At 53.6% G+C, this 57,671-nt stretch carries 44 protein-coding genes and 1 pseudogene (1 of these 45 running past the window's edge); 14 read left to right on the top strand and 31 right to left on the bottom strand.

Annotated elements, in window-relative coordinates:
- The 9 genes from IKB43_10200 to IKB43_10240 all read right to left on the bottom strand — a co-directional run.
- Window positions 1–302: V-type ATP synthase subunit K (locus tag IKB43_10200; protein MBR2470496.1), on the bottom strand; the 302-nt coding region annotated here is incomplete at its 3' end.
- 18 nt (window positions 303–320) lie between these two features.
- Window positions 321–776: a V-type ATP synthase subunit K gene (locus IKB43_10205; GenBank protein ID MBR2470497.1), complete on the bottom strand. Its 456-nt coding sequence runs from the start codon at window positions 774–776 to the stop codon at window positions 321–323.
- Window positions 777–815: 39 nt separating this feature from the next.
- Window positions 816–2,744: an ATPase gene (locus IKB43_10210; protein MBR2470498.1), complete on the bottom strand. Its 1,929-nt coding sequence runs from the start codon at window positions 2,742–2,744 to the stop codon at window positions 816–818.
- Window positions 2,741–3,373 (bottom strand): V-type ATP synthase subunit D, encoded by a 633-nt coding sequence (locus tag IKB43_10215; protein MBR2470499.1) that lies wholly within the window; start codon window positions 3,371–3,373, stop codon window positions 2,741–2,743. Before IKB43_10215 ends, IKB43_10210 begins: the two co-directional genes overlap by 4 nt.
- A gap of 1 nt (window position 3,374) precedes the next feature.
- A complete protein-coding gene (locus IKB43_10220; protein ID MBR2470500.1) occupies window positions 3,375–4,676 on the bottom strand; it encodes a V-type ATP synthase subunit B in 1,302 nt (433 codons plus the stop codon).
- Window positions 4,669–6,426 (bottom strand): V-type ATP synthase subunit A, encoded by a 1,758-nt coding sequence (locus tag IKB43_10225; protein MBR2470501.1) that lies wholly within the window; start codon window positions 6,424–6,426, stop codon window positions 4,669–4,671. The genes IKB43_10220 and IKB43_10225 overlap by 8 nt, the downstream gene beginning before the upstream one ends.
- A 17-nt stretch (window positions 6,427–6,443) precedes the next feature.
- Window positions 6,444–7,001: a DUF2764 family protein gene (locus IKB43_10230; GenBank protein ID MBR2470502.1), complete on the bottom strand. Its 558-nt coding sequence runs from the start codon at window positions 6,999–7,001 to the stop codon at window positions 6,444–6,446.
- 12 nt (window positions 7,002–7,013) lie between these two features.
- Window positions 7,014–7,616 (bottom strand): ATPase, encoded by a 603-nt coding sequence (locus IKB43_10235; GenBank protein MBR2470503.1) that lies wholly within the window; start codon window positions 7,614–7,616, stop codon window positions 7,014–7,016.
- Between the two features lie 605 nt (window positions 7,617–8,221).
- Window positions 8,222–9,631, bottom strand: coding sequence for a Mur ligase (locus IKB43_10240; GenBank protein ID MBR2470504.1), 1,410 nt, complete (start codon window positions 9,629–9,631; stop codon window positions 8,222–8,224).
- 186 nt (window positions 9,632–9,817) lie between these two features.
- Between IKB43_10240 and IKB43_10245 the strand changes: the two genes are divergently transcribed.
- The 4 genes and pseudogenes from IKB43_10245 (at window position 9,818) to IKB43_10260 (ending at window position 15,732) form a co-directional block, all read left to right on the top strand.
- Window positions 9,818–11,092: a saccharopine dehydrogenase family protein gene (locus IKB43_10245; protein ID MBR2470505.1), complete on the top strand. Its 1,275-nt coding sequence runs from the start codon at window positions 9,818–9,820 to the stop codon at window positions 11,090–11,092.
- A 14-nt stretch (window positions 11,093–11,106) separates the two neighbouring features.
- On the top strand, window positions 11,107–13,005 hold the full coding sequence (gene speA, locus IKB43_10250) for a biosynthetic arginine decarboxylase (GenBank protein MBR2470506.1): 1,899 nt from the start codon (window positions 11,107–11,109) through the stop codon (window positions 13,003–13,005).
- A gap of 147 nt (window positions 13,006–13,152) precedes the next feature.
- Window positions 13,153–14,232 (top strand): annotated as a pseudogene (pelA, locus tag IKB43_10255) (pectate lyase).
- Window positions 14,233–14,382: 150 nt separating this feature from the next.
- A complete protein-coding gene (locus IKB43_10260) occupies window positions 14,383–15,732 on the top strand; it encodes a hypothetical protein (protein MBR2470507.1) in 1,350 nt (449 codons plus the stop codon).
- On the opposite strand, the gene IKB43_10265 is transcribed toward IKB43_10260, so the two are convergent.
- On the bottom strand, window positions 15,729–16,466 hold the full coding sequence (locus tag IKB43_10265) for a hydroxymethylpyrimidine/phosphomethylpyrimidine kinase (GenBank protein ID MBR2470508.1): 738 nt from the start codon (window positions 16,464–16,466) through the stop codon (window positions 15,729–15,731). The two genes, IKB43_10260 and IKB43_10265, sit on opposite strands and share 4 nt — an antisense overlap.
- A gap of 101 nt (window positions 16,467–16,567) precedes the next feature.
- On the opposite strand from IKB43_10265, the gene IKB43_10270 reads away from it, so the two are divergent.
- The 3 genes from IKB43_10270 (at window position 16,568) to rimI (ending at window position 19,680) form a co-directional block, all read left to right on the top strand.
- The gene (locus IKB43_10270; protein MBR2470509.1) at window positions 16,568–17,602 is read left to right on the top strand and encodes a D-alanine--D-alanine ligase; all 1,035 of its coding nucleotides are present in this window, start codon (window positions 16,568–16,570) and stop codon (window positions 17,600–17,602) included.
- Window positions 17,603–17,718: 116 nt separating this feature from the next.
- Window positions 17,719–18,360 (top strand): tRNA (adenosine(37)-N6)-threonylcarbamoyltransferase complex dimerization subunit type 1 TsaB, encoded by a 642-nt coding sequence (gene tsaB / locus IKB43_10275; protein ID MBR2470510.1) that lies wholly within the window; start codon window positions 17,719–17,721, stop codon window positions 18,358–18,360.
- 18 nt (window positions 18,361–18,378) lie between these two features.
- Window positions 18,379–19,680, top strand: a complete 1,302-nt coding sequence (gene rimI / locus IKB43_10280) for a ribosomal protein S18-alanine N-acetyltransferase (GenBank protein MBR2470511.1) — start codon at window positions 18,379–18,381, stop codon at window positions 19,678–19,680.
- 164 nt (window positions 19,681–19,844) lie between these two features.
- On the opposite strand, the gene gap is transcribed toward rimI, so the two are convergent.
- Window positions 19,845–20,846, bottom strand: a complete 1,002-nt coding sequence (gap, locus tag IKB43_10285; protein MBR2470512.1) for a type I glyceraldehyde-3-phosphate dehydrogenase — start codon at window positions 20,844–20,846, stop codon at window positions 19,845–19,847.
- A 131-nt stretch (window positions 20,847–20,977) separates the two neighbouring features.
- Between gap and IKB43_10290 the strand changes: the two genes are divergently transcribed.
- Window positions 20,978–24,784, top strand: coding sequence for a hypothetical protein (locus tag IKB43_10290; protein MBR2470513.1), 3,807 nt, complete (start codon window positions 20,978–20,980; stop codon window positions 24,782–24,784).
- Window positions 24,785–24,788: 4 nt separating this feature from the next.
- Here the strand turns inward: IKB43_10290 and IKB43_10295 are convergent, their stop codons facing one another.
- From IKB43_10295 to IKB43_10360, 14 genes are all read right to left on the bottom strand, one after another.
- Window positions 24,789–25,442, bottom strand: coding sequence for a hypothetical protein (locus tag IKB43_10295; GenBank protein ID MBR2470514.1), 654 nt, complete (start codon window positions 25,440–25,442; stop codon window positions 24,789–24,791).
- Window positions 25,443–25,459: 17 nt separating this feature from the next.
- Window positions 25,460–26,098 (bottom strand): OmpA family protein, encoded by a 639-nt coding sequence (locus IKB43_10300; protein ID MBR2470515.1) that lies wholly within the window; start codon window positions 26,096–26,098, stop codon window positions 25,460–25,462.
- 3 nt (window positions 26,099–26,101) lie between these two features.
- Complete coding sequence (locus tag IKB43_10305; GenBank protein ID MBR2470516.1) at window positions 26,102–27,676, bottom strand: fimbrial protein; 1,575 nt, start codon at window positions 27,674–27,676, stop codon at window positions 26,102–26,104.
- Complete coding sequence (locus tag IKB43_10310; protein ID MBR2470517.1) at window positions 27,673–28,572, bottom strand: hypothetical protein; 900 nt, start codon at window positions 28,570–28,572, stop codon at window positions 27,673–27,675. Before IKB43_10310 ends, IKB43_10305 begins: the two co-directional genes overlap by 4 nt.
- Before the next feature lie 10 nt (window positions 28,573–28,582).
- A complete protein-coding gene (locus IKB43_10315) occupies window positions 28,583–29,296 on the bottom strand; it encodes a right-handed parallel beta-helix repeat-containing protein (GenBank protein ID MBR2470518.1) in 714 nt (237 codons plus the stop codon).
- Entirely contained in the window at window positions 29,280–30,122 is an 843-nt protein-coding gene (locus IKB43_10320) for a hypothetical protein (protein ID MBR2470519.1), read from the bottom strand. Before IKB43_10320 ends, IKB43_10315 begins: the two co-directional genes overlap by 17 nt.
- Before the next feature lie 139 nt (window positions 30,123–30,261).
- Window positions 30,262–30,750, bottom strand: a complete 489-nt coding sequence (tadA, locus tag IKB43_10325; protein MBR2470520.1) for a tRNA adenosine(34) deaminase TadA — start codon at window positions 30,748–30,750, stop codon at window positions 30,262–30,264.
- An 18-nt stretch (window positions 30,751–30,768) separates the two neighbouring features.
- Window positions 30,769–31,938, bottom strand: a complete 1,170-nt coding sequence (locus IKB43_10330; protein MBR2470521.1) for a hypothetical protein — start codon at window positions 31,936–31,938, stop codon at window positions 30,769–30,771.
- 91 nt (window positions 31,939–32,029) lie between these two features.
- Window positions 32,030–33,001 (bottom strand): hypothetical protein, encoded by a 972-nt coding sequence (locus tag IKB43_10335; protein MBR2470522.1) that lies wholly within the window; start codon window positions 32,999–33,001, stop codon window positions 32,030–32,032.
- An 80-nt stretch (window positions 33,002–33,081) separates the two neighbouring features.
- Window positions 33,082–34,608: a FecR domain-containing protein gene (locus tag IKB43_10340; GenBank protein ID MBR2470523.1), complete on the bottom strand. Its 1,527-nt coding sequence runs from the start codon at window positions 34,606–34,608 to the stop codon at window positions 33,082–33,084.
- 21 nt (window positions 34,609–34,629) lie between these two features.
- The gene (locus IKB43_10345) at window positions 34,630–37,623 is read right to left on the bottom strand and encodes a hypothetical protein (GenBank protein ID MBR2470524.1); all 2,994 of its coding nucleotides are present in this window, start codon (window positions 37,621–37,623) and stop codon (window positions 34,630–34,632) included.
- A gap of 1 nt (window position 37,624) precedes the next feature.
- Window positions 37,625–38,410: a hypothetical protein gene (locus tag IKB43_10350; protein MBR2470525.1), complete on the bottom strand. Its 786-nt coding sequence runs from the start codon at window positions 38,408–38,410 to the stop codon at window positions 37,625–37,627.
- 10 nt (window positions 38,411–38,420) lie between these two features.
- Window positions 38,421–40,163 carry a hypothetical protein gene (locus tag IKB43_10355; protein ID MBR2470526.1) on the bottom strand — a complete coding sequence of 581 codons (1,743 nt, stop codon included), beginning with the start codon at window positions 40,161–40,163 and terminating at the stop codon, window positions 38,421–38,423.
- A 205-nt stretch (window positions 40,164–40,368) separates the two neighbouring features.
- Window positions 40,369–43,251, bottom strand: a complete 2,883-nt coding sequence (locus IKB43_10360) for an AMP-binding protein (protein ID MBR2470527.1) — start codon at window positions 43,249–43,251, stop codon at window positions 40,369–40,371.
- 85 nt (window positions 43,252–43,336) lie between these two features.
- Between IKB43_10360 and IKB43_10365 the strand changes: the two genes are divergently transcribed.
- The 4 genes from IKB43_10365 (at window position 43,337) to IKB43_10380 (ending at window position 49,006) form a co-directional block, all read left to right on the top strand.
- On the top strand, window positions 43,337–45,046 hold the full coding sequence (locus tag IKB43_10365) for a hypothetical protein (protein ID MBR2470528.1): 1,710 nt from the start codon (window positions 43,337–43,339) through the stop codon (window positions 45,044–45,046).
- Window positions 45,047–45,068: 22 nt separating this feature from the next.
- Window positions 45,069–46,520 carry a PP2C family protein-serine/threonine phosphatase gene (locus tag IKB43_10370; GenBank protein MBR2470529.1) on the top strand — a complete coding sequence of 484 codons (1,452 nt, stop codon included), beginning with the start codon at window positions 45,069–45,071 and terminating at the stop codon, window positions 46,518–46,520.
- Between the two features lie 184 nt (window positions 46,521–46,704).
- Window positions 46,705–48,366: a sodium-dependent transporter gene (locus IKB43_10375; protein MBR2470530.1), complete on the top strand. Its 1,662-nt coding sequence runs from the start codon at window positions 46,705–46,707 to the stop codon at window positions 48,364–48,366.
- 130 nt (window positions 48,367–48,496) lie between these two features.
- Complete coding sequence (locus tag IKB43_10380; GenBank protein ID MBR2470531.1) at window positions 48,497–49,006, top strand: RidA family protein; 510 nt, start codon at window positions 48,497–48,499, stop codon at window positions 49,004–49,006.
- Here the strand turns inward: IKB43_10380 and IKB43_10385 are convergent, their stop codons facing one another.
- From IKB43_10385 to IKB43_10405, 5 genes are all read right to left on the bottom strand, one after another.
- Window positions 49,007–49,597 (bottom strand): inorganic diphosphatase, encoded by a 591-nt coding sequence (locus tag IKB43_10385; protein MBR2470532.1) that lies wholly within the window; start codon window positions 49,595–49,597, stop codon window positions 49,007–49,009. It abuts the gene before it with no gap.
- Between the two features lie 109 nt (window positions 49,598–49,706).
- A complete protein-coding gene (locus IKB43_10390) occupies window positions 49,707–51,092 on the bottom strand; it encodes a BamA/TamA family outer membrane protein (protein ID MBR2470533.1) in 1,386 nt (461 codons plus the stop codon).
- A gap of 121 nt (window positions 51,093–51,213) precedes the next feature.
- Entirely contained in the window at window positions 51,214–52,920 is a 1,707-nt protein-coding gene (locus IKB43_10395) for an ABC transporter permease subunit (GenBank protein ID MBR2470534.1), read from the bottom strand.
- Between the two features lie 12 nt (window positions 52,921–52,932).
- Complete coding sequence (locus IKB43_10400; GenBank protein ID MBR2470535.1) at window positions 52,933–54,015, bottom strand: amino acid ABC transporter ATP-binding protein; 1,083 nt, start codon at window positions 54,013–54,015, stop codon at window positions 52,933–52,935.
- A gap of 93 nt (window positions 54,016–54,108) precedes the next feature.
- On the bottom strand, window positions 54,109–55,950 hold the full coding sequence (locus IKB43_10405) for a DUF1015 family protein (protein ID MBR2470536.1): 1,842 nt from the start codon (window positions 55,948–55,950) through the stop codon (window positions 54,109–54,111).
- A gap of 170 nt (window positions 55,951–56,120) precedes the next feature.
- On the opposite strand from IKB43_10405, the gene greA reads away from it, so the two are divergent.
- Window positions 56,121–56,588: a transcription elongation factor GreA gene (greA, locus tag IKB43_10410; protein MBR2470537.1), complete on the top strand. Its 468-nt coding sequence runs from the start codon at window positions 56,121–56,123 to the stop codon at window positions 56,586–56,588.
- A gap of 153 nt (window positions 56,589–56,741) precedes the next feature.
- The gene (locus tag IKB43_10415; GenBank protein ID MBR2470538.1) at window positions 56,742–57,548 is read left to right on the top strand and encodes a TatD family hydrolase; all 807 of its coding nucleotides are present in this window, start codon (window positions 56,742–56,744) and stop codon (window positions 57,546–57,548) included.
- Between the two features lie 24 nt (window positions 57,549–57,572).
- Here IKB43_10415 and hemC read toward each other — a convergent pair whose 3' ends face one another.
- Window positions 57,573–57,671, bottom strand: the end of a protein-coding gene (gene hemC / locus IKB43_10420) for a hydroxymethylbilane synthase (GenBank protein ID MBR2470539.1). Its footprint extends 927 nt past the window's final position; only the last 99 of its 1,026 coding nucleotides appear in the window; its start codon lies beyond the right edge, outside the window; its stop codon occupies window positions 57,573–57,575.

Genomic DNA, 57,671 nt, shown 5'->3' on the forward strand with positions numbered 1-57,671 from the left:
ATCATGCCGATGCCACCGAAGATGCCTACGCCGAGGTAAGCAGCCCAGTTGCCCGGAGCAGCTTGAGACTTGTTCAAGATGTACATCATCAGGAGCATGCCGTAAATCGTCTGCGCAATCGGCGCGCCCACGAAGATGAGCAGCGTAAACAGCGCGTTCTTACCCTTGAGATACGCCTTCTTCCAGGCCCCGATGGCCGCCATGCCGGCAGTCCCGCAGCCCAGCGCAGAACCCACCGCGGCAAGGCCCAGGGCCGCCACCGCGCCGAGTTTCGCGAGCGTTAAAAGTTGAGCTTGATCCATACGTGTTACCTCGCTGGATTAGAGCACCATCATGGAGAACACGAGAACGAACAGGGCCACGGTTTCCACGATACCGAGCACCATCAGGTAGTTCACCATGCCCTTGCCGGTTTCACCGAGGGCGTCGCAGGCCACGGCCGCGGACTTGCCCTGGTACCAGGCAGAAGCCATCATGCCAAGCCCGCCGAAGATACCGGCACCGAGGCAGCCGCCCCAGTTGGTAAAGCCGGATTCAGCAGCCTTGCTCAGGATGAAGTTCATGAGCAACATGCCGTAAATCGTCTGGGAAATCGGGGCACCCACGAACACCAGCAAGGTGAAGAGAGCGCTCTTGCCCTGGGCATAAGCCTTCTTCCACATGGTGATGGCGGACATACCAGCCGTTCCGCAACCAAGGGCGGAGCCCATAGCCGCAATGCCAAGCGCAGCTGCAGCACCCATTTTAGCGAGAGTAACCATTGTATTCGGTTCCATTGTTTTTTCCTCATTAAGTAGCGGGAATCATCCCTTGGTTTAATTTTTCTGCTTGGCGAAGGGCGCGAACGCAAATCCGCTCCATTCCTGGCCAAGTCCATTTGAAAATTCGAGTGTATTCAGACGTACCGCGTGGACCGCGACGCCCATGACCGCAAGCGCGATGTTCAGGCCATGCACGAAGAGCAGCAAGAAGGCTGCACCGGCAATACCGACAGCGGAGCCGAACAGCGGCGAAAGCATGTCGTTGAACGCTTCGGCAATGGCCGCACCGGACATGCCCACAGCAAACAGACGGATGTAACTGATCACGTCGGTAAAGCTGTTCACCACGTCAAGCACGAGCATCGGGATGCTGATGAAGTCCTGCTTGAGCCTCTTGGGCGGCACCGTAAAGAGCACCAGAAGCACCGCTTCCACGATGAACATCGGGATGACGAACTTCGGCATGTCGATACCGAGCACCATCTGGCAGGCCAGGAAGAACATCACCCAGCAGCCGATGAGCCAGCCCACCTGCGCCATGAACGTGGAGTCCTTGCGCTTGATGCGCACGCACACGTTCCAGATATGAGCGATACTCAGGTGGACCACGGCGATGCAGAAGCAGAACAGCTGGATATGTTGCATCTGGGAGGCACCCGCCGCCTTGGGCACGAAGCTTTCGGGCAGCAGCGTAATCGACTGGGCGAAGGCCTTGTAGGCTTCGAACTTCGCAGGGTCAGTCGGTGCGCTCGTGCGGATCCAGAGCATCGCGTTCTTCAGCGGTTCAGGCAACCAGCCGTAGTTGGTGATGTCCAGGTAATATGTCCACCCCGCAAGCGCCGGAGAAAGTCCAAGGAAGCTTGCGTTGATGACACCCCACACGATGGTGGCGATGCTCATGAGGTAGATAAAGTGGAAACCAGCAGGGTTCGCCTTCGGCATCTTTTTGCGGGCAAAAAGCGCCAAACCGAGGAAGAGCAACCCGTAAGCGGTATCCCCCACGATCATCGCAAAGAAGATGCTGAAGAAGCAAAGGAACACGCTCGACACATCCACTTCCTTGTACCCCGGCGAAATGCCGATGATGTCGTAAAGGAACTGCATGGGACGGCTGAGCTTGCTGTAGGTCAACAGCGTCGGGATATCGTCGCCGTCGGCTGGGTCATCCACCAGGAGGCCCCAGCCGTGCTCGCGGGCGGCCTTCTCGAGTTCGCCCACGCGCGGTGCGGGGCAGAAGCCCTGCACGGCGGCGACGTTCTTGTCGCCCACCATCGAGGCTTCGGCTTCGACCATGCGGTAGTCGTCACCCACTTCGAGGAGCTTGTCCTCGATAGATTCCCTGACGCCCGAAAGTTCACCCAGGCGTTTCTCGACGCGGGCAAGCGTTTCCTTGGCTTTCGCTTCCATTTCGCGGTATTCGGCAAGCGACTTCTGCGGCATCGTGAGTTCGGTGAAGTTGCCCTTCACGGCGACAGGGGCTTCTCCCCTGCTCACGACAGCCACGTACTTGCCGTTTTCATCCTGGCCGAATTCCTCGATGGAACCTTCGCCATCGAGTTCGAACGGGATTTTACCGTCATGGAGCTGGTACAGTTTGACATAGATACCCTTCGCCTGCAAGGCTGCAGCCGTTGCGGGGTTCAGGTTCTTGAACATGGAAAGTTTAGTGAGTTCCTCTTCGGCCTGTTCCTTGTCGATTTCCGCCTGCTTGCTTTCGGCAACCAGGTTCTGGATTTCTTCGATAAGGCTTGCGGCCGGAGCGGCTTCCTTCACGGGAGTCACACCCTTCGGGGCCTTCTCGGGCACCACTTCCAAGGCCTTCTGCACGCGGTTCATTTCGCCGCGGGCCTTGTTCAACTTGGCGCCTGCAGCCGCCTGCAAGGGCGTGAGGTGCAAAATTTCAAGCGTACGGAGCGCCTGGAGCGTTTCCTCAACTGCACTTGCAACCGTCAGCACCGTCACTTTCTTCATAGGAGTAATCATGCGGCGGCCTCCTTCGCGAGTGCATCCTGGGCAGCGGTACGGGCGGTGGCCTTACCCTTCGCAAGCTTGCTGCGGGCAACGCCGGACGTCTGCTGGTCGCCCAGGAAGATGTTGATGACGCGGATATTTTCCTTCGCTTCGGGAATCTTCACCTTTTCGAACAGGTTCACGCGCTGGCTCGTGGTACGCAGTTCCTTCGAGAGGAGCTCGTATTGCTTTTCGAGCACGCGGCGTTCCAGACGCAGCGAAATCAGGCCCTGAAGGCTTCTGATACCGTCGTCTAGCCACACGGGCGTGGTGAAGAAATCCGGAATGGCGATATTAAAGTCTACCCCGTCATATGTCGGAATCTTCACGCCGGCGATGTTACCTTCGCCCTGGCGCACTTCCTTCACCGACAGGTACTTTGACCATTCGATGGGTTCGGCAAACAGCGAAATCCAAGAAGCCATGCTCTTGCGGAGCTTGTCCTCCTCTTCTCGCTTTGCCATCACCCTCTCCTGGAGCGTGCGCATTTCCATCTGCAGCTGCTGCTTTTTCAACAGCAACGTCGGCAGATAGCGCTGGAAGCGCTTCAATGCGTCGCGTTCCGCCTTGAGGGCGTTTTTAGTTAACTTGACCTTCGCCATATTACCCCTTCTTGGGCCAATATTCGTTGATCATCTTGGTCGGAATACCGGTTTCTTCAGGAGCGAAGCAGTCGGCAAGGATTTCCCAGCCAAGGTCCAAGGCACGTTCCAGCGGAATGTTCACGGAGAGGTCCATCATTTCCTTTTCGAAACGCTGGCCATACTTCAACAGTTTCTGGTCCCAGTTACTCATGTTGAAGCCCATGGACTGCTTTTCCAAAGTTTCCTTGTAGCTTGCGTACAGCTGAATCATGGTGTTCATGATGGTACGGTGGTCGCTACGGGTCTTACCGTTCACCTGCTGTTTCAAGCGGCTCAAAGAACCGAACGGTTCGATACGGCCCTTACGCAGGTAGAACTGACCTTCGGTAATGTAACCGGTGTTGTCCGGAACCGGGTGGGTCACGTCGTCGCCCGGCATGGTCGTCACAGCAAGAATGGTGATAGAACCGGCGTCGGTAAAGTCCACAGCCTTTTCGTAACGGCTCGCCAACTGAGAGTAAAGGTCGCCAGGATAACCACGGTTCGACGGAATCTGTTCCATCGTAATGGCGATTTCCTTCATGGCGTCTGCAAAGTTCGTCATGTCGGTGAGGAGCACGAGCACGTTCTTGCCTTCGGTGGCGAACTTTTCAGCCACAGCGAGGGATGCATCCGGCACGAGCAAGCATTCCACGATCGGGTCGGAGGCGGTGTGCATGAACATCACCGTACGGCTCAAGGCACCGTTCTTTTCGAGGAAGTCCTTCAGGTACAGGTAGTCATCGTGCTTCAGGCCCATGCCGCCGAGGATAATCACATCCACTTCGGCCTGCAAGGCAATGCGGGCCAAGAGTTCGTTGTAGGGTTCACCGGCGATAGAGAAAATCGGGAGCTTCTGCGAAACCACGAGCGTGTTGAACACGTCGATCATCGGGATACCCGTACGCACCATCGTCTTCGGGATGATACGCTTGGCGGGGTTCACGGAAGGGCCGCCGATAGTAATGCGTTCGCCATCCACTTCGGGACCGTTGTCGCGGGGCTTGCCTGCACCGTTAAACACGCGGCCAAGCAAGGCTTCGCTGTACGGGACCTTCATCGGTTCGCCAAGGAAGCGCACTTCGGAGTCGGTGGAAATACCGCGGGCACCTGCGAACACCTGCAAGTCCACCATGTCGCCGTCAATACGGATCACGCGGGCAAGTGATGTTCCGAACGAACTTGTCACCTGGGCAAGTTCCTGGTTTGCTACACCTTCGGCGCGGAGCGTAATCACGGAACCGGCGATGCGTTCAATACGATGGTATGCCACATTATGCATTAGCGGAAACCTCCTTCACGGAAGCAAAAATACTTTGTTCAAGGTCCTTGAATTCCTGGGAATCGAACTTGACACGGTTCCAGTCCTTCGTCGACTGAGTGAGCTTGAGGAAGAACGTACGGGCGACGTCCTTTTCGCTGAACTTCATCGGGGTCTTGAGGATGGTGTAAACCTTGTCGAACACGTACTTCTGGCGTTCGGCGGAGCAGGCGGCGTCGATTTCGTTATAGGCGTCCTGCTGCAGGTAAACGGAGTCCAGGTATTCGGACTTCAGATAAATCACGAAGTCGTCAATCGAGGTACCTTCTTCACCCACCACCTTCATCATGTTGTTCACATCCACGCCGCTTGCGAGGATGTGACGGGCTTCGGCAACCTTCTTGCTGTCGATGATGCCTTCGTACTTGGACCAGGAATCCAGCGGGTGGATTGCCGGGAAGCGGCGCTGGTCGGAACGTTCACGGCTAAGGCCGAGGAATGCGCCCACCACCTTCAAGGTAGCCTGGGTCACCGGTTCTTCGAAGTTACCACCTGCAGGCGATACGGAACCGCAAATCGTCACGGAACCGGTAGAGCCGTCCTTGAGGCGAACCACGCCACCGCGTTCATAGAAGGCGGCAATCACAGATTCGAGGTAAGCCGGGAAGGCTTCTTCGCCCGGAATTTCTTCCAGACGGCCGCTCATTTCACGCAGAGCCTGTGCCCAACGGGAAGTCGAGTCAGCCAACAGGAGCACGTTCAGGCCCATCTGGCGGTAGTATTCGGCGAGAGTCACGCCCGTATAGACGGAAGCTTCACGGGCAGCCACCGGCATCGAAGACGTGTTACAAATAATCAGCGTACGTTCCATGAGGGACTTGCCGGTACGCGGGTCAATCAGTTCAGGGAATTCGCGGAGGGTTTCCACCACTTCACCTGCACGTTCACCGCAAGCGGCCAAGATCACGATATCCACGTCGGCGTAGCGGCTCATGAGCTGCTGGAGCACCGTCTTGCCGGCACCGAAGGGGCCCGGCGTACAGAACGTACCGCCCTGCATCACGGGGAAGAACGTATCGATAATGCGCTGCTGCATGGTGAGGGGCTTGCTCGGGCGCAGGCGTTCTTCGTAGGCCTTGATCGGCATCTTCACCGGCCAGGTCTGCACCATGCTCACGTCCTGGGTTTCGCCCTTGTCGTTCTTGAGCTTTGCGACAACAGTTTCTACAGTGAATTCGCCAGCGGCAGAGACCGATTCCACAGTCCACTTGCCCAGCAGGCGGAACGGCACCATGATGCGGTGCGTGAACACGCCTTCGGGCACGGTGCCCAGCGTATCGCCCGCGACCACCACATCGCCCACCTTCGCGACCGGGGTAAACGCCCACTTCTTGTCGCGGGGGAGCGCCTTCAAGTACTTACCGCGCTGCAGGAAGAAGCCGCATTCTTCGGCAAGCTTCGGGAGCGGGTTCTGCAGACCGTCAAAGACCTGGGTCAAGAGGCCGGGGCCAAGTTCTACGGACAAAAGTTCGCCGGTGAATTCCACCTCGTCACCCGTCTTTAAGCCCGTGGTGTCTTCGAACACCTGGAGTTCGGCGTAGTCACCGCGGATACGGATGACTTCGCTCTTGAGGGGGATGACTTCGGACTTGCCGTCCTTGTTTTTCTGAGTAAGCTTGGCATACGCCACTTCGTTCTGGGACACGGCGCTTTCGAACTTGACGCGAATCAGGTTACCGTTGACGCCGATGATTTTTCCGATACTAGCCATTGAAAATGGACCTCCGGTCATTCCTGTGCCGCCGCAGAGGCGTATGCAGGATCGTTTGCATTAATAACATTCAACACGGCAGCGTCGCCCGCTTGTTCGGAGAGGCGCGCCCAACGTTCACAAATCTTCAGTTTGATCGCATAAGCGTAAACATGCTTGACGGTACCCTCGCCCACTCCCGCGAGCGAGTCCACAAGCCAGAAACGGGCCTTGTCGATATCCTGCTCTTTTTCCATAGGATTCGACTTGGCAAACGCATCTTGAATCATCTTGGCAAAAGCGACATCGTAACCCGGGAAGGACTTTTCCGTAAAACGGATATCGGGCCCCCATGCGCTTGCACGGAGCCTGCCCGAAACGTTCTTCATCTGGATTTCGTGGGCCTTGTAGGCGCGCACGAACTCGTCGTCGCACTCTTCGCATTCACCGTCATCCAGAAGCGCGTCCAGAGCCGCAAGTTCCGGCTCGGACAGCACGCCGATGCAGCGGTGGCGAAAATCTTCCATACTGAGCGGGGCTGGATCGCCGAACTCAATCATCGGAAGAGATGCCATCAAGTAAGAAGGACTGCTCATCAAGTACCCGCGTTACTTCGCCTGTGCGGCAGCGTTTACCACTCTGGCAAGTTGCGGACGGAGCAGGGCCGAAAGAGCGTCGGCCATTGCAGCTTCTGTAAATTCGTGGGTGACCTTGCCGCCATCGAGCTTGATGCGGAAGCCGAACTTGACACCCTTGTCGCTTTCGACCTTGACGCCGGCGGAAAGCTGCTTCTTGAACTCGCCCATCACGAAGGAGCTGAGCTTACGGGCATCGGCGTCGGAGAAATCCACCTCGATGTCGGAGGTATAGGACTTGGCTACCGTGAGGAGCATGCTCTTGACGGTGGATTCGTCCAGGGACTTCTCCACCTCGAGGTTCAACAGGTCCATAATCATCTTTTCGAGATTCTTGCCTACCGAAAGCAAAAGGTCGCGAGCGGACTGTTCAAGAGTGCGTTCGCTACGTTCCGTGAACGCTTCGGCGTCCTTGTCGGCCTTTTCCAGACGGGCGGACGCTTCGGCCTCGGCAGCCTTCACGATATCGGCCGCCTTTTCCTTGGCCTTGGCAATGATAGCCGCCGCCTCGTTTTCTGCTTTATCGACAGCATCTTTCTGGATGCGTTCCATAAGGTATTGCAAGTCTTCTGCCATATATATCTCCAATTACATATAAACGCTAAAAATGCCCCAAAAAAGGCATTTTTGGTCTTTGCTGTTAGGAATATACAAGTAAATTTCGAAAAAAGTCCAAAAAAATGGCAAAAAAAGCGAAAAAAAATTTTTTCCTGCAAAAAACGGGGAAAAAACAGGACAAAACGGCGATAAATTGCCGTAAAAGACCGTTTGTAAATCGCTTTTTACATTATTTGACGGGGGACGCCTCCCCCTCGGCCGAGCCGCGCTCGACCTACCCCCTCCCCTAGGGGTTTTACCCCTAAAACCCCTAAGCGACCGCTCGCTCGACATCTTGGGTGACGAATTCTCCGGTAACTCGCTCGCTCCCACCTAAAGGTGGCCATGTACACTAAGGCAACGAATTGCCATGGCAATTCTAGTCGCCAAGTGTCCAAAGGTCGCAACCGCCCCAGTTTAATAACTGGGGCTTTGTTGCTCACAGAAGCGACCGCTCGCTCACACCTAAAGGTGGCCATGTACACTAAGGCAACGAATTGCCATGGCAATTCTAGTTGCCAAATGTCCAAAGTTCGCAACCACGCCTCGTTAATACGAGGCGTTTATTACTCACAGATGGGGGCTCACCGGTTTTCGAGAAGTTTCTGCACATATTGTGCATAGGCCTGCAAACTCGGATCTCTCGCACCCATCAGCAGAATCGTGTCGCCGGGCTGGGCGTATTCCACCATTTTCTTGGCGCATTCGGTGCGGTCGGCGATGTAGATGGCTTCACAGCCCTTGAGCAGGAGGTCATCGGCAAGGTCACCGGCGCTGATGTCGCGGGTGACGGTGCCGCCGGCGTAATAGATTTCGCTGAAGAACATCACGTCGTTTTCACGGTCGTCGTCAAAGTCCTTGGGGCGAAGCGTCTTGGCGATAAATTCCACAAGGTCTTTGCGCAAGAATCTCGTGGGGCCAAAGCCGTGAGGCTGGAACCAGGCGATGACGCGGCCCTCGGTAAAGTCCTGGGCGCTCCTAATGCTGGCGGCAATCTTTGCCGGATTATGCGCGAAGTCATCCACCAGAGTCACGCCGTTGAAAGTCCCTAAAATCTGGTGGCGACGGAACACGCCGGGGAATGTCGCAAGGGCGTCGGCGCAAGTATGTAGCGTTACCCCTGCGCGGAGGGCGGCAGCCGTTGCGGCCAGGGCATTTTCCATATTGTGCTTGCCCGGGAGCGGCACCACGAACTTCACGAGTTCTGCATTGTGGCGCACGCGGAACTGAATGGACGTGCCGACTGACTTGAAGTCCGTGCCCTGCACGCCTACGTAATTTTCAAAGCCAAAATCGAATTCGCGACCGGCGCTGAACTTCTTGGCCAGCGGATGCGCATCGTTTACAATCAGAATCTTGCCGTTATCGAGAATGTTGTGGCTGAACTTAAGGAAGATTTCCTGGAGTTCGCTCAATTCCTTGTGATCCTTGTCCACATTCAGAATCAGGCCGATTTCGGGTTCGTAGCGCACCAGCGTTCCATCGCTTTCGTCCGCTTCGACCACGAGCCATTCACCCTTACCGGACACGGCGTTACCGATCTTGCCTTCTTTCTGCAAGTTCACGAGGCCCGCCCCCGTCATGACCGACGGCTGGAGGCCCGCATATTGCAGAATGTGGTAAATCATGGCGGTCACGGTGGACTTTCCGCTGGTGCCCGAAACGGCGATGGTCTTCGCCTCTTTCGAAATCTTCGCGAGCATTTCGCTGCGGTGCATTACCGGGATTCCCAGTTCCTTGGCGCGCTTGAGGTCCGGATTCGAATCTTCGATGGCGGTACTCACCACCACTGCAGAGAGGCCCGCGACAACGCCCGAGCCGTCTTGCGGAAAGCACTTGACGCCACATTCTTCGAGCTGAGTCATCACAAGCGGCTTTTCTGCCGCACCGAACTGGCGGTCCGAACCGCTAATAGAAACACCCTTGCCAACCAAATACTGGGCGATGGCACTCATGCCCACGCCCGCAACACCGATAAAAAAGTAAGATTCCATGGCAAATAATGTAGAAATTAACTATTAATAAAAAATTAAGCAAGAAGATCCTTCGACTCGTTTCACTCGTTCAGGATGACACACTTACAATTTCACATTACACATTACACACTACACACCTCCTCCCCTCCCCCATTTTTTTATATTAATACCACCACAAACACCTTTACGAGGAAAAAACAAAAAATGGCAAGAGCATTGATTATCGGTTGTGGCGCTGTCGCCACGGTTGCTATCAAGAAGTGCTGCACGGCAAGCGAAGTTTTCAGCGAAATCTGCATCGCTAGCCGCCACCGCGAAAACTGCGAGAAGCTGGCACAGGAACTGCGCCCGAACACGAAGACGGTCATCACGACTGCCGCCGTGGATGCGGACAAGGCCGAAAATGTCTCTAAGCTCATCAAGGAATACAAGCCCGACCTGGTGATGAACATCGCGCTCCCGTACCAGGATCTCGCCATCATGGACGCTTGCCTCGAATGCGGCGTGAACTACATGGACACGGCGAACTACGAGCCCGAAAACATCGACGACCCCGAGTGGCGCAAGGTCTACGACAAGCGCGTGAAGGAACAGGGCTTCAGCGCCTACTTCGACTACAGCTGGCAGTGGGCTTACAAGGAAAAGTTTGAAAAGGCGGGCCTCACGGCACTGCTCGGTTCCGGCTTTGACCCGGGTGTTTCCCAGGCCTACTGCGCCTACGCCCTCAAGCACCAGTTCGATACCATCGAAGAAATCGACATTCTCGACTGCAACGGCGGCGATCACGGCTACAAGTTTGCGACGAACTTCAACCCCGAAATCAACCTGCGCGAAGTTTCCGCTCCGGGCAGCTACTGGGACACCGACGCAAACGGCAAGGGCCACTGGGTTGAAATCCCGGCCATGAGCATCAAGCGCGAATACGTGTTTGACGAAGTGGGCAAGAAGGACATGTACCTGCTGCACCACGAAGAAATCGAATCGCTGGCCCAGAACATTCCGGGCGTCAAGCGCATCCGCTTCTTCATGACGTTCGGTCAGAGCTACCTGGACCACATGCGCTGCCTCGAAGACGTGGGCATGCTCAGCACCCAGCCTATCAAGTTCCAGGGCCAGGAAATCGTGCCTATCCAGTTCCTGAAGGCTCTCCTCCCGGACCCGGCAAGCCTTGGCCCCCGTACCGTGGGCAAGACCAACATCGGTTGCATCTTCAAGGGTACCAAGGACGGCAAGCCGAAGACTTACTATTTGTACAACGTTTGCGACCACCAGGAATGCTACAAGGAACTGGGCAGCCAGGCGATTGCCTACACGACTGGAGTGCCTGCCATGTGCGGCGCCATGATGGTGCTCACCGGCAAGTGGAACAAGCCAGGCGTGCATACCGTGGAAGAATTTGACCCGGATCCGTTCATGGAAGCCCTCACCAAGTACGGCCTCCCGTGGAAGGAAAACTTCAACCCTGTTCTCGTTGACTAGAGAGACTCAGAGCAATGAAAAAATGGCGCATTGACGATTCCCGCGACTTGTACAACGTCAAGGGTTGGGGCGTGAACTTCTTCGACATCAACGAGAAGGGCCACGCAACGGTTCACCCGCTCAAGGAAGGCGGTCCGGATATCGACCTGTACGACCTGGTGCAGGAACTTTCGCTCCGCGACGTCTCCACCCCGATGCTGCTTCGTTTCCCGGATATCCTAGACAGCCGCATCGAGAAGATCAACGAGTGCTTCAACAAGTCCCGCAAGGAATACGGCTTCAAGGGCAGCTACTACAGCATTTTCCCCATCAAGGTGAACCAGCAGCGCGCGGTCCTTGAAGAGGTGGTGCGCCACGGCAAAAAGTTCAACATCGGTCTCGAGGCCGGTTCCAAGCCCGAACTCCACGCGGTGCTTGCCAACATGGACAACCCCGACGCCCTCATCATCTGCAACGGCTACAAGGACGAAGACTTCATCGAGCTCGCCCTCCTCGCACAGAAGATGGGCAAGAAAATTTTCATCGTGGTTGAGAAGATGAACGAACTCCACCTGGTGGTGGAACTTTCCCGCCGTATCGGGGTGCGCCCCAACATCGGCATCCGCATCAAGCTGGCAAGTTCCGGCAGCGGCAAGTGGGAAGAATCCGGCGGATACCACAGCAAGTTCGGCCTCAACAGTTCCGAACTCCTGGAAGCGCTGGACTACATCAAGGAAGAGAAAATGGAAGACTGCATGAAGCTCATCCATTTCCACCTGGGTAGCCAGATCACGCATATCCGTAACATCAAGAACGGCCTTCGCGAAATTTCGCAGTTCTACATCCAGATTCGCAAGATGGGCATGAACCTGGAATTCGTCGATGTGGGCGGCGGCCTCGGCGTGGATTACGACGGCACCCGCAGCACTAACGCGAGCTCCGTGAACTACTCCATCCAGGAATACGCCAACGACGTGGTGTACGCGCTTTACGAAGCCTGCGAAGAGGTGAACCTCCCGCACCCGAACATCATCGCGGAATCGGGCCGAGCCCTTTCGGCCCACCATTCCATTCTGGTGTTCAACATTCTGGAAACCGCGAGCCAGGCCTTCTTCGACGACGAGGAACATGAGATTGGAGACGACGCTCCCGACGCCCTGAAAGACCTCTACGGAATTTACAAGGGACTTTCCCCCAAGAACCTGCTGGAAAGCTGGCACGATGCCATGCAGCTGAACGACGACGTGCTGAGCGGTTTCAAGGTGGGCGACTACGACCTGCCCACCCGCGCCATGAGCGAACGCCTGTTCTGGAGCATCGCCCGCGAGGTGAACCAGATTGCGTCCGAGCTGCGCCACCCGCCTTACGAACTGGCGGAACTCCCGCGCCTTTTGGCCGAAAAATACTTCGGCAACTTCAGCTTGTTCCAGAGCCTGCCCGACAGCTGGGCCATCGACCAGATTTTCCCGGTGATGCCAATCCAGCGTCTGGACGAAGAACCTACGGTAGAAACCACCATCCAGGATGTGACCTGCGACTCTGACGGAAAGATTGCGCTCTTTATCCGTGGCGGCGACGTGAGCCACACGCTCCCGCTCCACAAGCTCAAGAAGAACGAGCCCTACTACATCGCGGTGTACCTCGTGGGGGCCTACCAGGAAATCCTCGGCGACCTGCACAACCTCTTCGGTGACACGAACGCCGTCCACATCGTCTGTAACGACCAGGGCGGCTACGAAATCGAGAAGGTCATTGACGGCGAATCCGTGGAAGACGTGCTGGATTACGTAAGCTTTAGCGACAAGGCCCTGGTGCGTAACATGGAAAACTGGGTGACCCGCTCTGTGAAGGAAGGGAAGATCAGCCTGCAAGAAGGCAAGGAATTCCTGAACATCTACCGCAGCGGCCTGTACGGGTACACGTATCTGGAGTAATTCGGATTTCGGAATTATTTGGCTAGAAAAATAATTCCTAATTCATAATTCAAAAAGATCCTTTCTTAATTTTTACTATAATTACGAATGGGTAAAGAGGTGTGAAAGGGATGTTCCCGAGAATTTTCTCGGGAAAAGGTTGGGTAAATGAAACACACCGTTCTAGCTATTCTTGGCCTCGTCGCAGCGTCTATGGCTGCGACATACACTCCACCGTCTACGGCCGTAAGCAAAATAAACAGTTACCGCAGCTATTCGGAACTGACTAGTGCCGCCAGTGGCATGGATATAGACCAGTACGCCTACAACATGACCACATGGCAAATCAGTAACGGCGGGTTCTACAAGGCCATGGCCGACAAGTACAAAAGCCCTTACTCCAGTGGAAACAAGTCGGAATGGCGCAGCAAGGATGGCAAAGACCTGGGGACCATTGACAACAATGCCACCATCCAGGAAATGCGCCTGCTGGCGGTCCGCTACAAGGAGACGACCAATTCTACGTACAAGTCGGCATTCAAGTCCAGCTTCAATAAAGCCGTCCATTTCTTGCTTGACATGCAACGTTCTAGCGGTGGCTTTCCGCAAGTTTGGCCTAAACGCGGAAATTATTCGGACCATATTACCCTGAACGACAATGCCATGGTCCGAACTATGGTCACCATGATGGATATCGCAAATAGCAGTTCCCCCTTTGATAGCGATATTATTGACAATGCCACACGGGCAAAAATGCAAGCGGCTCTTGATAAAGCCATAGACTACCTGATTCGAGCCCAAATCATCAACAACGGCTCCCCCACCGTTTGGTGTGCCCAGCACGACACCGTCAATTACGCACCCCGCCCGGCCCGCGCATACGAACTGGAATCCAAGTCCGGCAGTGAATCCGCCGGAGTGGCCTGGTTCTTGATGAACTGGCCCAAGCAGACTCCTGCCGTGCAAAACGCCGTCAAGAGCGCTATCAACTGGTACAAGAAAACCAAGGTGACCGGACTTTATTTCAACAAGAGTGCCGGAACCTTTGATGTAAAAGACGGTAATGTCCTATGGTACCGTTTTTACGAAGTGGACAACGACAATTATTTCTTCTGTGACCGCGATGGTGCAAGCACCAAAACGCAGGATTTTACCAAAATTAGCGAAGAACGTCGCACAGGTTACCAATGGGCCGGAGACTATGGATCCGCACTTCTAAAAGCGGAATCCGCCTACCTTTCTGCCATCAATGGAATTTCTATTCCCGAAGAATACGGTCCGAATGCAGGCTCTGGCAGCACCAGCAGTAGCAGTAGTTCGACTGAAACAGCCATCCCAGTAAGCCAAAAAAAATCCTTCGATTTTGTCGTAGGCGTTGATGGAGATTTCAAGGCAGCCATGGCGGCCGCATCGGCCGCAAAACCCACTGAAAGCAATAGGTTTATCATCTTCTTCCCCGACGGTGAATACAACATCGGTTCAGTCACTGGCAACGAAAACCAGATGACCGAATTCAAGACCAGCTACGTCTCCTTTATCGGCCAAAGCGCCGAAAAAACCATTCTCTACAACAAGTCAAGCGAAGAAGGCATCAGCACAACCGCCACCCTTTACCTGCATGGGAGCGGAATCTACATGCAAGACATGACTATCCTGAACAAGGCAATCTACGGAAACGAGGCCAACTGCGGGAGCGCCTGCCGGCATGTCACCATCATGCAGCAGGGTGACAAGTTCATCTACAAGAACGTGAAGCTGCTTAGCGGACAAGACACCTACTACACCAAGATTAGTGGAGGCGTCGGACGTGCCTACTGGGACGGCGGCCATATCGAGGGAACGGTTGACTTTATCTGCGGAGATGGCGACATCTATTTTGATAGAACCGAACTGGTGATGCGTCGCAAAAGTGGATACCTTACCGCCGCGGCCACCACCACCCAATGGGGTTACGTATTCAATGGAGCCGTAATCAGCACAAGCGACGCAAGCTTTAACAATTCTTTCTACCTGGGTCGATCCTGGAAAACAGCAAAGACAGTATTCCTGAATTCCTCCATGCTGGCCTTGCCCAATGCCGAAGGCTGGGGACCGGACATGAACTCCGCCCCACAGGTATTCGGCGAGTACAACAGCAAGGATGGCAATGGAAACGCTGTCAACACAAGCCAGCGCAAAACGTACTTTAACGGAGGCAAGGACGCCTCAACCGCAACAACGCTCAAGACCGTCTGGAACGAAAGTGACGCAAAGGACTACACCCTTGCAAACATCCTGGGTGGCTCCGACAGCTGGACTCCCGAAAAGTATTCCGCCCAAGTCAAGGCCCCCACCGTATCCCTGGATGCAACCACTAAAACCATCACCTGGAATGCCGACGGTGCAGCCCTCTGCTGGGCCATATTCAAGAACGGGACCTTCGAGACCCTCACTACAGAAAATCAATACACCTTCAAATCTATTTCTGATAAAGATGTCATCACCGTCCGTGCCGCCAATTCCATGGGAGGTCTTGGAAATGCCGCTACAGCTTTACCGGCAAATGAAACGAGAATTACTCCCACAGTTCAAAAGAACCATTTTCAGTACACCTCGAGCATAAGAGCAAGGCTCTTTACGGTTAACGGGAAACTGCTCCGGGAAAGCCTCGGCTCACCCGTAAGCACTCACGGTTTAAACCGTGGCATCTATCTTCTGCAAATAGAAAACGGGAATATCCGCAAGCAGCAGCTGATTCAGGTACGCTAGAGCAAACCGCCCAGGCGGCCTTCACCAGTCTGTAAAAACTGATTCATATAGTCTTTAGCCGCCTGGCAGGCGTCGGGCAGGCTTTTGCCCAAAGCAATATTGGCAAGGATTGCCGACGAAAGATGGCAGCCCGTGCCGTGCTTGTCCACACCCTGGAGACGGGGTGAAGCAAACTTGAACTGTCCTTCGGCGGTCCAGAGGGTATCCACCGCATCGTTCCCCTGGGAATGCCCGCCCTTCAGAAGCAAGTCAAAATCCTTGCCCAGCGTGATCTCGTCCCGAGACGCCGAAAGGCCAAACCCGAAAAGGGCGAACTCGTCTTGATTTGGCGTAATCAGGTCCAGGCGTTTCATGATGGGCACAAAGTCGTCTTGGTCCATGTTCCGCAAAAAACGATAGCCCGCACTGGCACTGGCCACCGGGTCCCACAAGATGAAGGCGTCTGGCGACTTTTCCCGAACGAAATCCACTATTCTGCCCAGGTTCTTGGCGTGCTCCACCATGCCTATCTTTACGTACTTGAAGGTATAGGACTTGAACAGGGTGGAAAGTTGTGCCTCGATACGGTCCCAGATGACCCAGCCAGGCGTTACGAACTCGTTTTCGTTCTGCTCCGTCATGGCGGTGCACACGGCCTCGCCATAGACCCCGAAATGGGCCATGGTCATTACATCGGCGAGGATTCCCGCACCTGCAGAGCCGTCGAAACCGGCAATCGTGAGCGCCCTTGTCAATTTCTCCATACGGTTTCTAAAATACATAAAAATCGCAGGCAAAACTGTTTTTCGCCTGCAAAATATCTACATTTCACTTGTCATTTTTAAAGGAATTGAAAATGCCCCGTTTACGCGTTTTAGTTTTGATGGGCGGCCCCTCCACAGAGCACGATGTTTCCGTAGTGAGTGGCACCGGCGTGGTCCGCGCTATGGATCCCGAAAAGTATAACATCCACCCCGTATTGATTGACAAGGACGGCACCTGGCACTGGTCCGCAAGGGAGCTCTCCCCTTACCAGAAAGACAACTTCTCCGTCAATTATTTCCGCTCCCTGGAAGGCTCCGCCGCCGTGACCAAAAAATCTCCGGCCCTTTCGGAACTGCCCTCGGCAGATATCGCCTTTTTGGCCCTTCACGGCAAATGGGGCGAAGACGGACACATCCAGGCATTGCTTGAAAACTGGGGCATCCCCTACACCGGTTGTGGCCTTTTGGCTTCTGCACTTGCCATGGACAAGATCAAGTCCAAGGAAATCTACAAGGCAAACGGAGTCCCCACGCCCCCCTACCGCGTGATTTTCAAGCACGACTTCAACGGCGACACTTTGGTTAGCGTCTCCGACGAACTTGGATTCCCCCTGGTCATCAAGGACCCTCTGGGCGGCTCCAGCATCGGTATCGGCATCGCCAAAGATTTGGACGAGGCCGGCAAGATTGCAACGGATCTGTTCAAGGATTCCGACCGCCTGCTCTGCGAAAAATTCATCGCCGGCGAAGAAGCCAGCTGTGGGTACATTGAAGGTGAAAAACCCCTGCCGCCTACCGAAATGCGCATGACCACCCGCGAGTATTTTGACTTCGAAGCCAAGTACAACGGCGAATGCCAGGAGGTGACACCGGCCGAATTCAAACCCGAACTCACCGCCCGTATCCAGGAACTGGTGAAGAACGCCCACTACGCCCTGGGCGGTGCCGGCTACAGCCGTACCGACGTGCGTATCGACAAGGACGGGAACCTGTGGGCCATCGAGACCAACACCTTGCCCGGCATGACTCCCACGTCTCTGCTCCCGCAACAGGCGGCCTGCAACGGCATCACCTACTCCAGTCTCATCGACCTGATTATTGACAAGAGCCTTACTATCAGAAAGTAAATGAGTTGTGAGTTGTGAGTTATGAGGTTCAAGGTTCGAGGCGCGAGGCGCGAGGTTGAGCTTTCCCCATTACACACCTCACATTCCACATCCCACATTACACACATCACACCCCCATGTCCTTTGACCTCTTTGTAGACACCTCCCGAAAGGGAATTTCCATAGCCATCGCAGGAAAATCCGACGATGGGACTTGCGGGGCATTCTATAAAGAGATTGTGGACCCTGAAGCCCGGGGCGAGACCCTCAGCAGGAACCTGGACAACTTGCTGGAACAAAGCGGCATCGCCCTCCAAGATATCGGCCGGGTCATGGTGACTCTCGGGCCGGGCTCTTTTAGCGGGCTCAGGACCGGCGTGGCCTTTTGCCAGGGAATCTGCTTCAGCGGAGCCCGCAAACTCTACGGAGTATCAACGCTAGAGGCTTTGGAATGCTTTTCCGAGGCCCCCGACACAGCCGTCGTGGTAAAGGCTCGTAAAGATTACTGGTACCTGCGGCTCTGCGGTCAGGAGTCCTTCGATTCTACGGAAGAGGTCATCGCAAAACTCCGTGCGAGAGAACCCAAGTTCGTCGTGGTTGACGCTACCGCCCGTGACGACGTCCGCTTAACAGAATTTTTTACTGCCAAGGGTGTGAAAACCTTTCTCGACGACGGCAATCCCCTAAGCCTCTGGGCCAAGCTTTTCGAGAAACATCAACCGTCCCTGATTCAAGAAGCTAACTACATCCAGCCTTCCTATTTCGAGAAGGGACACTAAGCTTTAACGGGGTTTACCATGCCAATACGCCCCATGACCGAAGCAGACCTCCCCCATGTTTTAGCCCTGCAGTCGGCCCTCGCCTTCCAAAACTGGAACGAGAAACAATTTCTCTCCGAACTTCGCGCAAACTACGCCCTCTGTCTGGTGGACGAAGAAAACGGAGCTTTCGCCGGTTATGCCATTTTCCACCTGATGGAATCCGACTCAGAGCTTTTGACCATCGCCGTAGCTCCAGAATTTCAACGACAGGGAATCGCATCGGCATTCCTGTGCCATGGTCTGGGCAAATTGAATCAAGATAAAGGCGACCACTGCTTTCTGGAAGTCCGCGAAGGGAATACAAGTGCAAAAGCCCTTTACGAAAAACACGGATTCCAGCCGTACGGGAAGCGGGAGCGCTATTACGACGACGGTGAAACGGCTATATTGTACAAGTGGAAGATCTGCGCCAAGGAATTCAACATGCTATTGAAAAAAGACAAGCGAATCAAGAAGACATCAAAAAAATTTTTCGGCTTTGCCATAGCCGTTGCCTTTTTACTGGTGCTGTGTTTTTACTTGATTATGACCTGCAGCGGTAAGTGGCTTGTCCAACTAGATGAATTCAAGCACGTAAAATGGGTAGTCTTACTAGATGGCCAAGGCCAGGACATGGAGCGCAACGACATGGCCGCAAAACTATTGCGGGAACACAGGGTCGATTCGGTATTGATTCTTGGACGTCGTATTTACCGAGACCACTACAATACGGATTACTATGCCGAAGATCTGATGAAACAAGGAAACATTGACAGTAGCACCGTTTTTTTAGCCCGACACAATGACGCCTCCACAATTGAAGAAGCCTATACAATTATCCCCTGGCTCAAAAAAAGAAACGCCGACACGGTATTGCTGGTAACGGCCACCGCTGCAACAAAACGCGCCGCCAGGATATTCAACACCCTCGCCGGCGGCAAGCCTCACTTTATCGCTACTGACGGAGTTTCTGATTACTTCGTACCTGATGCATGGTATTCTAACCGGGAATCCATGAAAATCTGGGCAAAAGAATGGGGGGCCCTTCTGCTTTCTCATTTTGACCTGTGGAATATAGACACCATCGGGGTAGCGGACTCCGTGTACCTTGCACCTATTCGTTCCCTAACCGAAGAGCGAAGGGTTGATTTTATCGACTTGCAGAAGATGCTTCCCAGCGTCAAGCGAAAAATCGACACGCTGAGCACGCCACAACCCGCAGATACGACGGCCACACAATCCAAAGACACAACCACCGCCGGCAAAGATTCTCAAGCAGCAACCACAACGGCCAAGTAAAGCCGAGACACAAGTCCCTAGCCCCTAGATCCTAGCCCCTAAATCCTAGCCCCTAAAAACAAAAACTCCCCGCCGGGGTTACCGGCAGGGAATTTGAAAGATTCTTTAGCGGAAGTGCGGATATCTGATTATTGCGTCCGCACTACTAGCGCCGTGTAGAAATCTTACTTGGTGATGACGCGGGCCATTTCGCAAACCTTGTTGCTGTAGCCCCATTCGTTATCGTACCAGGCGCAGACCTTCACGAAGGTCGGGTCGAGCTGGATGCCAGCCTTGACGTCGAAGATGGAAGTGCGAGCGTCGTTGCGGAAGTCGGTAGAAACGAGAGCTTCGTCGGTGTAACCGAGGATGCCCTTGAGTTCGCCTTCAGAAGCTTCCTTCATGGCCTTGCAGATTTCTTCGTAGGTAGCCGGCTTTTCAAGTTCGGCAGTGAGGTCAACGAAGGAAACGTCGGAGGTCGGAACGCGGAGGCTCATACCGGTGAGCTTACCGTTGAGCTGCGGGAGAACCTTACCCACGGCCTTGGCAGCACCAGTGGAGGAAGGAATGATGTTTTCGAGGATGCCACGGCCACCGCGCCAATCCTTCTTGGAAGGACCGTCAACAGTCTTCTGAGTAGCAGTTGCAGCGTGAACGGTGGTCATGAGGCCGCGCTTGATGCCGAACTTGTCGTTCAGGACCTTGGACATGGGAGCCAAGCAGTTGGTGGTGCAAGAAGCGTTGGAGATGATGTCCTGGCCGGCGTAGGTCTGGTGGTTCACACCGTAAACGAACATCGGGGTAGCGTCCTTGGAAGGAGCGGACATGATGACCTTCTTGGCACCGGCCTTGATGTGGGCGCGGGCGAGTTCGTCGGTCAGGAAGAAGCCAGTGGATTCCACAACGACGTCAACACCGAGGGCACCCCAAGTGATGTTGGTCGGATCCTTTTCGGCGAACACCTGAATCTTGTTGCCGTCAACGATGAGGAAGTTGCCTTCGAAAGACACGTCGTGCTTGAAAGCGCCGTGCACGGAGTCGTACTTCAGCATGTAAGCGAGATAGTCAACGTCGAGGAGGTCGTTGATACCGACAACCTGAATGTCCTTGGAGAAGTTTTCCACAGCAGCGCGGAACACCATACGGCCGATGCGGCCGAAACCATTGATACCGAGTTTAAGAGCCATTATTGGATCCTTTTTGTTTGTTGTTGAAATTGCCACCTACCCAGTAGGTAAGTGCGTTCTTGGCTCCAAATTTACTAAAATTACACCGTTTAAGTAAGGTAGTTTTGAAAAAAATATTCATTAAAAAAGATATGAAGCCCCTAAAAAGAAGCCTCTGGTCCATAGGCCTTGTTCTATTGTTACAGATTTTGGCCTCCTGCGCCGGTAACGGCGAGCCCCTGACCGAAACAAGCCCCAAAAGTGCACCGGACGAAAAGGCCAAACCGGCCCCCACAGACGCCTTTTACGACGACGCCCCTGCATCCTCCGAGACACAAGACCCTGAACGCAGGTCGACAAGCGCCACTGCCCTGGATTCCAAGGGCTACCGTTTCAAGAATCCCGGTGGCGACTGGTCCATGATCGGCGGCGAAGACGGAGCCCCCTACGAATTCTACAACGCCCGCACCGGCCGGAGGGCGGTACTCCGGGAAGTGACCCTTGCCGAAGGCGAACCCATGAACCTGATGGACCGGGCCCGCATCGAGATGCAGAGTTTTGAGTCTAGCGGCAAAAAGGCGAGCCATGCCGAAACCTACCCCGAAGAGGCCTTCGGCGCCACGGGAGCCTTCTTCGATATCGTAGGCAAGCGTTATGACACACCTTACGAGGCGGTAGGCCTTGTCACGGGAAGCGGGAACCGCATCTACACCCTCACCCTATCGGCTTCGGACAACTTGCCCCCAGCAGGCGGCCTGAAAGAGGAATGGCGGGAATTTTTCGCCAGTTTCGAACTGAAAGAAATCCAGCGGGAAGAGGGCCCGGAGCTTTCTCCGGAGCACCTGCAGGACTACACCTCCGAGGCCCTGGGCTACCGCTGGGCGGTAAAGGACACCCTCTGGCATTTCTGGAACGGCATTTCCAAGCAGAACAACGACCCGGACCTGGTACTCACCAACAAGGACGAAGACGTTTCCTTCTTTATCTACGGAGCCATTGTGCCCGCCGAAGAGGTTTCCTCCCAGGACCTGTTCAAGGTACTGCTGGTTCGACTTGGCGTGGACCCGAACGAGCCCAGCCTAGAAAGCAGGCGGGTCAAGGTTGGAGACCGCTACGCTCAGGAGTTCACCCTCACCCATACGGTAAACCGCTTTGACTTCAGTTACAAGGGCCGGTTCTTCTACGAAGACGGCCGTGGCATTTTGGCCGTAGCCTGGACCCAAGGGATCAACAAGAAGAAATACGGCAAGGTCATGGACAATGCCATTGAAGGGGTAACTGTCGGAGCCAAGCCCGAACAGGCCAGCGATGCCGAATCCGCCAAGAAGCAGGCCAAGTTCAACGCCGCCGTCATGAGCCAGGTGGGAATTCTACGGTTGCTGGAAGACCAGCCCCTGGTAGCCCTCAGTTACTTCGAACGGGCCAACAAGATGGACCCGGAAGAACCCCTGTACCTGATCAACTGCGGGTTCGTCTATCAGCTCAAGGAACTCTATGGCCCTGGCATCAGCCACTTCGAAAGCGAGATGGAACTGGTCCGCAAGAACGGCAAGCTGCTTTCTATTCTGGGAGAAATGTACGAGGCGGTATTCGACTACGGCCGGGCCCGTGAATGTGCCGAAGGGGCCCTGCAGTACACCCCAAACAACCCGGAATACGTCATCAACCTGAGTGACGCCCTGTGGGGCCTTGGCCAGCGGCACCAATCCCTGATCGTGGTGCAGAGGCTCTACGACACCCAGCCCAGCAGCCGCCTGGGAGTTTACCTCGCCAAGACCTACATGGGGCTTGACCAGTACGCCGAAGCGGTGGATATCCTGTACGGCGTGCGGGGAAGATTCGGCATGAGCAAGGAACTGGGCGAAACCCTGATGGATGCCCTGATGTTCCTGGGACGCTACGAAGAAGCACGGGCCATCAGCGAAGAGACCCTCGCCAAGGCGCAGAACGACTACAAGATTTGGACCATGCACGGGAAAATCCTTTTCTACTCCCGCAACTACCGGGAAGCGGAAAAGGCCCTGACTAAGGCGCTTTCCCTGAAGCCCGACAACGAAGACGCCAAGAGTTTCCTCAGCGCCACCAAGGCGTTTTTGGGCAAGGCGGACAACCGCACCCTGCAAAAGCCTATTGCCCCCATCGAAAAACGCACTGACGACCTGAAGAGCCTGCTTTCACCCACCGCAAAGAAAGCCGCCGTGGATGGGGACTTCCCCGCCGTGGTCCATTACAGCAAGGAACTGCTCAAGGCCGAAAAGAACGAGCCCTGGGTCCGGAGCGAAGAGATGCTCATGGAAATCCTGGACATTCGCGGGGCAGCCATCTACAGGGAATTCACCTTCGACTTTTTGCCGGGCTACGACCGAATTTACCTGAACGCCCTTGAAGTCTATGACTCCACCTGGACACTGAAACAGAAGGCCAGCCTCTCCGGAGCCTACATCACCTACGCCACAGAAATCGGCGGCGGAAACGAATCCCAGACCGCACACTTCCCCTTGCAGGAACTGGCCCCCGGTGACTTTATATACCTGCAGTTCAGCCGGACCGCCATCGAGACCAAGGGCATGATTCCCTACACCGATTACGTGAGCAGCCGGGATATTCCCGTGGGACAGTCCATTTTCCGCATCTACGCCGACACCAGCCGCTTTACTACCGAAGAATACGGCACACTTGAACGGAACAACATCCAGGGCGGTCGGGAATGGAAAATCGAGAATCCCGTGGTGGTCCGCAAGGAAATGTACATGCCCGTCTATCGCGATTTCGGTTCGGGCCTGATGCTTACAGGCAAGCAGGAATGGAAAGACGTGGGCGACGATTACCAGAACCTGATACAGCACCAGTTCAAGCAAGCCGTCAGCGTGCGGGAAAAGGCCTTCGAAGTCCGGGGCAACAAGATCGGCGACGAGGCCGTAAAGGCCATCGTGCGGTTCGTGCGCCACGACATCCGCTACCGCGATGTCCGCTTCGGCGGTCACAGCCTGATTCCCCAGACCGCCGAAGTGACGCTCAAGGAGCGTCGTGGCGACTGCAAGGACATGGCGCTCCTGCTCAAGGAAATGCTTGCGGCCATCGGAGTCAAGAGTTACCTCTCCGCCATCCACCTCACCGAAGAAGGCTTCGAGCACCTGCCCACCATCCAGCAGTTCAACCACATGATCCTCTACATCCCCAAACAGGACAAGGTCAGCGAGATGTGGGTGGACGCCACCGACAAGACGGGCAACGACCGCCCCGTTCCCCTGGACATGGAAGGCAAGGTAGCCCTGATTATCGACGGCGACAACAGCCACGTGGTCACCACACCCATCCTGGAAGACAATCAGGAACACCAGATTGCCATAGACCACCGCCTGTTCATCGGCGAGAACGGAGCCTGTGAATTCCGCGACTCCGTAACCCTGCAGGGCAAGTTTGCCAGTTCCATCCGTAACCGTTTCTTCGGTCGCGAAACCAAGGAACAGGAACAACTGATGGAAAACTTCCTCTCCGAAGGCGTGCCCGACGTAAGCATCGGAAACATCCGCATCGAAAATCTGGACGCCTTCAACAAGCCCCTGATTCTTGTGACCACTTACGCCTCCAAGGGTTACTTCGGCCAGGGCGCCTCCGAACTCAAAGGGCGCTTCCCCAACGTGTGGGAACGGAGCCTCTTCAAGCTCCCGAAGGTCTCCAAGCGCCACCACCCCATCCGCATGCCTCACGAGACCCAGTTCAGCTATCACCTGACCGTCAAGGCGCCTAGCGGCAAATCCGTAGGCATCACGGGACCGAAGCCACTGAATAGAGCCCCCGATTACGTGAGCTTTGAGAAGGCTGAAGCTACAAGCGGCGAAACGGGTATCAAGTGGACCACCTTCGCCCTGTACGCCGACCCCAGCGAATACGAAAAAATCCGCGAAGAATGGAACTACCTGCTCAGCGAGACAAGCCCGCTGATCGTGGTGAAATAAAAAACTATTTCTTGTCTTGAGGAACCAGCCGTTCCACTACGCGGAACAGCTCATTATAAATTTCCAGGAAGTCCTCAATCCAGATGGGGTCCCTTTCTCCGACGATATGCATCGTCTCTTCCAGGGTATGCTGGGCGTTATAAGGTCCGACCAGCGAACCCTCGGGCAACGCGCCGCTCCTGTAGGCCTGTGCCGCCGAAACGCGGGCACGGAAACTACGACGGAGTCGGGTAATGAGGGAGCTACGCAGGGCCAGCAGTTCTTCGTAAGCCTCCTGGAAATTTCCAGCAGCTATGGACTGCTCCGCCAATTTCAGACGACGACCGATGGATTCACGCTCCATGGGCGGCACCAGCATACCCTTGGCAGCGAGAGTACCCCGAATCTGGGCAATTGTCTTTTCCAGAAAATCCTTGCCCCAAAAGCACATAGGAGCGGCTGCATTTTCGGCAACCCTGTTTTCTCGAATCTTGTGGGCCGAAAGCCAACGATCTAGCTTGTCCAGCACGATTCCCGCCTCGGGAGTGCGCTCTATGGCCAGATAGTCCTGGGCACGGGAAAGTAGGTTTTCCGCATAGACCATCCGCCAATGAGGGAACTTTCCGCTCTTGCGGAGAGCATCCATGTTCTGGCGGATTGTGTCTAGACGTTCCTGCATGCTTTACCGACCAACCTCTACTTCTTTTCTGTCATCTGGAGCGGGGTCACGCCAATTTCCACACGACGGTTCAAGCTGCGGTGTTCCTCGCTATCGTTAGGATACTTAGGCTGGTGCTCGCCAAAGCCTGCCGCAAAGAGGCGCTCCGGCGGGAACCCCTGGGCCACAAGAGCCTTGACCACGCTCACCGCACGTTCCGTAGAAAGGTTCCAGTTAGAAAAATTCGGGGAGTTTTTCACCGGCAAGTCGTCGGTAAAGCCGCTCACCATGATTACATCGCCCGGAGCCATGGCGTCCAAAAGTCCCTTGCTGATTCCTTCAATGACCTTGATACCTTCGGCAGTCAGGTTCGCCCCGTTGATGGGGAAAAGGAAACTGGCCTGAATCTGGATCTTGCCGTCTTCGAGAGCTATAAGCCCCTGCTCGATAGAGGACTTGAGGCTCTGGGAAAGGAGCGCGTTGCGTTCTGCCGCAATTTTACGCATTTCCTCCTGGCAAGAGAGCACTTCCTCTTCGGTACGGGTCAGGTCTTCCGCTTTCTGCTCCTTCAACGTGGCCATGGCCACGAAGGCAAGGATAAACAGGGACACCAGGGCCACGCCCAGGTCCGTGTAGGCCATCCAGGGATTGTGATTGTCTTCGCGACGAAATCCCATCTACTAGCCCTCCACCTTAGGCTGCTCGGCCTTGTGGTTTGCACGCTGGACCTGTTCCATGACTTCCAGCAAGATTTCCTGGGTCTTGACGGCGTTTTCCATAAGCACTTCGGAGGCCCGTTCGTGGAAAGCTTCCAAGGACTGGTTCAGATGTTCCACAAAGTTGTCTTCTTCCTCGTGCTCGGCGGTGTCGCCAGAAAGTTTTTCCAGAATGGTTTCCAAACCTGCGCGGAGCATTTCCAGGTTGGCGCTGAGTTCGCTCTGGTTCACCCGCATCAGTTCGGCGGTCTCCACCAGGTTTCCACCCAGGGCGTCGGTAGCTTCCTTCTCCTTGACCACCCGGTTGTCGATGCTTTCGGTAAGGGCCTTCTGGGCCTCCAGCAGCACGGCAGAAGATTCCGAAAGTTTCTGGAAGGCACCCAGAATGTCGGAAGAAAGGGCCGAAAGCTTTTCGGAAACGGACTTGCTGAGTTCGGCGGAACCCGCCTGGGCCTTTTCGGCCACCTGGAGCGCCACCATCTTGAGGGTTTCCAAGCCCTCTTTCTGGGACTGCACTCCGGCAGAGGCTTCCGTTGAAAGTTTGTCCATAAAGGTCTTCCACTGTTCCGAAGACTGTTTTACCTGGTCGGCCACGGCACTTGCGATGTTCTTCGAAGAAGCGTTCATGGCGTTTTCCGTCGCGCTGGCTACGGCACCGAGTTTTTCGTCCAGCTTGGTAGAAATCGAACCCATCGCTTTTTCAGTTGTGCTGGCCACAGCGCCAAGCTTTTCGTCCAATTTCGCAGAAACGGAATTCATGGAGTTGGACACCGCACTTTCCAGAGATTCCACAGTCTTTGCAAGCCCCTGCTGCACAGAGGCGGCCACGGCAGACAGATTCTTCTCCACCGACTGGAACAGGCGTTCCAGTTCCGTCTTTTCCATATCGGTGGCAGAAGCGGCAGCGTCTTCGCCCTGCAATTCAAGAGTGAGGCTGTCCAGACGGGCCAAGAAGCGCTCCCTGGCACCGAGCAGCAGACTACGGCTCGCGTTCAGCACCAAGGCCGCAAAGAGACCGCAAAGGCTGGTCCCGAAAATGCCCTTCATGTTCTGGAATAGCACCTGGATGGTATCAAGAGTCCCCTGGGTCGTGGAGTTATCGATAGCACCGCCGGCTGTCGCCACAGAATACATAAGGCCAAAGAACGTACCCATCAGGCCGAGCAAAATCACCGTACCGCTGGAACTGCGGGGGGCGGGCAGGCCCGTACTGTTAGAAAGAACCTCGTAGGCGATAGGCGAATCGATTCGGATACCCTTCTCTACCAGATGGCGGGCCATTTCCAGGCGGCGAGCCACCACGCCGTCACCGCTCACCCTGAAACCCCTGCCGCTTTCGCAGGCGGCAATCTGTTCCTCTTCGGCGCTAATCTTGCGGGCCGCGGCCATAGACATGAACTGCTCCGCCAGGAACACCACGAAAATGGCGGCCATGATAATCCAGCCGAACAGCGGGGCGCCAAAGTACATGGCTCCGCAGGCAAGGGCACCAAAGCCCACCAGGGTAAGCAGGAGAATGGAATTGAAAGCGTTCTTCATCGTTCACCTTTTGTTTCAAATAAATTCAATTGACCGCGGTTGAACCCGCGCAAGAACAGGGACCACTTGTCGCGGTACCAGTCGATTACCTGGAGCGTGAGGCCCCGAGCGTAATCGCAAAAATCATCGGTAAAGGCCAAAAAGCCATTTTCGTAGGCGTAGTGCGGATTCCAGAGCCTGCCCACGTTGCGGGCACAGCCTGCCGCCGTGCGGTAATACTTGGGCGCCCCCTTCACATTGAAGGCGGCGGCAAAGCGTTTTTTCGCCAGGGTGTTCAGGGAACTGCGCAAAGAGGTCACCAGGGCGTTTTCCTTTTCGCGAAGGCCTTCTTCCAGACAGGGCAAGAGCTTGCTCACCGCATCCACGGCGCTTTCGCCATGCCAGTACTTGCAAAGCTTTTCCTGCAACTGCATCACGCGACCGTGCATACGCACGAACAAGGGCTCGGCATCGCTTACCAGCAGGTGGATGGTCGCCGAATAGAAGGCGTTGATGTCTTGCTTGTTGTTCTTGACCGCAAGGCACCAGCCGTTCTCGTCGTGATGCAAAAAGTCGCCACCCTCCAAAAGCAGCCGCAAAACCTCGTCGGTAGAAAAGCGTTGCATCCACTTGGCGCGGAACTCGTCGTAAAGCTTGCTCGCATCGGCCACAATCTGGGGGAAAGAAGACTCGCAGAGTTTCCAGGCGGTGGCACTGTAGCTTATCAGTTCGGAGCTGGAAACAGCCTCTTCCCTATTGTTCAAAAGGGCGTCCAGGTGCTCGAAAAGCACAATGGACCAGGTCACCATCATGGACTGTGAAAGGGTCGCCACCATGGCAGGGTGATCGGCATGCACCGACAAGTGCATACTTGTCCCCGTCATCTTGCGAATAGAGCGGCGAAAAGAATCTTCCACTGGCTACCCCTTAAAATCCCGTTTCAATCCTCTGCCATACGCTACGGCTCACCCGCTTGCGGTTGCCCGCCAGCTCTTCGGATTCCTTGCGCACGTCGGATTCCAGATTGCCTTTAATCAGAGCCAAATCACCCTGAAAATCCCCGCCTGCCTCAAGGAACAGGCCGTAGACATTGTTGTAAATCTTGCTGTCCAAGGATATCACCTTGCCACCCCGGACAGAAAGGGCAAACCGGTTCCGGTTGAAATCGCAATGGGACAATACAAGCTCGGGCACGTCATCTACCCACAGGCCATAGTAGTTGTTCACAAAACGCACGTTCTCGAAAACCCCACGGGTGCGGAACACGGAATTGCGGAAGGCGTTTTCTACCATCAGGTTCTTGATTTCAAAAGAGCCACTGCCCGAAATGATATGCAGGCCGTTCCAGCTTTCGCTGGAGTCCGCACTCCTGAACACGATAGGCTTGGCCTCTGTACCCCGGATGTCCACCGGGCCCCGGAGCATCAGCTTGGCGTATTCGCCCATAAGGACCGTGACCCCAGGTTCCACGGCAAAAGTATCCGTAGACGACAGCACCACGCCCTGCTCCAGGATATAGGGGCTGTCCTTCTCCTGCAAAAGGAGCTTGCCGTTTTCCACCTGCGGAAACGGCATCTCCCCCGCGAGGGCCGCCACAAAGGTTGCCAAAAGCAACAAGCCTATTTTACTTGGCCTGGTCAATTTCACCCCTCAGCTTGATTTTCTGGATAATGTGCATGTTGGGCAACAACTGGGCGGCAATCACATCGTTCACGTCGATGTGTCCCGAAATCTCCAGATTGCCGGACTGCACCACCCCGTGGGTAATGTCAAACAGGATAGAGCCCGAGCCCACGATAAAGCCCTTGCTCTCCATACGCACGTTGGCGGTAGTGTCCGGAATTTCCTTGTACTTGATGTTCATGCCGATTTTTGCCATCTGCACGCCGTCGTGCACGAAAACATCCTCCAGCTTGAAGGCCTTGTAGACCGTAGTCATGGCGCCGTTACCCGGGATCTCCACGGAACGTTCCCACACATCACCCAACTTCACGGGGCTGCCGGGCAGCACAGGCTGGATCTTCATGAACACCTTCATCAGGTTCAGCTCCTCGGTGCCTGGCTGCAGGGCCTGATCCTCTACGGAGGGGTCGCTCATGGAACCGTCACCCATCATCTTGAACTGGAAATGCTGGGACGCCAGGTACTTTTCAATGTAGCGGAACTCCTCGACGGAACGCTTGTCGCTCTTGTAGTCCACCGTATCGATTTTCATCTCGAAACGGGCGGAACCGTTGTCGAATGCCACCGTCTGGCTCAGGGTGGACTGGGCATTCAGGCGTGTCTCCATGGACTCGGGAGCCTCATGGGTGGAATCCTCAGAAGCGAACACGTTGAGGCTCGCTTCCAGGGTGAATTTCTGGACCGGGGCATTCTGGGTGTTGAAGGCCAAAGAAACGCTATTGCTATCGCAAGAACAAAGCCACAGGAGCGCCGTGGACAGAACCGAAAATTTTACAAAATTCATATCATGAATGTAGCAAATAGTTACTAGTTACGCCCTGCGGGCAAGTTACTAGTTGCTAGAAATTTGGGTTTCTAGGCGTCTACACTATCATTTATTATGCGAAAACTCAGAACCAGAAACTCAGAACTCATAACTGAGCCTAAGGCTCCCTACCCTTATTGCCGCTGTCGCCCTTTTCTAAGCGCATTTTCTGAAAAAAAGCCTTCAAAAGGCCAAGGCATTCGTCGGCTAAGACTCCGCCAGTCACCCCGACTTCACGCTTTAAGGCATTCCCCGAAATCACATCCACCGTGGTGCCGCAACCGCCAAACCGTGTGTCCGGCGAACCGTACACCACTCGGGAAACCCGGCTGTTCAAGATGGCTCCCGCGCACATGGGGCACGGCTCTAGAGTTACATACAAAGTAGCGCTATCCAGGCGCCAGTTATCTAATTTACTTGATGCGGTCCCAACAGCCAGTATTTCCGCATGAGCAGTGGCGTCTTTCAACATTTCCACCTGGTTGTGGCCCTTCCCTATAACCACACCGTCCTTCACAATGACGCAACCGATGGGGATTTCCCCCTCGTCAAAGGCGCGCTCCGCCTCGCGAAGCGCCATGCGCATGAATTTTTCGTCATCAGTCATCGGAGTTTCCATATAAAACTATTTCTCAGAAGCGAAAGTTCCCAAAATCTTGAAAGCGGAAAGTTTAGATATAGCCTTCACGTGAGCAGTTTCGGCATCGCGGCCCACGCCCTGGGGCTGTTCCACAAGTTCCTTGCTTGCACAGCTGAACTTCACCGTCGCCCGTGAGGTGGTAAGGGTCTTTGCGGAATTGTCCTTGTCACTGAATTCAAGCGTAACGGAAAGTTCCGGTAGCCCGGCCTGGTCGGCAATGGTAAGACCCGCATCCGTCAAAAATTTCTGAAGGGCCCCACATTCGGTGGCAGTTCCCTTGCAAGAGAGGCGGTAAGCCACACCTGTCTTTTTTGCGCCATAGGTCACGTTCACGTTCTGGAGAGCCGACTGACGCACAAACTTGAAGTTCATGTCGGCATGGACAGTCACATCGCCGCTGGGCTTAAGATTCTTGATTTTTTTCAAGTTGAAATTCACCACACCCTTGGCATCCGTCTTGGCCACAGCCACATTCTTGCCATCCTGGGTCAAGGCCACTGGGAAATTGGCGATAGGACCTGCAAAATCGGTCACTATTACACGCAAGTTGCCATCTTTTTCTCCGGTTTCAAGTTTCACGGTCTGCATGGACGAAATCAGGAATTCCGTCAGCTCTCCCATGGTGGTTTCCAGTTGCAACTCCTTAGGAACGGCCTGCACAAAGGAAAGGGCTTCCAGCTGGTCGTTATACTGACCCGCCAGCTTTTCCAGTTGGATCATGTCCGCTTCCATCTTGCGGTAATCACGGTCCAGCATGTCCAGGCGAATCAGGGAATCCTTGGACTTCATCTGGACCTTTATCTGGTTCAAGTACAACAAAATCTTGGAGGCCAACTGGTCCAAATCCACCGTTACCGTGGACTGGAACATGCCATTCTGTTTGGGACCAGGAACAATCTTGGCTCCCTTCAGCAGCACATTCGTAGAAACGGTCTTTTTGCTGTCCGTGGTCTTTTCGATGGAACCATCCGCTTTTTCCGAGACGCGGGTTTCCATCTCGGAATCCACCTTGGCGCCAATCTGCATGGCCGCCCCTTCCAGGGCCTTCTTGTCGGCATCCTTCTGAGACACGTTAGAGGTGGCAGTATAAGTGACCAGGTTAGCGGCAATGGAAAGAGAGGCCGTAAGCATTACTGCAAAAAAAACTTTTATCATATTCATCTTCTATTTCTGGGTTAAAAGGGCAGGATTTAGGATCTAGGATTTAGTTCTAATCTCTAGATCCTAGTCTCTAGCCCCTACAATTCTACTGGATTTCCATAATAATCAGCTTCTTGGTAATGTTCTGCTTGCGGACCTTGGCAAGGCCCGACAGGGATTCCACGAATTCTCCATAGACCATCTGGGCATCCTCGTACTTGTCGGGGTCCACATAGACCATCAGGTCGTAAGTGTTCCGGCTCATGGAAACCACCTGCATCTTGTTGAATTTTTTGCGGACCTGCAGGGACACGATATTGGAAATCTCTTCGGCCTGGTCGTCGGTGAATTCTCCGGTCAGGTGGGCCACCACCTTGTACTGTACGCCTTTTTCCAGTTCGGCCACTATGCGGTCACGAATCTTGTTTTCGAGAGATACAATGGCCTGTTCCATGGCCTTTTGCACCAAGGCCCGCTGGGAATCGTCGCCATTGTTCGGCAAGCGCACAGATTCGCTGGCCAACAGGTTCGCCGTAGAGGCTTCGCTGGCATTCAGGTCGATAACGATGTCCTTTTCCTGGATGCTCCCGGCATAAGTGATGTTGATGTCCGCACCTACAGAAAGCCCCGCCACATAGGAAAGGTCTTCGTCGTTTCCGGCGATGTCGTTCTGGAGTTGCACCACCTCGTCCAACTGGGCCTGACTTTCAAGACTTACAACGGTATAGCCCCGGCTGGTCAGGTAGGCGTTAATCACTTCCATGGCGGTTTTTGCCAGAGGATTCCGTCGAATCACGTCAATGGAACCGGCCATCTTTCCCGAAATTGCCGGAGACACAAGCACAGTGGGCGTTGTCTTGAAGGTCGCGCTAGAAACCTGAATGGAAGGTGCAGCTGCAGGTTCTGCCACCGCGGTCTCTGCAGAAGCAGAAGACTTGGGATAGTTTGCCGTTTCCTGGTTCAGGTCTGCATAGCCCTCTTTGGCGCGGGCACGTGCCGGGTCATTATCTACGGGAGGGTTGCTGGCGCAGGCCGCAAGGAGTGCCGCAGAAATCGAAATGAGCAACAGTTTTTTCATATTCTCGTTCCTTCTTTTTAAACTTTTCCAGATCCTTCGACTACGTGCTTCGCACTTCGCTCAGGATGACACAGGGAGGATTACTCATGCGTTATGCCTCCGCTCTGCTTGAGGCGTTCGTATTCCTGGTCAGGCGGCACAATGGAATTCCTGGCCTTTCCGCCGGGGTGGTTAGCCACCATGCAGTAAACTTCGTAGGTCTTTTTCGCCCTAAAAATCTTGCCGTTCTTGAGAGTCGCCACCACCTCAAAATCCGCAATCTTGTTACGTTCGATGGTCACAGGCACCTCGTAGGCAAGGCTTGTCAAGTCGTTTGCATCAAATGTCTTGAAAGGCTTACCGTTGCGCAGCACCACCAGGGACTTGAGCTGTCCCAGATCACCCGCCGTAATACCGGCCAAGTTAAACTTCAAATTGGTAGAGAGCTCCGTTGCGGGCAAGTCCAAATGGATCCGCTCATTGCGACCGCCAGCCACAGAAACCTTGAGATTTAGGTCTTTGCCGTCGGCAGCAGCGTTAGCGGCGGTAGACTTGGCCGCCGTTGTATCCTGTGCCTCCGCTGACGCTTCAGGACCGAGCGCAGGCATGGGAGCGTATTCCGTGACCCACATAAAGCAGGGCAGTTCCACGTCGCCGTCGCTACAGCCCACCAAAAACCTCTTGGTACCGTAGGCGGAATCGCCCCAGGTAAGGGTCTTCTGGTAAATGCCGTTTTCGGGAACGGTGTCGCGCTCACCCCACACCGTAACGATGGTTCCTGGAGTCACACGGGCCTGCAACATCGCGCTGGGCACAAAAACACTGTCGGCAATGGCCGTCGCCTTGAACTGCAGATTCTTTTCAAAGTTCCGCTGGCGTTCACCATAGGACTTGTCGAAGGTGTTCATGGACTTTTCAAGAATTTCCGTATTCAGGGCGGCACCGCCGTCTTCGGCCTTGGCGATGGAATCGATGGCTACTGCCAGGGCTTCCGTACCAGAAGATTCCAGCTTCAGCACCTTGGAATCCCCTTGGTCATCCACCAAAATCGTCTGGTTCTTGACGATGGAAGTCGCTTTACCCTTGGGAGTTGTCACTTCCACCTTACCCTCTTTCAAGGAGGCCACCGTCTTGCCCTGGACCTCCCCCACAAAGCCTGCCGTACCGCGAATAGCCACCGTAGCCGTACCGGTCTTGAAATAGATCTCTGCCTGTTCCTGTTTCTGGATGTCGAAATGGACCTTGCCCGAATGGATGTCCAGGAATATGAGCTTCTTCACGTTGTCCTGGAGTTCCGCCTGGAAGGTGACATTGGAGCTCTCGGGCACACGTAAGGCAGAACCGTCGGTCATGTTCACAATCAGTTCCGATTCTAGGGCTGTTCGCACGTGATCGTTTTCCACCACAGTTTTACCAACCCTGAGTTGCGTCCAGGAATCAGACTTTTCCCGTTCCACCGAGCCGATGACACTACGGACCTTTGCCTTCAAGAGAGCGTTTTCGGGAACGGCTTCTTCGGCAGGGGCATTTGCCGCCACGTCCTTGGGAGCGGGCTTCGGAGATTCATCGCTCTTACAGGCCGTAAGGGCGAGAACTGAAAACAAAAAACAGCCTATTCTTACACGCATTCTCATATTTTCAAATCCAGTCTAATCACCATCTAATGTATAGTTCTTCACACAACGGACGGAGAGGCCATTGCCAAATAGCACCCCACCATTATTATCATCGTTCTGATCCCAACTTACAGCCATATCTCGCATATATCCCATCGAAACAATAAAAAAGGGCAATATGTACGCATAAGCTTCACTACCATTTCTTATATCCGGTGTCCAATAGCCAGCAATTTGACTTGGAATATAATACGCTCCATTTGCAGTACGATATCCTGTCGGTAAAGCCCCAAAGCCCAACAAATCCCTAGCATTTTTCCAGTCAGCAAAACCTAAATCCATCGCAAAACCCATTGCCATTATCGCATCTTTTGTTCCCCCAGATTCACCATTAAATGTTCCCAAAATACTCGTCCACTCGTCTTTTGAAGGGATATGCCAACCGTGAGGACAAATCCCTTGATGCTGATCTTGAATCAAATTACTGGCACCACTACCCCAACTCTGATTGAAATCAACGGCAGCATACCACGAATACAATCGGCCTCCAATTCTACAATTATCCGGGTTGTCGTCCCAACACCAGGAATTACCCTTCATGTTTGTAGTGGTATTGCTATCTGCATAGCGTAAATTTTCAGCCATCCATTCTTTGCCATCAATCACAATCGTCTTATATACATTTCCATCACGATCATCAAGCAATGTTCCATAGGTGATTTCCGAAGGTTTATGCTTTTCGAGATGTATTTGAAAGTTTTCCCATGTATAATCGTAGATATCAGCCCGCTTCCAACCATTTTCAGTACATATCCAATCAACCGTATTACTTCCTATCGTTTCAATATCAAATAGAGTCTCATGCAGATTACTATAAGAGCACACTCCTGGAATATCATCGGGAGAAATATAGGTAACCATCCAATATGTATAGTTTGTTGCGCAAACATATACAGAATCCCCAAGTACTTGAAGCACACCGGCACGTTGGTCCGTACAAGCCTGACAAAAATTCCTAGAGCGGCACTGCAATTCTTCCTCTGTATTTGCATAACGCCATTCTCCAGCATTGCATACAAAATAGCGATCGTCAACACTTCCCTTAATCATTTGCCCCTCAGTTTCACAATCAACACCAAAAGTATTACTTGCGATAGTATAGTCATCCGCTTCCCAGCAATATTCGGTCTCAACATAATGTTCATCATAAAAATCTATGCCATTTGCATTCATAGGTTTTTCACCATCATTGTGGTAACGGCATGTATAATAGGCATCGCTATCCCCCTCATAAAGAGGCTGCTTATGTATTTTTTTTCCTTCATTGATAGAAACGCAGGCCATTCCTAAATCGGATTCAAGTAACCATCCTACGCGCCAAAATCCAAGATTCTGTTCATAAACATAAACGTTGGTAGTAAATTTACCCCTACGGACCGTTCCTTCCTCAGCAGGATACTCCCAAAAATGCGTATCGGCATAGTATGCATTGCGCGGAACCCACTGTCGATTTTCACAGACTACGTAAGGCTCATTTCCAGTTTTATTAATCTTATTGAACAATACGTTTTTTGATGTATCCGCTTCAATTACTTCGGTACACAAACCATAATAACCCTCAGCCTCCGTCATCTCACGCCATTTTTCTATGGCGGCATCATAGACATACCTGACTGCCGTATTTATGTCACCATTCTTGATCTGCCCGTCAGTTCCTGCCGCCCAGCCGTAGGTATCCTTCTCCAGGTCCGTAGCCCTGCGCCACATATAGCCCACTTTTGCAGAATCAACACAGACATAACGGTACGTGGATTCCGCCAAGCGTTCCGCTCCGGCAGCCACCACCTTATCAACATTGTCCTTATCGCACGTCGGTAGGCCATATTCCTTGGTCCAGAAGGAACGGATATACTTCTCGAAATTCGGCACCATTGATGACAGGCCCCAATCTTCCACATTGGCACGTATCGTTTCGAGCCTACCCGTGGCATCGGCATTTTCTGCCCAGTCTGCAATTTTCGCCTTGGCAGAAACATCGTCCCAGGAACCATCCTTTTCAATGTCGGTGGCAACATCTGTCAAAAGTTTTGTCAGGTCGGCAACTCCACGATTTCCCTGGAACATTACCGAAAATGCCAAAAGTGCCGCATCTCCTTCGCTGGAGCCGGCAATGTTCAGATCCTCAGAGCTAAAGAAATCCTTGGAATTGATGTTCAGTAGGCCAAAAATTTCCTTTTCGGCAGAATCCTTCGCCGCGGCAACCTTCATCTTCTTGTTTTTTACCAGATAGACAACACGGTGGTATTCCAAGTGAGTCAGCAGGTTGATGTTTACGATGCCGCCATCCCTTTTTCTCACGTCGGTCAGTGCATAAAGAGTCAGAGGAGCTTCAGAATTTCCGCCAGAAACTTCGTTTCTGTAGTATCCTTCTGCGTGGAGTTCCACGTACTGGCTCACCATCATGCGGGCATTCAGCTTGAACTGACCGTCATCGCTCTGAATCTTGGATTCAAAGGTGTTTCCCGTCTGGTTCAGGGTACGGCCACTTTCCAGTTCAATGACGGTCACCTTGTAGCCATTGATAAAAGGTCCTTTCTGAGAATAGCCGCTAACCCCTTCCAAAGAAGTCGCCACTTTTTCGGAATCCAAGACAACATCGTCATTTTCTGATGAATCCGGAAGGATTCCATTCTTACCGTTAGAACCGTTCTTACCGTTAAGCACCACACCAACGGAATCACCGTCACAAACGATCTTGAGGCCGGAACTGTCTTTCAACATCTCGGTACTACAACCGCCACCTCGCTCCATGGTAGCAAACCATTTCTCATCGGCGCACACACGGATAATGCCTTCGGACTTAACGAACAGCTGTTCACCCTCGTTCTTGATGGTGCAAGGAGGCAAATCTTCTACCGTAGAATAAACAGCAAGGGTATTATTGCCGTTAATGTCGTCACCAAGGTCGGTATCACTACACGATACCGACAATAAAGCCAGCAGGATTAGACATACGACATATCTCATGTTACTTGTCCTTTATACAACGCACCGACAAGAACGATTCGTCTTCCTGAGGAAGCGAGGCCGAAAAGTCCTGTCTATCTCCGCTCAGGTACAAACTCATATGTTCTCCCATCACACTTTCAGTCTTGGTCCACCAGTAACCGACCTTACCTACAAAAAGGCAATCACCGCTGTCACAAAATCCTCCCGGCAAGGCCGAGAATTTCAGCTTGTTGTCCCCGTTCTCACCAATCCAGCCCGTGGTTGTCTTGAAATGAGCTCCCGCTTCGTCTTCTGGTGAGGCAGAGTAGGTCTGCAAGTCAATGTAATCCGCAGAGGCCGGCAAACGCCATCCCGTAGGGCAGGCTTGTTCGGCTGCGGGATAGTCGTAAAGCCGTCCATATTTCTCGCAATTCGCCGGATCATCATCAAAGCACTTGCTGTGTCCAGCTGCGGGTTCATAATTCAGGTTTTCCGCCATCCAGCAATTCTCATGAATAACCACGGTGGCATAAGTCACTCCACCACGTTCCATACCGTCACAAGAAGCGTCTTTCTCTTCAGCTGAACTAGAAGATTCTTCAGCAAAACTTGACGACGAAACTCCGTTTTCATCGGTGGAACTAGAAGATTCCTCTTCGGCGGAACTGCTTTCGATAGAGGCGGTACCACCCTCCATCAGGTCGATGTCGTAGTTATCGTAAAGAGTGCAACCAGACAGAAGCAGAAGGGAAAGCGCGGACATCAGTAAAAGATTCTTCGACTTCGCTTCGCTACGCTCGGAATGACACACTGTTAAATTCTTCATAGTCACCCCCCTACATCTCCCAGAACAGCGTGATATAGCCGCCCTGCCCAAGGTTCGTCACAAAGTCATGTCCCAACTCTATACCCAGGTTCCCAAAGCTGTAGAAAAGGCCCGTACGGAACTGCATCCATTCCTCGGAATCACTTTCGGGAATGGCGATAACGGCAGTTTCACGCAAGCCGAAGTTGTTGTAGTCAAAGTGGAACTGCCCCACGGGAGCCACATAGACGCGCTGGAGTTTTCCGTCACCGAGGCCAGCCCCCACATAGACGCCTGCACCCAGAGAAATACGGCTCTCGCCCAAGTCGCCAAACCCGTAAGCAAGTCTTAGAGTTGCCACCAGGTCAGGCATAATCATCAGCGCATTTTCATCCAATTCAAAAGCCTTGTAATTCTTGTCACTAAACTGGGCAAAGGCCGCAGTGATACCTACCCAAGGCGAAATATGAGCACCCCGGCGTTTTTCCAGTTCGGCAACCTTCGCGGCCTGTTCTGCCGCGTAGATGCTGTCCAGAACAGCCTCGTCTTCTTCGGGTCCAAAATCCACTCCGTCGTTATTGCCCTGGTTTTCCCAAATCCAGCGACCATTCATGGAGGTGGCCTTTTCCTTGTACTCCACGGAACCCTTGAAGGTCTGGGGCTTGCCCCGTTTCATGACCACGGGTTCACCATCGACACTGACACGCCCCTTCTCAAACTTGATACGGACATTACTCTCGCTTGCAGGACCGCCACTAATACGGCTGTGGAACAACTTGACCCCGTTCAGGTAGTAGGCGCTGCGCACCGGCCTCGCAATATCCATGTAAATCACCGGAGCTGCGGTGGTGTCGGTCTTGTAAACCGCCAGGGAGCCGTTCTTGGCAAGTTCGGCATTCAATGCCTGGAGTTTTTCCAGGAAGAAAGGCGCAAAGCCCTCCCCATCCTGGCGGACCACCATCTCGCGACAGGTCTCGCCCCACTTCTGGGCGATTTCAAAGGAATGCTTGCGGTGGTTGGGCTCGTATTGAAGGGTAAAGTCGTAATTGGCCTGGAAACCACTGCTCAAGGGTTCCAAGAAAACGCCGCCCTGCAGGTTCAAGAACTGATCCTTGCTCTGGGCAAAACTGTAAAGGGCCTCTGTGCAGGCCTCAATCTGCAACTTGCGGTCTTCCAGGCCACGGGCCATTTCCATGTGACCAAGACGAACCTCGCCGGTAACCCGCATATAGCGTTCTTCAAAGGCAGGGAGCTCCACCCGGTAGAAAGTCCAGCACTCATCCCCCATCACGTCGTTGATACTGATGGTAGCGCACTGGTCGTTTTTCTTGGCAATCTGGCTCGCTTCCAGGAGCAGAGAGTCTAGGCCCTCGTTCTTGCCTTGTAGCGACTTCTTCAATTTTTCAAGTTCCGCCTCCCGCTGGTGGAATACCGCAGGGTCCTGCACAAAGATAGAGGCAGACTGTGCGCCCTGGGGCTCGGCAGGAGCCTTCGCAGGTTCAACAGGAGCCGTTGCAACCGCAGGTTGCGGGGCAGCTGCCTGAGCAGGTTCCGCGACGGTTGCTTCCACAGGTGTCTCGGCAGGCGCGGGTTCTACGGATTCAGCAGGGGCCGGCGTCTCGGCTGCAGGTTCCGCTGCCGCTTCGGCGACAGGTTCTACGGATGATTCTGCAGGGGCGGCCTCGGCTTGAGCGGATTCTACAACGGATTCTTCAGCAGGCGGCGTCTGGGCAGGTAATGCCTCCCCTTCTGCGGCCAAAACGGACACGGTCATTGCGCACAATAACGCGATGGATTTATGCAAACAGTTCATTTTCTTAGTCTTGTGCAAGGACGTTAAACTTCTATTCAGAATGTATAATTTTTTCTTACATTTGTCACAAATTAAAACAAGCCCCACACACAAATGTGCTCTAGAATACATTTTTGCTTTTTTTTGTTCGTCAAAAGCACCGAAATGTTTGGCAAATTGAGGAAAATCACACGCCAGAAGACGCGTTTTCAACAAATTCGCGGGCCTGTGACTTCCACAGGGCCATAAACGACTTGATGCTTGCCCGATTGTACCTGTCGCTATCGTAGTCGAACATGAGAGCAAAACGATCTCTTGCGTCCAAAATTTCCAGGTCAAAGATGCTCTGATTTTTGGCTTTGGGGCGCTTGATTTCAAGCCTACGCTTAATGAGGGAACTTCCGCCACTCGCATTGCGGATGTTCCCCTGATAAAGGACGCACAGGCTGTCATGGGGTCGGTTTTGATTCTTGTAAAGAGTGTATTGGCAAGTCGGATTGGCAATGTTCTGCTGCACCTGGCGGTGGACCTCCCGCAGAAAATCAAGATCCCCCAACGAAGCATCGGCACCCACCGGAAGCGAAGAATAAAGGGCTCCCACCGCCCTGGATTCCCGCACATCGTCCCTGTCCCTGTAAATCCAGTTTATCAGGACATTGCGGGCCTGATTGTAGCGGGCCATGGCCTTCAAGGTGACCGCGATAAAGAATGCGCTTAGGCCAATCTTGACCTGGGCACAGAAGGATTCTAACCTGGTGCGTTCAAGCTCCAATTCCGAAATCATTATATCTTCGGACAAATCCGAAGACTCGGAATCTGTCTTGGGGCAACAATCCCACGTTCCCGTGCCGAACAAGGCATCAAAGCGCTCCAGGGCGGCACGGAATTCCGGAGAATTGGGCAAATCTAGGCGCTTTAACAGAATTTCCTCGTAGCCATCGTCTTCTGGCTTACCGCCGTCATAAAGCCTTTCCACATCCCGTAAAAAAGCGTGGATGGAGGTTCCGTCAAAAACGATGTGATGGAAATCGGTAAAGAGGAACGCCCCCTTTTCGGTCTTGAAAATCCTTATGCGGAAAAGCCTGTCCTTAAGCAGGTCAAAGGAGCAAACCAGGGCTTCTTTCAACTTGACAAATTCTGCTTCAGAAATTTGCTCTACCGGGATGGCCACGTCTCCGATTTTCACATCACCAATCCGCTGAAAAATCTCCCCATTCGCCGTCTTTTCAAAGCGGGTAAGCAAAGCCCTGTGGCTAAGCACCGCCTGTGAAAGGGCCGAACCAAGCCGTTCCAAGTCCACGGATTCTTTCAGGGCGAACAACGCGTAGATGTTATACATGGTGGAATCCACCGCACGCTGCTGGAAATTCCATATATACTGCTGGGTGGGAAGCAGCGGGTAAATTCCTGCCGCCGGCGAAGTGACGGGCTTTTCCGCAGAAACCGACAACTTCCGCTTCTGCCAAAGTGCCGCTATTTTCCGGGGGGTTCGTCCCGAATACACGTCGGACATTTCCAGCCCAGCCATGTTTGAGGCGACAATGGCCTCCATAGTCGTGATGGAAGATCCTCCCAAGGCAAAAAAGTCGTCGTCGGCTCCCACGTAGGCTACATCCAATACCGTCTTGAACGCAGCACACAAGCGTTTTTCGCCATCTGTTTCAGGGGCACTGTAGGGAGCGTGAGACGCCTCTTCGGCAGGGCACTGCAGGGCGAGCTTGTCCAGCTTTCCGTTGCTGTTTCTGGGGACACTGTCCAAGTGCACAAAATGGTTGGGCAGCATGTAATGGGGCAAAAATCTGGAAAGTTCCGCAAAGACAGATTCATAGTCGATATCCACATCGTCGGTATAGTAGGCGCAAATGGTCGCCTTGCCCGAAGCATCCTTGAAAATCTTGACGCACGCCCAAGAAAGTCCCAGCACCCTCCTGAGTGCCGATTCAATCTCGCCGGGTTCTACACGGTTCCCGTCAATCTTTACCATGTCATTCTTGCGGCCTACAATCACCATGTTCCCGTCAGGGAGCTCCCGTACCATATCGCCGGTGTAAATCCAGCCTTCCCTGAAGGTTTCTGCTGATTCGGCCGGCATGTTCACATAGCAGCGGACATAAGGGTTTTTCACCCGCAACTCTCCCTCACAAACATCCACCTCCATGCCGCCATAGGGCTTGCCGATGGGCGTGTTTTCGTAGGAGCGGTCTATCTTGAAGGCCGTGGGCATGGAACCAGTTTCGCTCATGCCGTACATGGCGTAAAGTTCCACATTTTCCAGATAAAGGTCGCGGATAATTTCTGCCGCCACGATTATCCGGCAGACACTGGGCGGAAACTCCTTGAAAAGCTTTATGTAGGTGGGCGTAACAAAAAGGGTGGTTATCCCCTGCTCCGCCATATAGTTCTGCATTACAACCGGGTTCTTGGAAACGGCATAAGGAACCACCGCAACCGAGGCTCCGGAGCTCACCGCCCAGGCAAAAAGGAAAAAGGCCGGCAGATAATTCAAGGACGCAATGACTGCCACCCTGTGCCCAGGTTCCACCATTTTTTCGCCGGATGCGTTCCGCACGTTGGTAGGCACCATCAGCTCTACGGAGCCGTATTCATGGAGAATCCCCTTGGGATGCCCCGTAGAGCCCGAAGTATAGACGAAAAAAGCACCGTCGTGCAAATTTCTGGGGCGGCACCTGCCCAAAGTCCCAGAAGTAGCGGAACCCGAGGCCCTCTCACCGAAAATCCTTTCAAGAAGGGCATCGTCAAGGACAAGCCTGGGCTTCAAATCTTCACGGATGAACTTTTCCCGCTCAACAGGCTCCCCCGTCTCGATTCCTGCAAAGACGGCCCCCGCTTTCCAGACCCCGAGAAGGCAGGCGTAATGGAATGCGCTCCTGGAAATTTTTACAAGAACCACCTCTTCGGCACCCACGTTTTCCCTTTCGAGGTAATCAAGTACCCGCCCCGAAAGGGCGTCTAGTTCGGCGTAGGTAAGGGACTTTTCCGCGTCCGACACGGCAACGGCATCGGGCATTCGCTCCACATTCTCGAAAAAAGCTTTAAAAAAGTCCATCATGGGGTGTTTTATGAATTTTTGCACCAGGGAACACCTCCGAAAATAATAATTTGATGTTATCGAGAGTAACGATTCTGCGACATTTATGAGCCGTAACAAGATTTTTTGCGAAGAAAGATTCAAGACCCTGCTGGGAGCCTCCACCGTAGGCATGATCATTCCCATCGTGGTCATTCTTTCCAATGCGGCCATTGTCGGAAACGTACTTGACGAAAGGGCCCTGTCTGCCTGGAATGTCTTTACCCCCCTGCTCAATTTCTTTATCGGGATTGCCGATATCGTAAGTATCGGCACCTGCTATGTCTACACCTACAAGATAGGCGAAACGGACAAGTCGGGAGCGGACAAGGTCTTTGGGCAGAGCCTCCTGGTTTCTGTAGTGCTTTCGGCCATTACCTACTTCGCTTCCGGCGCCTGTTTCGAAATTTACCTGAACTACCTTAACCTAAGTCCAGAAATCACCCAGTACGCACAAGACTGTTTCTGCTACTACCGGTACGTGCTGATGCTCTACCCCGTCTATTTTTTGCTTTCGGACATGGTGCTCATGGACGGGGACGCGGCCTGCAGTTACCTTTCAAATGTGCTTCTGCTCGTCGGGGGCATTACCGTTTCCGTCGCGGCATGCACGAACATGGGAATCTCCGGCATCGGCGTCGGGGCACTGGTCGGCACCCTAGGGGCCATACTTGCCCTGTGCCTTCATTTCTTTCGCAAGTCCAACTCCCTCAGGCCCAGATTCCATTTCAGCTTCAAGCTCCTCGCCGTCACCCTGAAATACAGCATTGTCGATGCAAGCCTCTACCTGCTTGTGGGGCTACAGACCTTTATCCTGAACAAGTACGTTATTTTCAACTATGGCGAATTCAACCTGCCGGTACTGACGCTCGTGACAAGCGTTATCCAGTTGACCATCATCTTTGACGGAATCGGCCAGGCCATGACGCCCCTTGCCAACGTTTACCATGGTGAAAAGAATCCCGAGGGCGTGCGGAAGGTCATGAAAATTTCCATAAAGGCCGCACTGGCAGAAGGGCTGATCTTCACCCTGATTCTAGCCATTTTCGCCCCAATGATTCCCAGCGCCTTCAATATCGAATCTCCCCTATTGCAGGAACTTTCCACCAAGGCCCTCTGGATGGTCTGCCCTACCCTGTGTTGCACTGCCCTGCTTTTCCTTTTCACCTCCTATTTCTTGGTGCGACAGTCCATCGGCCACAGCCTTACCATCTGCGCTCTCAAGGATTTGCTGATGCCTGTCCTATGCGTGTTTGCCTTCGGGGCTATGCTTGGCTTTTCGGGCGTGTGGGTGGGGCTTTCCCTGGCACCGTTTCTTACCCTCATCATTGGCACACTGCTGTCCCTGTTACGTTTCAAGGGAAAGAAATTCCCCTTGTTCCTGGATGAATCCGAAAAGCACCATTATTCCTTTGACTTCGTGGTCACCACTGAGAATACCATGAGCATCCAACAGAAAGTCCGGGAAATCCTGACCCAGGAAGGCGTTTCAAGCAAGAACATCACCAAGGCCCTGCTGATCATAGAAGAGATTTACATGTTCCTGATAGACTACAATGCACCCAAGGTTCTCTTGTCCGAACTCACCATTGTTGTAGGCAAGCACGTGCAGATGATTTTCAGGGACAACGGAAAGATTTTCGACATCACGAGCGAAATAAGCGCCACCTCTTCTTTCCGGGGGTTTGTCCTGAAAAACATCATGATAAACCAGGAAGACAAGAAAAACATAACCACCACGAGCTACAACCGGAATTTTATTATATTACCCCTGTAAGCAGTTAGATTATGGACTTGGTATGGCCCACAAAAAAATAAAATTCAGTGAATCCACCCAGGCGTTGTTCGAAGAAAACGAATGGAAGGCCAACAACCTCATTGCAGGTTCTTTCGGCATCTTGGCGTTTATCTACCTCGTCATCGCCATCTGCTCCATTACCGGCGTCTTCGATGTTCCCGCCACGTGGGGGATTTTCTTCTTTGGGCTACAGACCGCCTTGTTTATCGCCATGATGTTTGCCATCAGGCGCCTGAACCAAAAGAAGTTTACCAAGTACGTGGGCCTCGTGGCTCTACTTTTGGCCATCAGCCTCTACACGGTCATCTACTCCTACGGCGTGGAGCTCCTGTTTGCCATTCCCATCGTGCTGAGCTGCCGCTACTACCTGAAAAAAGTGACCCTGAACGTATCGATAGTGACAACTATCGCCTATATCGTTTCTAAGTTCCTGTCTTCTATTTACGGGCTTCCGGACATCAACATGGTCTCCTTTGTTCCAGGAACCATCATTACCATCACCAGCACCATGGACGCGGCCATTGCCGACGCCATCAGCCAGCTGCAAGGGGAAGCCCTGCACCAATTCCTGGTGGACTACAACATCAACAACTTCTTCTACTGTATCGACAGTAACCTGGTGTTCCTCTTGGCCATCATCTATGTCTGCTACAACACCACAAAGCGGATGCAGACCATGGTGCTTATCCAGGCGGACATTTCCAGCAAGAAGGCCGCCGTGGAATCGGAACTGAAGATGGGGAACTCTATCCAGATAAGCATGCTCCCCCACAATTTCCCCTCATCGGAATCCGTAGAAATCTTTGCTACCATGGACCCTGCTAAAGAGGTGGGCGGTGACTTTTACGACTTCTTCTTTATCGACAAGACCCATGTGGGTATCGTCGTGGCCGACGTTTCGGGCAAAGGCGTCCCTGCGGCCCTCTTCATGGTGATTACCAAGACCCTCATCAAGGACCAGGCCAAGCTGGGGCTGTCTCCCGAAAAGGTGTTCACCAAGGTGAACCACTCCCTGAGCAAGAGCGACGACGAGGGAATGTTCGTGACGGCATGGTTCGGTGTTTTGGACATGGAAACGGGTGTCTTGAATTATTCAAATGCAGGACACAACCCTCCCCTGATTTGTATCGGAGGCAAGGATTTCCAGTTCTTGCGTTCTCCCAAACGCAAGTTGCCCCTGGCTGCCATGGATAAAGTCGAATACTACCAGGAAAGTATCACCCTCTCGGCAGGCGACAGCATTTTCCTCTATACCGATGGCGTTACCGAGGCCTGTCACCAGAAGGATTTCTACGGCGAGACACGCCTGACGGAATACCTGAACAAGAACCGCGACACCGATTTGGAAGGTGTTCTGCACGGGCTCAAGGCGGAGCTGGACGCTTTTGCCGATGGCGAACCGCAATACGACGACATCACTATGCTGATGATGAAATATAAGGGAAGGGGCTAGGGCCTAGGATTTAGGGACTAGTAATGAGTTGTGGGTTGTGAGTTGTGAGTTGTGAGGCGTGATGGTTACAAGAGGTTCGAGGCACGAGCATTGTCATCCTCGCGCAGGCGAGGATCCGCTTGAGGAAACAAGAGTTAAGTTTTAGTTTGTAAAATTAAAAATCAGGGAACTAGGATAGTCAAAAATGTCAAACAAGAGAGAAAACTGGGGTTCCAAGCTGGGAGTAATCCTCGCCGTGGCAGGTTCTGCCGTCGGACTCGGCAACTTTTTACGCTTTCCCGTGCAGGCGGCCACCAACGGCGGCGGAGCTTTCATCATCCCCTACCTTATCGCCTTCTTGCTTTTGGGCATTCCTCTTTCATGGATGGAATGGACCCTTGGCCGTGCGGCAGGACTCCACCATCACGGTACCGCACCGGGTGGATTCCACTACATTCTCGGTAAAAAGCCCTGGGCAAAGCACCTGGGTTCCTTGGGACTTTTACCCCCGCTGTTCATCAGCTTCTACTATGTCTTTATCCAGTCCTGGATTCTGGCCTTCACCTACTATTCCGCCACTGGAAAGCTCATGGAAGTTGTGGCTGGCGGCTACGAACCCATGAAGGAATTCTTCGGCAACTACATCATGCTGAACACCAAGGTAGGCCCCATTCCTGCCGCCATACTGTTCTTCTTGATTACCTTCGCCTGCAACATGGGGCTTTTGTCCTTCGGCGTACGCAAAGGTATCGAGCGGGTAAACAAGGTGACCATGCCCATCCTCCTCATCATGGGCATTATCCTGGTGGTACGCGTACTTACCGTAAGCGATATCGGCAAGGGCCTTGCCTTCGTGTGGAACCCGAACTTCTCTGAAATGCTCAACCCCGCCGTGTGGCTTGCGGCGTCGGGCCAGGTGTTCTTCACCATGAGCCTTGGCATGGGTATCGTGTTCTGCTACGCCAGTTACCTGAAACCCAAGGAAGACCTAGTGCTTTCGTCCCTGACCGCCGGCGCTACCAACGGATTTGCCGAAATTATTTTGGGCGGCACCATCGTGATTCCCATGGCGGTGCTCATCGCCGGCAACAACATCGAGGAATGCGCCAAGCTGGGCACCTTCGGTCTCGGTTTCCAGACCATGCCCTTCGTGTTCGGGCAGCTTCCCTTTGGCGGATTTTTCCAGACCCTCTGGTTTGCCATGCTCTTTATCGCAGGCGTCACCAGCGCCATTTCCATCATTCAGCCCCTGATCAGCTTCTGCGAAGACGACCTGAAGTTCCACCGCAAAAAGGCCATCGCCGCCACAGGAACCGTGACCTTCCTGGGTAGCCTGGTGGGCATCTTCGGCCTTGCCGCCGGTGCCGTCGATGAACTGGACTTCTGGGGCGGTAGTTTCTTGCTGGTGGTGCTCGGCACCATCCAAGCGTTCATTTTTGCCTTTGTGCTGGGTCGCCGCAAGTCCGAGACCATCGGCGAAGACGGCAAACCCGAAAACGAAGCCTTTGCCCTGATGAACGACGGCGCGGCCCTAAAGCTCCCCCGCTTTTTCCGCCCTATCATCATGTACGTGTGCCCGATTTACCTTGCCATCGTGCTTGTAGCATGGATGATCCACGACGGCATGGGCGTGTTGCTGCTGAGCAATGTGGCCGCCGATGCACGAGTCACCTTCCTTGGCCAGGAATTCTCCCAGATTGGCTTTACCTGGGGCGTGCGCGGATTCCTGCTTGCGCTGGTAATCCTTTTGAATATTGCCATCTACTTTGCCTGGAGGCAGGGTGGTACTGCAAGACTCACCACCATCTTGCATAAACAGACCAAGTCTGTGGGCCGAGCCGGTGAACACGACGAAGAGGAGGCATAACCATGGAATTTTCTACAAGCGGACTAGTTTTTATGGTAGCCTCCTGGGCCGCCATCATCGGACTTTGTATATTTTGTTTCGCTAAGGTCTTTAAGAAAAAATAACTGACGAGAATTTGAAGGAGAGAACCGTGAAGGACATTCAAGAGAAAGTATCTGAACTAGGCCTGACCCTGCCCCAATGCCCGGCCCCGCTGGCGGCCTACATTCCCGCCACCCGCTATGGCGATACCATCGTGGTCTCTGGGCAGTTGCCCTCCATCAACGGAGACTTCTCCAACTTCTGCGGCACGGTGCCTACGGACATTTCCGTAGAAAAGGCTACCGAAGCGGCACAGATTTGCCTAATGAACAACATCGCCGCCGCCATAACGCTCCTGGAAAGTGACGAGACCCTGATGCTGGTGCAGATGCAGGGCTTTGTGCAGTCTGCAAGCGACTTCCACGAGCAGCCCGCCGTGCTGAACGGGGCCTCCGAGCTGGCCGTACGCATCTTGGGTGAAAACGGCAAGCATGCCCGCACCGCCGTAGGCGTTGCCGCACTACCAAAAAATGCAGCCGTCGAAATCAGCTGCACGTTCCAAGCCATCCGCAAGGCAATCAGTTACAGCGGACGGTATCATTGGATTGAGAAGAAATAGTTATATCAACTCTTCCGGAGGCAGGTGGTCGCCGCTTTCGGGTTCCTGGTAGCAGGTTTCCGGAACCTGGACCTGCATCTGGAAGTAGGCCCTGTGGGCCGCAATCACCCGTTCACGGGCGAATTCCGCGTTCTGCCAGTCCCCGATCTGCACGTCCTTGCCTTCCAGTTCCTTGTAGTTCTGGAAAAAGTTCTTGGTAATGCGGAGGAACATCTGGTCCACGTCGGTAATGTCCTTGATGGGGCGCGGGTTGAAGACCGGCACTCCCAGAACCTTGTAGTCCTTCTTGCCGCCGTCGGTCATGTCCAGTGCTCCAATCACGCGGCAGGTACAAACAGAACCCGTCATCATGGAGGCGGGGCTGTAAATCAGCATATCCAGGGCATCGCCGTCGTCGGCCTTGGTGCTGGGGATAAATCCGTAAGTGCAAGGATAGCTCATGGAGCTGAGCAGACAGCGGTCCAGGCGGAACACGTGCAGGCGCTCGTCATATTCGTACTTGAGGTTGGTGTCCTTGCCGATTTCCACCACGCAGTCCACTTCGTAGGGGTACTTGCGTCCGATGGGGAGATCGAGATAATTAATAGCCATTTATACTCCAAGGGGCCCACCTTGAGCCCAATTCTTGTTTCTTTTCAATTTTGTAACGCAAATTTAGCATTTATCTGAAAAGATGTAAAGGCGCAAAAGGCCAAGACATCTACCTGCTACGCCAACGGGACGACGTGACCTTGTCGAAGAGGCCGAAGTAGAACACCGGTTCACCCTTGTCGGGGCTGTAGCCTACCTCAAGGCGGATACGGTCCAGGGCGGGAATCACCAGATGGATTCCCCCATAGACGGCACCCTCGTAATCGTCCCAGCCGGGGCGGCCCTTGTCCCATAAGAGGCTCCCGTCGAGACCGGCCACCAGTTGCACCCCGTAGAAGAAGTTCACGCCAGCAACGCTTGCCGCATGGCGTTCCATCAGCACAAAACGCTCTTCCAGCGTCAATAGCACTTCGTGGACTCCCAGGTAGTTGGAATCGGCCTCGTGGCCGCGGAAGGTATTTGCCCCGCCATGATAGTAGTAGTCGTAGCGTTCCACATCGCCCAGGCGGTAACGCACCAGTGCGGTCGCCCCCGTCACAAGGCGCCAGAGCGTGTAATAGGCCCTGGCATCCGTCAAAAGTTCGCGGTAGTTCTCGCCACCCATGCCATCGCCACAATCGCCCTCTTCCAGGATATTGCAGTTGATATCGCGGTCATCTCCCTCGCCCACATGGGTCAGCATGTATTCAAAATAGACTCCCCGGCGGCTATCCAGCTTGCTATCACGGAAATCGAAAGCAAAACCGAATCCAAATTCAGGCAAGAAAGCGGCATCCTTCAACTCGCGGCCAGCCACCGTCATAAGCAGGGACAAATGGGGGGTAATTCCGTAATCCAAGTCCAGGTCCAGAAGCCAACTGTCGTCCTGGAAACCGCGAATGTCATCGTAACTGTCCGTACGGAGGAACTCCAAGTTCCAGCCCAGAGGCTGGCCGAACAGGTAGGGCGAACTTGCGTAGAAGGCGTATTCGTTATTGTCTAGGAACGGGTCGGTAGATGTGCGGTACTGGACCTCGGCACGGATGTCCTCACCCAGCACGTTCAGGTTTGCGAGGGCAAGGCCGATCATGAGCCCGTCGCGGTCGGTCTTCTTGCCTGCCGGGGCGGGAATCCAGCGGAAAATTTCCTTGAAGCGGTAAGTCAATTCGGAATTCGGAATTCGGAATTCGGAATTAGACGCAGAGCGACAAGAGACCTCAATTTCCGTAAACAGATCCAGGTCCTGCAGGCGGCGCTTTTCGGTCTCGAACTTTTCGGTAGAGAAAGCCTCCCCCGCCTTGTTCAACAGTTCCCGCTGGACCACGCGGGGGTTCGTGTGTTCCAGACCCTCGAAACGAACGGAAGAAATAACCGTACCGTCAACACAAGCCGCCACCGTGGGGGCCGACGACGAATCTGCCGGAGCCACCTGGAGGGAATCGGCATCCGCCGGAGCCGCCATTGCGGACACCGCAAGGGCTAACAAACCAAGGAATGTGGTTTTAAGGCGAGGCATCGATGTAAATGTAGAATTTAGGGAAGGTCCCCGTGATTCTATCGGGGCGTCGCCCCTCCAGAATGACAGCGGGGATGACAAAGTGTGGCGCAGGGATGACAAAGTGTGGTGAATTGTTCACCTAGATTCCGGGGCGTAGCCCGGAATGACGCAGGAGTCGGTTCCGGCGACGAGACGGGTCCAGGCGTTTCTGCATGGCCGTGAGCACCCGTGTCAAGAACCAGGCAATGGCAAAATAGATGATTGCCGTCGTGACCAGCGGGAAAAACGCCTCATAAGTGCGGCTACGGATAATGTCGGAAGCCTTGGTCAAATCCTGAATGGCGATGTAACCCACAATCGAAGTCATCTTCACCAGCGAAATGAACTCGCCCTGGAACACCGGCAAAAAGTGTCTGGCCGCCTGGGGCAACACGATCTTGAAGAAAGCACGGGGTTTCGTGTAACCCAGGGCAAGGGCCGCTTCCATCTGCCCCTTGTCCACCGCCTCGATTCCCGTGCGCATCATCTCGGAAACATAGGCCCCGAAGTTCATGCCAAAACCAATGACAGCTACCCAGACTCCATCGATTCCCGTACGAGCAAACACCACATAGAACAGAATCATCAGGAGCACCACCGAAGGGGTCCCCTGCAAAATGCGGATGTAGATAATGGCGATGGCATCTACAATTCTAATCTTAGAAAGGCGCATCAGGCAAATCAGGAATCCAAGAACCGTACCGAGCAATGCCGACAGTATGGAAATGTACACAGTCACCCAGATGCCATTTGTCACCAGTTTCCAGCGGGATTCCATGACGAAAGTCCGCACAAAACTGGACTTCAACGACGTAATCAGGCCTTCTTCGACAATGGCGGCAGAGTCGCTTGCCGCACCGTTTTTCGCAGGCGACAACACATTCTTTTCATCCAGAATCTGCACTGCCATCACGCATTCCGACACATAGAACGAATTGGACAGGAAATTCTTTTCCTTGAACGCCGGGGTTGTACTCAACGTTGCCACCGCAAAATCATACATTCCCGTTTCGACACCGAGAATAACCGATTCAAACGCGACATCGTGAACTTCAAGACCATACCCCATCTCTGCAAAAATCCGGGCCATCAAGTCCATCTCGTAACCGACAACTTTACCGTCCTTAATGTATTCAAACGGCGGATTGATGGCACTCGTCGCCATCTTGAAAGTCGGCTTTCCCTCTTTTGCCTTCGGGAAATCCACGACCTTTCTCGTTTCGTCGTGTCCCAGCCACAGGTTGTCAATCGAATCCAGAAGGCCCGATGCACGGTACTTTTCGATATAGGTGTTCAACTCGTCACGAAGACTGCGTCCCTTCTCCTTTTTGGGGAATACCGCCACGATATCCATGGGTTCGAAACCCGCATGGATATAGCCAAGATTCGGGTTTTCCAAAGCCGCATAACGAATCACCGGTTCGTCGTTGATAAAGCCGTCCAACTTACCGTTCGCCACAAGGTAGGCCATGTCCGGCGTAGATTTGTAATAGTCTATTTTCGCCTTTGGGAGAAGGCGCCGCGTTTCCTTGTCAACGAAAACGAAACCCGTCTGCATACCGAGTTTCAGATTCTCGTTTTTGTTCATCTCGGCTATGGAACTGTACTTGAGCTTCTTGTCCCTGAACTGGGGCGGCACGTCCTTCAAGTCAACTGCCGACGTAGTGTCCATGACTTTTTCACCTTCGTCACGGACCGAGACGGTACTGGGGGAATCGTTCAATAGGTCCGTGGAACGAATCGGCTTTTCGGGTTCGTTACAGCCCAAAAGGATCAGGCAGGCAAGGAATAAAAATCTCAGAAGCATCTTTGTCCTCCCCTACCTGATACGCAGTTCCACGGTGTTCTTGCCACCGGAATAATTGTGAACAATGGTGTTTGTAGCCAGTTCCAAAAATTTGCGGGAGACTCCATCCATGCCGTCTTGCGGATTTAAGGCCTCGCCTCCATATTCAACCTTCATCACCAGGCCGTCACTTTCGCCGGAATATTCCATGACCATGTGGATTTCTTCTGTTACAGAAAGCCTATTCAAAATGGACTGGGCCACCATTTCTTCAAAGGCGAAGAGCATGTTTCTTGACATTCTCTTGGAAACCTGGTTCTTCTCTGCGAAAGCATAAAGTCTGTTCACCATCCCCATATAATCAAAGGTCGAAGGCAAGATTACCTCTTCGAAAACCTTAAGACGTCTTATGAACTGACGAGTCCTGTCCTTTTGCGGATTGTCAAATATCTGCTCGGGAGTCCCTTCCTCGTAGATGACACCCTGGTCCATATAAAAGACGCGGGTAGAAATATCCCGGGCAAATTTCATTTCGTGAGTAACGATGAGCATCGTCAGTCCTTGCTTTGCAAGGTTACGGATAACCGCAAGGACCTCCCCCACCATGGTGGGGTCCAAGGCACTGGTGGGCTCGTCGAACAGTACAATTTCAGGGTCCATGGCCAAGGTACGGGCAATAGCCGCACGCTGTTTCTGCCCACCGGAAAGTTCTTCGGGCAAATTCAGGGCCTTGTCCGCAAGGCCTACCGTATGGAGGAGCGCCATGGCCTTCTCATAGGCTTCTTTCTTTGAACGGTGGAGTAGGTCCACCTGGGCCACCATGATATTTTCGAGAACGGTCAAATGGTTGAAAAGGTTAAAGCTCTGGAAAACCATGCCCATCTTGCGACGGAGCGACGGAACATCTGCCGAAGGTGCCGTAATGGACTTGCCGTCAATCAGAATTTCCCCCGCAGTCGGATCTTCCAAGCGGTTGATACAGCGAAGGAACGTGGACTTGCCTGTACCCGAAGGGCCGATAATAGAAATAATGTCGCCCTTTTCAATTTCGGCATTCACGTCCAGCAGCGGCGTGGCATTAGGGAATACTTTTTTCAGGTGACGGATTGAAATCATAATCCCTCGACAATTTCACTTTTCGATGAAAATATAAATAATGACAAGGGAGGGCTCTCCCCTCCCTAAAACTTATCCGACATGTGTCAATGATTAATCCAGCGAATGGACCAACAGACCGTCGCGGAGCTTGGGTTCAAACCAGGTGCTCTTCGGCGGCATGATTTCGCCAGCGTCGGCGATGTTCATGAGCTGATCGAGAGTCGTCGGATACATCGCGAAGGCGCAGGCGCATTCACCGCTGTCAACGCGCTTCACGAGTTCGCCGAGACCGCGGATGCCACCGACGAAGTCGATGCGCTTTGACGTACGCGGGTCGTCGATGTCGAAGAGCGGCTTCAAGATAAGCTTCTGGAGGAGAGCCACGTCGAGGCTGTCGACCGGACCGAGGTTCTTGAGGTATTCAGCCTTGAACGTGCAAGCGTACCACTTGCCACCCATATAGAAGTTCACCTGGTTCTGCTTTTCGGGGCTCTGCATCTTGTCGAGTTCGGCAATGTCGAACACCTTCTTCATTTCGTCCATGAGCTGTTCCGGAGTACGGCCGTTCAGGTCCTTGAGCACACGGTTGTAGTCGAGGATCTTGAGCTGGGTGCTCGGGAAGAGGATGGCGAGGAAACGGTTGTATTCTTCGTCACCGGTGTTGTTCGGGTTCTGTTCGGCGCGGTAGCTGGCGGCGCGAGCACCGGCAGCACTGCGGTGATGACCGTCGGCAATGTAACTCACCGGAACGGCTTCGAAAGACTTGCGGATAGCTTCGATTTCGGCGTCATCGTCGATAATCCAAACCGTATGGCCGAATCCGTCGCCCTTGCTTACGAAGTCATACACGGGCTTACGCTTGGTAACGGCACCGAACACGTCGAACTGGCCCTGGTCGCGGTAAGTCAAAAACACCGGACCAGTGTTGGCGTTGGTGGCCAGCACATGACGGAGGCGGTCTTCTTCCTTATCGGCACGAGTGAGTTCGTGCTTCTTGATAATGCCGTTGAAGTAGTCGGCAGCGGGAACGCAGCAGACGAGGCCGTACTGTTCGCGACCGTTCATGGTCTGGCGGTAAACATAGAGGCAAGGCTTCTTGTCGTAAGCGATCACACCGTCGGCAATCATCTTGTCCAGGTTTTCGCGAGCATGGGCATAGACCTTCGGGTCGTAGGCGTCCACAGAATCGGGCAGTTCCAGTTCCGCGCGGGTCACGCGCAAATAGGAATGCGGGAGTCCTTCGGCCATGGCCTTCGCTTCGGCGCGGTTCATCACGTCGTACGGGAGGGCGGAAATCGTTTCGGCTTCGGCCGGGTTTACCGGGCGCAGCGCCTTGAACGGATAGATGTGCATCATAGGGTGTTTTCCTTTGTGAGCTTCTTTAATTAAAGCCTCGTCTTCGGCAATCAAGTTCTGGATATAGCTGGTCTTGCCCGCCATCCATTTTTTCTTGCGATAATTTACAATAAAATAGGCCAGTACAAAAAATATTGCCCCGCCGATGGCGGCTACGATGGTAATACCCACCATAAAAGCGGCTAGATGGCCCGCCGCATCGTGCCAAAGGTGAGTTATGACAGAAATAAAATTCTTAAAGGACAGCCCCTCAAATTCCGAAAGGAAATCGAAATTGATTTTTTCAGGCTTCAACAGCTTGCAACCGATGGCGTAGCCCGCCGGGTAAAAGAATCCGAACTGGGTGAGCGGGTTTGCCACGAAGGAAGCCACGATTCCGGGGACCTTCGGGAGCCTGAACACGGCGCAAAACGCCACCGTAAGGATAATCGCTATGCCGATAGTGGGCCAAATCCCAATAAACACACCCGCTGCTACTGACCAGGCTACCTTCAGGGCATCCTGCCTTTTCGGGAACATGCGGTTGTAATAGATGCGGCTGAGCCTCTTGTACTTGGACTCGTTCTTGTCTATGGGTTTGTGCCTAAAATGAATCATCGCGGGGGCAAATATAGAAAAATAGTGGCTAGAATCTAGGGGTAGGATCTAGAAGCTAGTATCTAGGGGCTAGATCTAAGGGTTGTGAGGTCACACACCGCTCATCGCTCACTACTACCATCCCGAGCCTCGGACCTCGAACCCCGTGCCTTTTTATATATTTTAAATCTATGAAGCATTTGATTTCCAAAGAAGGCTTTGAAAAACTGAAGGCGGAATGGGAGCACCTCAAGTACGAGGAGCGCCCCGCCATGATCAACCAGGTGCAGGCCGCCGCTGCCGAAGGAGACCGTAGCGAAAATGCCGCCTACACCTACGGTCGCATGCGGGTCCGGGAAATCGACCGCCGCCTGCGGGAACTGGACCGCATTCTGGACGGCGCCCAGGTGGTAGAAACCCAGGCCCCTACCGATGGCACCATCAAGTTCGGCGCTACCATCAAGATGAAAGATATCAAGACCAAGCGGGAGCGTACCTACAGTATTGTAGGGGAAAAGGAAATCGACCCGCTGCAGGGCCGTATCAGCATGAAGTCCCCTATCGGCGAAGCCCTCATGGGCAAAAAGCAGGGCGACCAGGTACAAGTGCAAGCCCCAAAGGGAGTGATTACCTACGAAATCGTTGAGGTCAAGTATTAACAAGTTACTAGTTCTAAGTTCTGAGTTACTAGAGGAATTTCGGCTAAGAAATATGATTTCTAAACCGCAAAAGCTACAAACAGAAATAATATTTTTCTCAATAAATAACTAGGAACTAGTAACTATAAACTATGAACTTGCCGAAGGCATACCATGTTCATCGACACCCATTGCCATATTGATTCCTACGAGCGGCACTCCGGCGAAAGCCTGAGTTCACTGCTGGAGCGGCTCCCCCACGATGCCGACCCGAAGGTCGCCCTGCCCGAGGCATTCATCCACGTGGCTTGCGACCCCAAGGACTTTGAATATGCACGGGAACTTTCGGAAAAATACCCGAATGTCTATGCCGCCTACGGAATCCACCCGGAATATGTTCTGACGGAAACCGCCGAAGACGAAGCCCGAATGATGGAATTCCTGAAGCACCCCAAGTGCGTCGCCTGCGGGGAGTTCGGGCTGGACAACCATTACGATTTGGAACATCGGGCAGAACAGGTCAAATTGTTTGAACGGCACCTGCAACTAGGCATAGAAAGCGGCAAACCCTTGGTGCTCCACCTGCGGGAAGCGGACGAAGACGCCCTAGCAGTGCTTCGCAATGCAGACCTGCAAGGCAGAAATGTCCATGTCCACTGCTTTACGGGAACGCCGGAATTCGCAGGGCAACTCCTGGAACTCGGGGCTAGTAAAAATTCCAGCTTTTTTGTGGGCTTTACGGGAATTGTCACCTTCAAGAACGCCCAGAACGTGCGGGACGCCGCCGCTCTAGTCCCCCTCGACCAGATGCTCCTGGAAACGGACAGCCCCTACATGGCCCCCATTCCCTACCGCGGGAAAAATTGCCATTCGGGATACATTCCCTACATTGCCGAAAAACTGGCCGAAGTCAAGAACGTCTCCATAGAAGAAATCTACAAGCGCTGTCGCGAAAATACAAGACGCTGTTACGGGATTTAATTAGAGCAGCTGACTCTTAATCGCTTAGAACTGCTGGCGGATTTTGTCGGCTAGGGATTCGCCCTGGGCGTTGAACCAATCGTCGCCTGCCGTTGCGGGAATTTCCGTTTGAATATTGGCCTG

It is taken from the genome of Fibrobacter sp., from assembly GCA_017503015.1.
Classification (GTDB): Bacteria; Fibrobacterota; Fibrobacteria; order Fibrobacterales; family Fibrobacteraceae; genus Fibrobacter.

What these genes read in the sequence shown, in the direction of transcription:
- IKB43_10205 (MBR2470497.1), bottom strand. Translation starts at nt 776, where the DNA reads ATGGAACCGAATACAATGGTTACTCTCGCTAAAATGGGTGCTGCAGCT.
- IKB43_10210 (MBR2470498.1), bottom strand. Translation starts at nt 2,744, where the DNA reads ATGATTACTCCTATGAAGAAAGTGACGGTGCTGACGGTTGCAAGTGCA.
- IKB43_10215 (MBR2470499.1), bottom strand. Translation starts at nt 3,373, where the DNA reads ATGGCGAAGGTCAAGTTAACTAAAAACGCCCTCAAGGCGGAACGCGAC.
- IKB43_10220 (MBR2470500.1), bottom strand. Translation starts at nt 4,676, where the DNA reads ATGCATAATGTGGCATACCATCGTATTGAACGCATCGCCGGTTCCGTG.
- IKB43_10225 (MBR2470501.1), bottom strand. Translation starts at nt 6,426, where the DNA reads ATGGCTAGTATCGGAAAAATCATCGGCGTCAACGGTAACCTGATTCGC.
- IKB43_10230 (MBR2470502.1), bottom strand. Translation starts at nt 7,001, where the DNA reads ATGAGCAGTCCTTCTTACTTGATGGCATCTCTTCCGATGATTGAGTTC.
- IKB43_10235 (MBR2470503.1), bottom strand. Translation starts at nt 7,616, where the DNA reads ATGGCAGAAGACTTGCAATACCTTATGGAACGCATCCAGAAAGATGCT.
- IKB43_10240 (MBR2470504.1), bottom strand. Translation starts at nt 9,631, where the DNA reads ATGGAATCTTACTTTTTTATCGGTGTTGCGGGCGTGGGCATGAGTGCC.
- IKB43_10245 (MBR2470505.1), top strand. Translation starts at nt 9,818, where the DNA reads ATGGCAAGAGCATTGATTATCGGTTGTGGCGCTGTCGCCACGGTTGCT.
- speA (MBR2470506.1), top strand. Translation starts at nt 11,107, where the DNA reads ATGAAAAAATGGCGCATTGACGATTCCCGCGACTTGTACAACGTCAAG.
- IKB43_10260 (MBR2470507.1), top strand. Translation starts at nt 14,383, where the DNA reads ATGGCGGCCGCATCGGCCGCAAAACCCACTGAAAGCAATAGGTTTATC.
- IKB43_10270 (MBR2470509.1), top strand. Translation starts at nt 16,568, where the DNA reads ATGCCCCGTTTACGCGTTTTAGTTTTGATGGGCGGCCCCTCCACAGAG.
- tsaB (MBR2470510.1), top strand. Translation starts at nt 17,719, where the DNA reads ATGTCCTTTGACCTCTTTGTAGACACCTCCCGAAAGGGAATTTCCATA.
- rimI (MBR2470511.1), top strand. Translation starts at nt 18,379, where the DNA reads ATGCCAATACGCCCCATGACCGAAGCAGACCTCCCCCATGTTTTAGCC.
- gap (MBR2470512.1), bottom strand. Translation starts at nt 20,846, where the DNA reads ATGGCTCTTAAACTCGGTATCAATGGTTTCGGCCGCATCGGCCGTATG.
- IKB43_10290 (MBR2470513.1), top strand. Translation starts at nt 20,978, where the DNA reads ATGAAGCCCCTAAAAAGAAGCCTCTGGTCCATAGGCCTTGTTCTATTG.
- IKB43_10295 (MBR2470514.1), bottom strand. Translation starts at nt 25,442, where the DNA reads ATGCAGGAACGTCTAGACACAATCCGCCAGAACATGGATGCTCTCCGC.
- IKB43_10300 (MBR2470515.1), bottom strand. Translation starts at nt 26,098, where the DNA reads ATGGGATTTCGTCGCGAAGACAATCACAATCCCTGGATGGCCTACACG.
- IKB43_10305 (MBR2470516.1), bottom strand. Translation starts at nt 27,676, where the DNA reads ATGAAGAACGCTTTCAATTCCATTCTCCTGCTTACCCTGGTGGGCTTT.
- IKB43_10320 (MBR2470519.1), bottom strand. Translation starts at nt 30,122, where the DNA reads ATGAATTTTGTAAAATTTTCGGTTCTGTCCACGGCGCTCCTGTGGCTT.
- tadA (MBR2470520.1), bottom strand. Translation starts at nt 30,750, where the DNA reads ATGACTGATGACGAAAAATTCATGCGCATGGCGCTTCGCGAGGCGGAG.
- IKB43_10330 (MBR2470521.1), bottom strand. Translation starts at nt 31,938, where the DNA reads ATGATAAAAGTTTTTTTTGCAGTAATGCTTACGGCCTCTCTTTCCATT.
- IKB43_10335 (MBR2470522.1), bottom strand. Translation starts at nt 33,001, where the DNA reads ATGAAAAAACTGTTGCTCATTTCGATTTCTGCGGCACTCCTTGCGGCC.
- IKB43_10340 (MBR2470523.1), bottom strand. Translation starts at nt 34,608, where the DNA reads ATGCGTGTAAGAATAGGCTGTTTTTTGTTTTCAGTTCTCGCCCTTACG.
- IKB43_10345 (MBR2470524.1), bottom strand. Translation starts at nt 37,623, where the DNA reads ATGAGATATGTCGTATGTCTAATCCTGCTGGCTTTATTGTCGGTATCG.
- IKB43_10350 (MBR2470525.1), bottom strand. Translation starts at nt 38,410, where the DNA reads ATGAAGAATTTAACAGTGTGTCATTCCGAGCGTAGCGAAGCGAAGTCG.
- IKB43_10355 (MBR2470526.1), bottom strand. Translation starts at nt 40,163, where the DNA reads ATGACCGTGTCCGTTTTGGCCGCAGAAGGGGAGGCATTACCTGCCCAG.
- IKB43_10360 (MBR2470527.1), bottom strand. Translation starts at nt 43,251, where the DNA reads ATGATGGACTTTTTTAAAGCTTTTTTCGAGAATGTGGAGCGAATGCCC.
- IKB43_10365 (MBR2470528.1), top strand. Translation starts at nt 43,337, where the DNA reads ATGAGCCGTAACAAGATTTTTTGCGAAGAAAGATTCAAGACCCTGCTG.
- IKB43_10370 (MBR2470529.1), top strand. Translation starts at nt 45,069, where the DNA reads ATGGCCCACAAAAAAATAAAATTCAGTGAATCCACCCAGGCGTTGTTC.
- IKB43_10375 (MBR2470530.1), top strand. Translation starts at nt 46,705, where the DNA reads ATGTCAAACAAGAGAGAAAACTGGGGTTCCAAGCTGGGAGTAATCCTC.
- IKB43_10385 (MBR2470532.1), bottom strand. Translation starts at nt 49,597, where the DNA reads ATGGCTATTAATTATCTCGATCTCCCCATCGGACGCAAGTACCCCTAC.
- IKB43_10390 (MBR2470533.1), bottom strand. Translation starts at nt 51,092, where the DNA reads ATGCCTCGCCTTAAAACCACATTCCTTGGTTTGTTAGCCCTTGCGGTG.
- IKB43_10395 (MBR2470534.1), bottom strand. Translation starts at nt 52,920, where the DNA reads ATGCTTCTGAGATTTTTATTCCTTGCCTGCCTGATCCTTTTGGGCTGT.
- IKB43_10400 (MBR2470535.1), bottom strand. Translation starts at nt 54,015, where the DNA reads ATGATTTCAATCCGTCACCTGAAAAAAGTATTCCCTAATGCCACGCCG.
- IKB43_10405 (MBR2470536.1), bottom strand. Translation starts at nt 55,950, where the DNA reads ATGATTCATTTTAGGCACAAACCCATAGACAAGAACGAGTCCAAGTAC.
- greA (MBR2470537.1), top strand. Translation starts at nt 56,121, where the DNA reads ATGAAGCATTTGATTTCCAAAGAAGGCTTTGAAAAACTGAAGGCGGAA.
- IKB43_10415 (MBR2470538.1), top strand. Translation starts at nt 56,742, where the DNA reads ATGTTCATCGACACCCATTGCCATATTGATTCCTACGAGCGGCACTCC.